The sequence below is a fragment of the Streptomyces monashensis genome, from assembly GCF_001866665.1.
Lineage (GTDB): Bacteria > Actinomycetota > Actinomycetes > Streptomycetales > Streptomycetaceae > Streptomyces > Streptomyces monashensis.
Window position 1 is genome coordinate 1 of record NZ_MLYO01000021.1, and the last position, 56,327, is coordinate 56,327.

The window sequence follows — 56,327 nt, forward strand, 5'->3', positions numbered from 1 at the left end:
GGGGGTGGGGGTGGGGGTGGCGGAAGCGGTGCTGGTGGCCGGCGCCTCGGCTTCGACCGTCGTGGTGGCGTCTTCGACGGGGGTCGGCTCCGGCTCGGGCTCGGCAGCGGCCTCGGGTTCGGCCGCGGGTTCCGCTTCCGGGGTGGCCGGGTCCGTTTCCGGCGCCGGGTCGGGCTCGGCGGTGGCTTCCGGATCCGTGTCCGTCTCCGTCTCCGTCTCCGGTTCGCTGGCGTCCTGCGCGACCTGCTCAGCGGTCGGCCCGGGCTCGGCCTCCGGCTCGGTCGCCGCCTCGGGTGCGGTCTGCGGTTCGGCGGAGTCGGCCGTGGGTTCCGTTTCCGGCTTCCGGGTGGTGGCGTCGGGCCTCGGTTCGGCCGTCGGCTCCACGGTCGTCCGCGGCTCGGCCGCATCCGGTGCTGCCTCCGGCGTCAGGTCCGTGCCGGCGGTGGGCGTGGACTCGGCCGTCTCCGGCAGGCCCGGCTCGGCGTCGTCCGCGGCCCGCGGCTCCTCGTTCCGAGGCGCCGCTTCTGCCTCTGGCTCGGCCTGGACCACCGGCTCGGCCGGCTTCTGGGTCTCTGGCTCGGTGCCGAGCTCGGCGGCCCCCTCGGCGTCGGTCTCGACCAGCGAGCTGGGCTCGGCGTCGATCTCACCTTCGGCCGTCGCCTCGGGCTCGCTGCCAGCCTCGATGGTTGCGTCGGCGGTGGCCTCGGCTGCGGCATCGGCGTCGGCGTCGGCGTCTGCCGTCGTCGCCTCGGCCGCGGTGCCGGCCTCGGTGTCGGCGCCGGTCTCGATCGCCGCCTTGGCATCTGCCGTCGCCTCGGGCTCGGTGTCGCCCTCGACCGTTGCCTTCACCTCGCCCCCGGCCGTCGCTTCGCCCTCGGCCTCAGCCGTCGGCTCGCCATCAACCGTGACCTCAGCCTCAGCCGTCGGCTCGGCCTCGGCCTCAGCCGTGACCTCAGCCTCAGCCGTCGTCTCGCCTTCGGCCTCAGCCGTCGCCTCAGCCTGAGCCGTCGCCTCGCCATCAACCGTGACCTCGGCCTCAGCCGTCGGCTCGTCCTCGGCCTCAGCCGTCGCCTCAGCCTCGGCCGTGGCCCCGGCCCCGACCTCAGCCTGAGCCGTCGCCTCGTCCTCAACCGCGGCCTGGGCCTCGGCCGTCGCCTCGACCTCGGGCGTCGTCTCCGGCGCGCTGCCGGATTCCGGCAGGGCCTCCGGCTGGGACGGGTGGGGAACCGTGACGTTGTCGAAGGCCGCGGCCACCAGGTCGTGGGTGCCGGGGTTTTCCTGGCGGGGTTCGGGGACCGTGGGGGTCGGGCCGGAGGACGAGGCGGGGGGTTCGGCCGGTCGGGTCGCGAGGCGGCTCGCACCCTCCGCCTCGGCGGCTCGTCCCTTGCGTGAGCGGCCGAATGCGTTCCGCAGGAGAGTGAGAATGCCCATGTGCGCAACCCTTCGTGTGAGTTGATGCCCGTAGATCCCTGGCCAGGACGGACACGTAAGGTTAGCGAAGCGCTCAGTGGGGGGACGCGATCGACCGGGCCGCGGCGACCTCCTGGCGGAGGGGTTCCAGAACGCTGTCCGGCGGGCCGGTGAGATCCGTGCGAACCGGGGTCAACGTTTCGGCGTTGCGCACGCCCTCCGACAGCTCCCGCAGTTGCAGCGCGATCTGCGCGACCTCGGCCGGCGACGGCGGCGGCGCCCCGTGCTTCACGCGGACGCGGGCCGCCGTCGTGGCGTCCACGATCCGCTCCACGGCGACGACCAGCGGCCACCAGGCCGCCGCGCGGCGGCCGGTCGGCGGCGGTTCGGTCAGGGCCCGCTGGAACTCCGTACGGATGACCGACAGGTCGCGGTAGAGGCGGCGGCGCATACGGGCCCGGGCGGCGGGGTCCGGCGCCGCGCCCGGGGCGAACGCCTTCTCCACGTAGGCCGCCGTGTCCGCCACCGCGTCCGCCAGACGGTCGCCGACACGGGTGCGCCAGCTCTCCGGCCACAGGAGGTAGCCGACGCTCAGGGCGATCGCGCAGCCGAGGAGGGAGTCCGTCAGGCGGGGCAGGAGGAGGGCCGTGCCCTGGTGGTTCAGGATGTGCGAGAGGAGGAGGATCACCGGGGTGATGGCGGCGGTCTGGTAGCCGTAGCCCCGTGGGGTCAGGGCCGGGATCAGGGGGGCCAGGAGCAGCATCGCCGGGACGTCCCACCAGCCGAGGGGGACCTCGGCCAGGACCACCGCCGCGACCACCAGACCCACCACCGTGCCGAGCGCGCGCAGCAGGGCACGGGAGAAGACCGAGCCGAAGTCGGGCTTGAGGACGAAGGTGATCGTCAGGGCCACCCAGTACGAGCGCGGGACCGGGATCAGGGAGACGAGGGCCTGGGCGATGCCGATGCAGACCGCGAGACGCAGGCCGTAGCGCCAGGAGTTGGCGGAGAGGATCACGTTGCGGGTCGCCCGTGCCGTGCGGATGCCCAGGGCGGCGGGGCGGCCGAGGCGGTCGTCGATGCCGCGCGGGTCCACGTCGGGGGACGCGACCACCTCGGCCGTGTGGCGCAGGGCGTGGTCCACCGCGCGGGCCGTCTCGGTCAACGGGACCGGGAGGTCGAGGGCCGTCGGGCCCGTGGCGCCCGTTTCGACGGCGTGGGCCAGGCGGTGGACCGCCTCCGGGATCTGCGGGGACAGCGGGCGGGCCGCCCAGTGGGCCGCGGGAGCCGCCTCCAGTATCGGGGTGATGGCGTTCAACTGGGCCAGCAGGCGCGTGAGTTCGGGGCTGCGGCCGTGATGGCGGGCGCGGCGGGCCAGGACCAGGTCGTACGACTGGTTCAGGGACTGGGTGACGGCCTGGCGGGTCCGGGCGTACTCCTCGGTGCGGTCGGTGCCGGAGACGGTGAGGAGTGCGGCGACCGTGCGGTACGTGGCGGCCACCGCCGCGCGTTCCGGTACGCCCGAGCGCAACGGCCAGGCGAGCAGGGCGAGGAGGAGGACCAGGAGGCCGCCGCCGGTCATCAGGGCCGGGGCGAGCCACCAGGGGCGGGGCAGCGGGAGGCCCGCGCCCACCACGCAGTTCAGGAGCAGGAGCAGGCCGGAGACCGAGGCGACCGCGCCGATCGTCGAGATCATGCCGGAGAGCAGGGCCACCCCGGTGACCGCCGCCACCGCGTACCAGCCGTGGCCGTACACCAGCGTGCCCAGCGTGACGCCGACCGCGCCGAAGAGCTGGGGGACGGCGATGTTGAGGATGCGCATGCGGTAGGCGTCGGCGGTGTCGCCGATGACGCCGGACAGGGCGCCCATGGAGGCGAGGGCGCCGTAGGCGGGGTGGCCGGCGGCGAGGCCGATCGCGAGGGGGAGGGCCAGGGCGACGGCGGCGCGCGCCACGGCGGGCCAGTTGACGGGGGACTGCTCGGGTTGGAGGTTCCGGACCAGCCAGTCGGGAGGGGTGAGGCCGATGGGGAACTCTCGGGACATGGGCCCATTATCCGGTTCCGCTTCGGCTTCCTCTCGGGTCAGGCCTGCGCCCGGGGCCGGGGTGTCTCCGGTGTCGACGCCGAGGCCGGCGGCCTGCGGCGGGAGGGGCGGCCGGGGCGGTTCAGGCGGACGTTGCGGGTCAGCCAGGTGGTCGCGGCCGCCGTCAGGCCGAGGGCCAGCAGGAGCCAGGCCGTGGTGCGGAGGGTGGCGGTGAGGGCGTCGTAGACCGCCGCCGCGGCCGGGTGGGGGACGTCGGCGGGGAGGTCGGCGAGGGTCAGGGCGCGGCCGATGGACAGGGCGAGGGCCAGGAGGCCGCCGCCCAGGGCCGTGCCGAGGGCGGTCGCCGTGACGGCCCGGCGGCGGTGGACGGCCAGGCCGATGCCGGTCGCGGCGAAGGCGACCGCTGACAGCGGCAGCCAGAAGCCGGCCACCTCCAGCACGTGGAATCCCTTCCGGTACGCGGCCAGTTCGTCCCCGGGGAGCACGGCGACCGGGGTGTGCTGCACCGGGATGCGCGCGGCCAGCGGCACGTGGTTCTCGGTCAGCCGGCGCTTGACCGGGTCGGTGACGGAGGCGAGGTCGACGGTGACCGGACGCCCGGCCGTCCTGTCCTGCTCGTCGCGCAGGGCGCGCAGCACCGCGTCGTGGGTGACCTGGTTGCCGGTGTCCCAGGCCAGCCGGAACGCCTCGGTCTGGGTGAAGGAGCGCACCGCGTCGTGCACGAAGGGACGCAGGGAGCCTCCCCCAGAGGGGGTACCCCCAGCCGGGCGGACGTCCATGCGCTCGTCGACCACGCGCCAGAGGCCGTCGCCGACCGTGTCCGCCACGGCGTCCCGCACCGCCGGGTCGGCGGCGAGCGGCGCCAGCGTGGTGACGTAGCGGCCCGTGTCCACCAGCCCGTACGCCGCCCAGGCCGCCAGCGCGCCGAACGGCACGAGGAGGCAGGACAGGGTGATCAGTGCGGCCGACAGGACGCTCCTGGGACGTGGGGGCACGTTTCCAGGCAACGGCCTTCGGGCGGGGTGCGCGACCCGAGCGTGGCATTCGGGTGCTCCCGGCCCCAGCGCGCGTCCCACCGCGCGTACCTGGGGTTTCGGCTCCTCCGGTGGAGGGTTCGTCCGAACGGGTGTTTCCTGGTGCTGGGGAGACGGAAACCGGCTCATGGGGCCGGTGTGGGTAGAGGGAAACAGGGGAGTGCGTGGGCCCCGTCCGACGACCTGCCGGCCGGGGCCCACGCACACACGAGCCGCACGCACACACGAGCCGCACGTCCGCACTTCGGCCGCGCGGCCGCGCTTCGTACGGATGCGGGGCGGCCCGCTCAGCGGATGCGCTGCCCGAACGCGTCCTCGCGCGTGTAGTAACGGTAGAAGAACGTGGCGAACGTCGCCCCCGCCACCACCAGCGAGATCACCGTCGCCCGCCAGATCGAGTGTCCGGTCTGGCTGTAGAGGAAGCCGAACGCGCAGCCGACGAACGCCGTCCACAGCAGCGCGTGCAGTTCCCGCGGCATCCGCGGGGCCAGGGTCAGCAGGGCCATGGACACGACCGCGAACACCAGCGCGCTGACGAACCCGAGCAGCAGGTTCCAGCCGGTGATGGCGCCGCCGGCGCGGTTGTCGGCCGCGACCCAGTAGCCGTACACCAGGCCGAGCACGACCGGGCCGGCGATGCGGGCGATGCGGTGGGTGCGCGCGTCGAAGACGTCGGGCGGGCGGGCGTGCCGGGCAGCCTCCACCTCCGGTGTCCGCCCGGGGCGGGACATGCCGCCGGGCACGGGTGCCGCTTGAGCCATGAGAGCGCTCCTCTCTCTCCTCGCCCCCGCCTTCCAGAGCACACCTGGGACCGCGGCCCGGCAAGTCGGCCGGACGGGTGAAGTCGACCGGGCGGGGCCCGGATGCGGGCGGGTGTCCGGCGTGTTTCGCTGGGTGCATGGAGGGCTGCCCGCCGTGACGGAGACGGAGTACGGGCGGGGGCGTCAGCTGCTGCGGGTCCGCGGTCGCGGCATCGCCTGGGTGCCGTCGCTGCTGCTGCTCGTCGGCATCGTGCTGGTGGACCTCAACACCACCGAGCGGTTCCGGATCATCTCCTGGATCGTGCTGGTCCCCGGCACGGCCGCGGCGATCTGCGGGGTGTGGACGACGGGCGCCTTCGCCGTGCTCGCGGTGGTGACGTACTTCGCCGTCGACAGCGCCTGGCCCGGCGAGTACCGGGCCGGGCTCGGCGACTTCGTCCTGGTCGGCCTCGGCGGCATCCTCGCCGTGCTGGCCGCGGCCGTGCGTGAGCGCAAGGAGCGGCAGACCCTGCACATCATGCGCATCGCCGAGACCACCCGGCGCACGGTGCTGCGCCCGCTGCCGCCGTGCTGGGCCGGACTGGAGCACGCGGGCGTGTACCTGGCCGCCGATGTCGAGGCCCGGGTCGGCGGCGACTTCTACGACATCCAGCCCGGCCCGCACGGCACCCGGGTCCTCGTCGGTGACGTGCAGGGCAAGGGGCTCGGCGCGGTGGAGGCCGCCGCCGCACTGCTCGGCACCTTCCGCGAGGCCGGCTACCACGAGGAGGATCTCGCGACCGTCGCCGAACGCCTGGAGGTCCGGATGCTGCGGCACCGCATGCACTGCACCGCGCTCGGCCGGGACGACGGGGACCGGTTCGCGACAGCCGTGCTGATCGGCTTCCGCGCCGACTGCCCGGACGTCGTCGAGACCGTGAACTTCGGGCACGAGGCGCCGCTCGCCGTCGGCCCGCGCGGGGTGCGGGAGCTGCCGAGCGGGGACGGGCTGCCGCTCGGGCTCGGGGAGCTGGCGGGGGCACCGCCGCCCGTGCACCGGGTGCCGCTGGCCGCCGACGAGACGCTGCTGCTGGTCACCGACGGGGTGACCGAGGCCCGTGACCGCGACGGCGCCTTCTACGCGCCGGCCCCGGACGTCGCCCGCGCCGTCGCCGCCGAACCGGGCCTGTGCACCGAGCCCCTGAGCCTGGTCCGCCGGGTCCGGGACGGGGTGCTGCGGCACAGCGGGGGGCGGCTGGGCGACGACACCACGGTGTTCGCCGTACGGCGCCTGGCGCAGGAAGCGGGGGCGGGGGCGGAGGAGCCGGCCGGTGCGGGCGGGGACGAAGGGGCCGAACCGGGTGGTCCGCGGTCCTGAGGCGCGCGGGTGCGGCCGCAGCGGTTACGGTGCTGGCTGGAAGCAAGCCGTGACCACGGGTTGCGCAGGGTCGACCGTCGACAGGGGGAGGGACGATGCCCGGAACCGTACTGCTGCTCGCGGCCTCGCCGCTGGGCAAGGGGCGCCTGGTGGACGCGGCCGGTGTGCTGCCGGTGCTGGCCGCGGTCGCCCCGGCCGTGCTGTCCGGCACCGAGACGGCCAACGTGGTCGAACTCGCCGATCCGCTGGAGCCGCAGGCCGTGCTGACCCGGCTGCGGGCCGCGGCGGCCGCGCCCGGTCCGCTGACCGTCTACCTCGCCGGGCAACTCCAGCTGGACCGTAAGCAGCGTCTGCCGCATGTGGCGCTGGCCCGCACCACCGCGGCGACCGTGCGCTACACCGCGTTGCCGTGGCACTGGATCCGGGACGAGCTGCGGTTGCGCTCCGCGGCGGACGCGGCGCTGGTCGTGGACCTGCACGCGGACGCGGAGGCGTGGCGCTACGTCGCCGAGCGGGGGCTGGACTGCGGGCCCAACGCGGCGGTGTACGGCCGGGTGGCTCCGGCGTCCGGGCGGCGGGGCCTGGCGGAGCCGGCGTACATGAAGGCGGTGGCGACGCTGCTGCGCAGCGGGCACCGGCCGCCGCTCCTCCGGTTGCACGAGCAGGCGCTGGCCCGGATCGCCGAGGCCGGAGCCGGCCGGGACCTGGTCTTCGCCCACCCGCCCGCGGGCCCCGCCCGTCCGGACGGCTCGGCGCCGCCGCTGCCGGGCGGCGCCCATCGGCACCCCCACACCTTCGCCCGAGCCCCTCACCCCGGCGCACCGGCCGTCCCGCCGGCGGGTCACGTCGCCCCGCCGTCGGCCCACGTCACCTCGCCGGTCGTCCGCCCCGCCGCCCCGGGCTCCGCGGCGCCGGCGCCGGTGCCGGGCTCCCGCACCGCCCCCGCGCACACCCCGCACCCCACCGGTCCGGACCCGCACACCGCCATCAGCACCGCCGTGCGCGACGGGCGGCATGCCGAGGCGGCCGAGCTGGCGGCCCGGTACGAGGCGGCGGCCGTGCGGGCGCACGGGCCGGCGTCCGACACGGCCCTGCACTGGGCGGAGGTGCGGGCCGACCTCGCGATGTTCGCGGGGGACGCGGTGGGCAGTTGCCGGGCGTGGCTCGCGGTGGCCGGGGTGCGGCTGGCCGCCGGGCAGGCCGTGGACGCGCCTGCCGTGGAGGCGGCGGCGGACCGGGCGCACCACCAGTGGGGCCGGATCGAGGACTCGGCGCGGGCCCGTGAACTCGGGTCGGCGCTCGCGGAGTTGCGGCTGCGGGTCCCGGGCCGCCGGGAGGGCGCGCTGGAGAACGTCCAGCGGCAGTTGCGGCAACTCCAGGACGCGGCGCGGTAGTTACGCGGTCGGCAGCAGTGCCAGGGCTCCGGAGACGAGGGTGCGGACGCCCGGGGCGATCACCGACAGGTCGGGCGCGAAGCGCGGGCTGTGGTTGCTCGGGACGGCCGCGAACTTCTCCGGGACGGTGTCGCCGGGGGCCTTCTCCCACACCTCGGCGGGGGTGGTCGTCACGAACCAGTACGCGTACGGGAGGGTGCCGTCGAGGGCCAGCTGGGGGAAGTCCTCGCTGCCCATCGCCGGGCCCGGGTCGAAGACCGTGCCGGGGCCGAAGACCTCGCCGTGCACGGCGGCGACGGCGGTGTCGGTGGCCGCGTCGTTCACGGTCACCGGGAACGTGTTGCCGACGGTGACCTCCGGCTCGCGCGGGCAGCCGGCGGCCAGGCACTCGCCGCGCGCGATGCGCTCGATCGCGGCGAGCATCCGCCGGCGGACCTCCTCGGACTGGCTGCGGAGGTTGAGGGAGATCCGGGCCTGCGACGGGATGATGTTGTGCCGGGTGCCCGCCTCGATCCGGCCCACGGTCAGCACGGCCGACTCACCGGCCGCCAGCTCCCGCGAGACGACCGTCTGGAGGCGGGTGACCAGGTAGGCGGCCGTCACCACGGGGTCCACGGTGGCCTCCGGGCGGGAGCCGTGTCCGCCCCGGCCGTGCACGACGATGTCCACGTCCGTCGCCGCCGACATGATCAGACCGGGTGAGTGCGGGTACAGGCCTGCCGGGCCGGGGGCCGCATGCTGGCCGAGCAGCACGTCCGGGCGGCCGAAGCGTTCGTACAGGCCGTCGGCGACCATGCGGGCCGCGCCCTGGCCGGTCTCCTCGGCGGGCTGGCCCACGAGCAGCAGGGTGCCGCGCCAGGTGTCCCGGCCGGCGGCGAGTGCCGCGCCGGCGCCGGCCAGCCAGGTGACGTGCAGATCGTGTCCGCAGGCGTGCATCACGCCGTCCGCCAGGGAGGCGTACGGCAGCCCGGTCTCCTCCTGCACCGGCAGGGCGTCCATGTCGGCGCGCAGCAGGACGGTGGGCCCGTCGCCGTTGCGCAGCCGGGCCACGACGCCGGTGCCGCCGATCCCCTCGGCGGTCTCGAACCCGGCGTCCGCCAGCCGCCCGGCGAGCAGCCCGGCCGTGCGGTGCTCGCGCAGGGACAGCTCGGGGTGGCGGTGCAGGTCCCGGTACAGATCCTCCAGGTCCGGGACCGGGAGGTCGGCGGTCAGGTCGAGGGCGGTGCGCGCTGCGGCGGAGGTCACGGGCGCAAGACTAGGGGGTGTCGTTTGGATCCAGCCGGCGTCGCGGGCCCTGGCACGCGCATCTGCGGCGTTGTCGTCGATCGCCGACTCCCCCACGCTCGGCTTCGCTCGCGCGGGAGGGGCCCCCACCGCGTCGACTCACTCCTCCGCCTTGCATCTGCACGCACCAGACCCCGCTCGGGTCAGTCGCCAGACGCCGTTCCTCACGGCCGACCTGATCCAAATGACACCCCCTAGGCCTCCGGCCAGGGCGCGGGGAGAGGGGCGTCGTCAGTGGTGGTGGACGTGCTGCTGGACGGCCGTGGGTGCCCGGGTGCCGTCCGCTGCGTGGGCCGGGCCGGCGTTGGCCGCGAGGATGAGGGTCGCCGCGGCGATCACGGCTGCCGCCACACCCCGCACGGTCGGGGTGCCTGCGCTCAGGCGAATCCGGGCAGGGATCAGGGGTGCGGGGGTGGGGGGTCCGTAGGGGGCGGGCGTACGTCCTTGCACGGCGACCTCGCAACACAACAACGACGAACACAACAACGAGCACAACGACGAACACAGCGACGGAACGACGAACACAACAGCGACGTATTAAGCACGCTTAATCCGCCGTTTAACCTAGGGCTGTCCGATGCGAACGGCAAGAGGCACCAAGGCAGTTGGGGGGATCCAACGGATGAGGGAACGGGATGATCCGGCGGTCGTGGGACGGCGCGTACAGCAACTTCGTACGGAACGCGGGCTGACGCAACGCCAGTTGGCGGAGCCCGCCTACACGCCCGCCTACATCTCCACCGTGGAGGCCGGCCGGGTGCGGCCCTCCGACGAGGCGCTGCGGCACATCGCCGGGCGGCTCGGCGTCGCCTTCGAGGAGCTGGCCGTCGGGCAGCCCGCCCATCTCGCCACCGACCTCAGGCTACGGCTCACCGAGGCCCAGCGGGTGCTCGCCGACGGCCGGGCCGAGGAGGCCGCCGGGCGGTACGAGGCGCTGCTCGCCGAGGCGGAGGGCTACGGGCTGGTCGCCGAGCAGGCCGGCGCGCTGCTCGGACTCGGTGAATGCGCGCTGGAGACAGGGGAGCTGACGAAGGCCCGGGAGCGCTTCGAGGGGGCCGAGCGGTGCCTCGACGGCGAGTCGCTGCCGGTGCGGGTGCCCGCACTGCGCGGCCGGGCGGTCTCGCACTACCTCGCCGGTGAACTCCGGTACGCCGTCTACCTGCTGGAGTCCGCGCTCGACGAGCTGAACCGGGGCGGGCTGCACGATCCCGACGCGCTGCTCCTGCTCTACGCCAGCGCGATCGGGCCGTACATGGACATGGGCGCGCACGCCCGGGCCGCGCAGGCCGCCGAGCTCGCCCTCGCGCTCGCCCCGCAGGCCGGTGACCCGGCGCTGATCGCCCGGATGCACCGCTCGGTGGCCCGCACCCTGCTCGCCGAGGGCCGGCTCACCGAGGCCGATGCCTCCCTCGCCAAGGCCGCAGAGCTGTACCGCCGGCTGCGGCTGCGCACCGAACTGGCCAACTGCCACTGGATGCGCGGCTACGTCTGCGCGCAGAACGGCGAACTGGACCGTGCGGAGGCCGAGTTGAGGCAGGCGTACACCATGCTCTCGGCGAGCCGGGCCGCCCTGTACCGCAGCCAGGCGGCCGTGGAACTCGCCGACGTGCTGCACCGGCGCGCCAAATCCGACGAGGCCGCCGCCCTGCTCCGGGAGGTCCTCGGGGACTTCTCCTCCGAGCGCGGCGCCGTGCACGCCGCCGCGGCCCACCGCCTCCTCGGCATCATCGCCGAGGACACCCGGGACACCGAGGCCGCCGAGGAGCACTACGTCCGGGCGCTCAGCCTGCTGGAACGCGCGGGCGCCGCCGGTGACCTGGCCGACCTGTGCCGCCTCCTCGGCGACCTGCTGCGCCGCACCGGCCGCACCGAGGCGGCCCTGGACGCCTACCGCACCGGCCTCGGCCACCGCACGGCCCCCGGCACGACGACGCTGGGCCCGGCCCCGGCCCAGCCGCCGCTGTGACACCCGTGCGGGTCGTGCCCGGGCCCGGCCGCCGCTGTGCCGCTCCCGGGCAGGTCACGCCTGCGCCCGCCCCCGCCGGTGGACGTCCGTCAGGTGCAGTGCGCCCACCTGGACGGCGGCCTGGGTCGCGGCGTTCGTCACGTCGCCGAGGCCGCCGTTGGTGAGGGCGAAGGCGTCCTGGCCGACCCGGACGGCGGCCACGTCCATGGTGAGCAGGCGGTTCCGGCCGTCGGACGTGGTGGTGGCGATGGTGAGGTGCAGGCCCTGGCGGGCGTCCCCGACCTCGGGCAGCGCGGCCGCGTCGACCCGCACGTCCTCCTGGAGCCCGTTGTCGGTGGTGGCCGTGAACCGGGCGCACTGCGCCGGCAGCGACTTCAGCCAGCCGAGCACCGCGTCGACGTCGGCGGGGCGGCGGGCGCCGATCTGGTAGCGCAGCTGGGCGTCGGTGCCGGTGTCGTCCAGGCCGATCACGGCGCGGGGCGGGCCGCCGAGGAGTTCGTCCGTGTAGAGCGCGTTCAGCAGCCGGGAGCACTCCCCGGCCGAGCTGGTCGCCTTCAGCATCCCGTCCCGCCAGGTGGCGAACCCGCGGGTCGCCGTCCAGGAGGCGCCGAGGTCGGTCGGGGTGAGGAGCGCGGCCTGCGCCTGCGCGTCGGTGAGCGAGGCCCCGTTCGGCCGTCCGGGCGCCTTCGGGATCGGGGTCGGCCGGTCGATCGTCGGCAGGGGCTGGGGCGCGGTCGCCGGATGGTTCAGCCCGAGGGCGGCGCAGCCGCCGACGGCGATGAGCCCGGCGGCTGCGAGGGAGAGCCGCAGGCGGGGGCGGGAGCGTATCGCCTCGGTCAACGAGGTCATCGACTGCATCGACGGCTTCGACGGCATCGGGCTGCCTTCCTGGACTGCGGGCCGGTGGGTCCTGTTCTCACGGCACCACCGCCCCGCCCGCCCCACCAGCGCTCCGGTCCGTACGGGTGAGGGGCCGGGGGCGGGCGCGGGGAAAATGCCTCGCCCCGCCGTCCTCGGCGCTGTTACCGTCGGCGCATGCAGCGCGCCCAGCAGTGCCCGTCGAGCACGACGACGCCGGAGACCGTCCCGGCGCGCTGACACCTGACCAGCAGCAACGAAGCCCCGGGGCGAGCGCCCCGGGGCTTTCGCGCGTCCCGGGGCGCTCGCCTCCCCTCCGCAGCGAGGAGAGGACCAAGGACCATGAGCGACGACCGCCTCCCCGACCACCGCCGCCTCGGCCGCGCACTCGACCTGTTCGACACCGACCCGCTGATGGGCGCCGGGCTGCCGTACTGGCTCCCGGACGGCGCGGTCGTCCGGCACGCCCTGGAGGAGTACGTCCGCGAGGCCGAACGCCGGGCCGGGTACCGGCACGTGTACTCGCCCGTGCTCGGCAAACGCGAGCTGTACGAGATCTCCGGGCACTGGGACCACTACCGCGACGACATGTACCCGCCCATGAGGCTCGGCGCGGAGGAGGTCGTGCTGCGCCCCAGCCTGTGCCCGCACCACGCCCTGATCTACCGCTCCCGTTCCCGCAGCTACCGCGAACTCCCGCTGCGCCTCGCCGAACTGGGTGGCATGCACCGCGCCGAACTCTCCGGCGTGCTTGGCGGGCTGACCCGTGTCCGCGCCATCCAGCTCAACGACGCGCACGTCTTCTGCACCCTGGAGCAGGCCGTGGCGGAAGCCCGCGCCGCGCTGCGGCTGATCGCCCGCGCCTACGCCGACCTCGGCATCGAGGCCGTACGGCACCGGCTGTCGCTGCCCGGCGAGGGCGGCAAGTACGTCGCCGACCCGGAGCTGTGGCGGCGGGCCACCGCACTGCTGCGGGAGGCGCTGGAGGAGTCCGGCATCGAGTACGAGGAGGCCGGGGGCGAGGCCGCGTTCTACGGGCCGAAGATCGACGTCCAGATCGCGGACCCGGCGGGCCGCGAGTCCACCCTGTCCACCGTGCAGATCGACTTCCACCAGCCGGCCCGCTTCGACCTGCACTACATCGGCGCCGACGGCGCGAGGCACCGCCCGGTGATGGTCCACCGCAGCATCATCGGCAGCGTCGAACGGGCCGTCGCCCACCTGGTCGAAGTCCACCGGGGCGCCTTCCCGGCCTGGCTGGCCCCGGTGCAGCTGGCGGTGCTGCCGGTCGCGCGGGAGCAGGCGGAGCACGCGGCGGCGGTTGTCCGCGAGGCGGTGGACAGGGGGCTGCGCGCCGAGCTCGTCGGGCCGGAGGAAGGCACCCTCGGCGCCCGGATCCGGGGCGCGCGGCTGGTGCCGTACCAGGCGGTGGTCGGGGCGAGCGAGGCGGCCGAGGGGCTGGCCGCCGTACGGCTGCGCGACGGGCGGCGCCCCGGGCAGGTGCCGGTGTCCGAGCTGCTGCGCCGGATCGCCGGGCGGGTCGCGGCGCGCGGCAGCGCGCTGTGGGAGTGACCGTCCTCATCTAGGGTCGCCTCGACGGAAGGAGTCCACTGTGACCGGTCAGCCCATCCCCGTGATCATCGACTGCGACACGGGTGTCGACGACGCCCTCGCCCTGCTGTTCGCCGTGCGCCACCCCGGGATCGACCTCAGGGCGGTGACCTGCGTGGCCGGGAACACGGACGTCGACGGCGTGGTCCGCAACACGCTGACCGTGCTGGAGCGGGCGGGCGCGCCCGACATCCCGGTGGGCCGGGGTGCCGCCCGCCCGCTGATCGAGCCGGCCCGCTCGGCCCAGCACGTGCACGGCAGCGACGGGATGGGCGACCTCGGCCTGCCCGTGCCGCGGCGGACCGCGTCCGAGCTGGACGCCATGGCCCTGCTGCGCCGCGAGATCCTCGCCTCCCCGCGCCCGGTCACGCTCGTCCCCACCGCTCCGCTGACCAACATCGCCCTGCTGCTGCGCACCCACCCGGAGGTGACCCGCAACATCGAGCGGATCGTCTTCATGGGCGGGGCCGTGGGCAGCGGGAACGCCACCCCGGTCGCCGAGTTCAACGTCTGGCACGACCCGGAGGCGGCGGCGATCCTGCTCACCGCCGGGGTGCCGATCACGATGTACGGCCTCGACGTCTTCATGCAGGTCACCGTGGACACCCCGGACGTGCGGCGGCTGCGCGCGAGCGACGACCCCGGCACCCGGCTGGCCGGCGACCTGCTCGCCCACCGGCCGACCGCGATCGGCGAGGAGCCGGAGGCGGAGGAGGCGGGCGGCCTCGGCGACGCGGGCGCGGTGTGCGCCGTCGCCGATCCGGGCGGCCTCACCACCCGTCTCCTGCCCGTCGAGGTCTCCCTGGCCCCCGGCCCGTCCCGGGGCCAGACGATCGTCGACCGCCGCCCCCGGCCCGGCGAGTCCGAGATCCACGGCGGCGGACGCGAACAGGCCCTGGTGGACGTGGCGTTGGAGGTGGACGTGCAGCGGTACGTGAAGCTCTATCTGGACACATTGCAGAGTTCTGTCTCGTGAACAGGGGAGATTCCGCCGTGCCTTCCTCGGGGCCGGTGTGCGGCTCGGGCGCCGGCTAACCGGCCGTCGGCGCGGGGCTGGCTCCCGGTGAGGCCCCGGCCGCACCGCCGCCCCCGGCGAGCCCGTTGATGTCCACCGGGGTCGACGTCGCGTTCGGCGGCGGGGTCAGCACCACCTGTGGCTGACCCGCCGGAGGCGGCGGTGGGGTCAGGTCCGAGTTCGGCAGCTTCGGCGGGGTCGTCTGCTGGAAGATCGTCTGGTCGAAGTCGACGAAGCCGGTCTTCTCCATCACCGTCATGTGGTCGAGCACGGTGTTGTTGGCCTGGTCGGCCAGTGCCCGCACCAGCGTGTTCTTCGTGGTGGAGCGGATCTTCGAGATGGTGTTGAAGATCGCGCCGTGTGTCATCCGCAGGATGTTGGCGAAGTCGCTGTCGAACTTCGTCCCGCTGTCGGCCTGCAACTGCCGGACGAATCCCTCCTGTTGCGGGCTCGCGATGTTGGGCAGCGTGATGTTCAGCATCGGCGCGATCTTGCGGCACGTGGTGTCCAGCGCCGCGTGCCCGTCGACCAGGTGCTCGCTGGCCGTCTTGACCGCCGGCGTGGTCCCCTTCTGGAGTCCGATCTGCCCCACCGGGTACTCCCACAGACCGGCCGCCCGCACCTTCACCACGAAGTCCCGGTCCTGCTCGGTCAGCGGCCCCCACTGGGTGTTGGCGATGACGCGGTCCTGGGCGGTGGCGACCTTGCTCAGGCCGAGCATGCTCGGGTAGGCCAGTGACGCGAGGGTCACGGCCATCGCACCGCCCACGAAGAGAGTTCCCGTCGCGTTCCGCGAAAAGCGCACCGTGCCTCCTGCCCGGTCGGGGTGCCGCCCACGTGACGGCGTGCGGGGCGGCTCGGACACACAGCAGTACGGATGCGGAAGCCGTTCGTATCGCCGCAACAGGTAAAGAAGAGTTGACCTTTACCGGAAAGAGTTGACCATCCCTCGGGAGAGAGCGGGGCAAACGCTGGCATAGATTCGCCGCATGCCCCCACAGCCGCCCCCCAGGACGCCCGCCGCGCTGCCCGTCCTGCCCTACCGCAAGCCCACCAAGGGCCGTGACTACTGGGTGTTCGACGACGTCCTGCCGGACGTCGACGCCGTACGGGAACGCTGTCTGGCCAAGGACGACTGGGTCCAGGGGTATCCGTACACCTCCGAGACCTGGCCGGGGCTGCGCGCCATGCCGGGGCTGGAGCCGGGCGAACTCGCCGTCATCGAGCGGCTGGTGAAGCGGGCGACCGGCGCGAAGGAGCTGTGGGTGCAGCGGGCGCCCGGCGGCGGCACCCTGAACCACAACTGCGTCCAGGTGGTCGGCGCGGGCGAGAGCGAGCCCCGCCCGCACACCGACTCGCGCGCCCTGTGCCGGTACGCGGCCGTGCTCTACCTCAACCCGCACGTGCCGAAGAACTGCGGCACCGCCTTCTACCGCCAGTCCCTGCCCGGCGGCCGGCTCGGCGGCAACATCGTCCAGGCTCCGCACAACAACCTCGTCGAGGCCCTCGGTACGCGCTTCGTCCCGGGCGACCACTTCGAGGAAGACGTCTGCGTCCCGCACAAGTACAACCGGCTGCTCCTCTACAACGCCAACCTCGTGCACAGCGCGACGGACTACACCGGCAGGACGCTGGAGGAGAAGCGCATGACGGCGGTCTTCTTCTGGATGGCGTGAGAGCCGTGAGGCACGCTCACAGGGCCAGGAACAGCGCGGCCACGGCCGTGCAGCCGGCGCACACGGCGACGGCGGTGGCGACGGTCACGGCCAGACAGCGGCGGCGCAGCTCGGCGTAGCGGTGCTCGTACTCGGCGCGCAGCGACCGGCACCGGGCCGCGACGCGTTCCAGGTCCGCGCGGGCCCGGTGCAGGCTGTCGGCGGTGTAGCGCCGCTCGATCTCCTCGCGCTGCGCGGTCGTCAGCCAGTCCAGGCGGCCGGTGAACTCCCGTGCGCGCTGCTCCGCTTCGGCGATCCGCGCCTGCCACAGGAGGTAGCCCTCCACCTGGTTGGCGAGCGTGCCGTCGGCCCCGTGCGCGGCCGGGCCGGTCACGCCTGCCCTCGGTCGGTCCGCGCCGGGAGCTGGTGCTCGTGCTCCGCCATCGCGATGTCGGGGTGGTGCAGGTCGAACGCCGGGGACTCGCTGCGGATCCGGGGCAGGGTCACGAAGTTGTGCCGGGGCGGCGGGCAGGAGGTCGCCCACTCCAGCGAACGGCCGTAGCCCCACGGGTCGTCGACGCCCACCGGCTTGCCGTACCGGGCGGTCTTCCACACGTTGTAGAGGAACGGCAGCATCGACGTGCCGAGCAGGAAGGAGCTGATGGTCGAGACCGTGTTCAGCGCCGTGAAGCCGTCGGCCGCCAGGTAGTCGGCGTAGCGGCGGGGCATGCCCTCGGCGCCCAGCCAGTGCTGGATCAGGAAGGTGCCGTGGAAGCCGACGAACAGGGTCCAGAAGGTGATCTTGCCGAGCCGCTCGTCCAGCATCTTGCCGGTCATCTTGGGCCACCAGTAGTGGAAGCCCGCGAACATGGCGAAGACGACGGTGCCGAACACGACGTAGTGGAAGTGGGCCACCACGAAGTACGAGTCGGAGACGTGGAAGTCCAGGGGCGGCGAGGCCAGGATGACCCCGGTCAGCCCGCCGAAGAGGAACGTCACGAGGAAGCCCGCCGCCCAGAGCATCGGGGTCTCGAAGGACAGACTGCCCTTCCACATCGTGCCGATCCAGTTGAAGAACTTCACCCCGGTCGGCACCGCGATCAGGAAGGTCATGAAGGAGAAGAACGGCAGCAGCACACCGCCGGTGACGTACATGTGGTGTGCCCAGACGGTGATGGACAGACCGGCGATGGAGATGGTCGCGGCGATCAGGCCCATGTAGCCGAACATCGGCTTGCGGGCGAAGACCGGGATGATCTCGGAGACGATGCCGAAGAACGGCAGGGCGATGATGTACACCTCGGGATGGCCGAAGAACCAGAAGAGGTGCTGCCACAGCAGCGCGCCGCCGTTGGTCGCCTCGAAGACATGGGCGCCGAACTTGCGGTCCACCTCCAGGGCGAACAGCGCGGCCGCGAGGACCGGGAAGGCGAGCAGGACCAGGACGGCGGTCAGCAGCACGTTCCAGCAGAAGATCGGCATGCGGAACATGGTCAGGCCCGGGGCGCGCATGCAGATGATGGTGGTGACGAAGTTGACCGAGCCGAGGATGGTGCCGAAGCCGGAGAACGCCAGACCCATGATCCACAGGTCGCCGCCCACCTCCGGTGAGCGGATCGCGTCCGTCAGCGGGGAGTAGGCGAACCAGCCGAAGTCGGCCGCGCCCTGCGGGGTGAGGAAGCCGGCCACCGCGATGAGCGAGCCGAACAGGTAGAGCCAGTAGGCGAACATGTTCAGCCGCGGGAACGCCACGTCGGGCGCGCCGATCTGCAGCGGCATGATCCAGTTGGTGAAGCCGGCGAACAGCGGGGTCGCGAACATCAGCAGCATCACGGTGCCGTGCATCGTGAAGAGCTGGTTGAACTGCTCGTTCGACATGAGCTGCAGGCCCGGCCGGGCCAGCTCGGCGCGCATGAGCAGCGCCATCACGCCGCCGACCAGGAAGAACGCGAAGGACGTGCCGAGATACAGCGTGCCGATCGTCTTGTGGTCGGTGGTCGTCAGCCACTTCACCACGACGCCGCCGGGCTGTCTGCCCCGCAGCGGCACCTCGCTCTCGTACGAGTCGGCGGCCGCGGCGGCACCGTGGGGTTCGTCGATGATGCTCACAAGTCGTCTGTCTCCCGCTGCTCGCGCTCCGCGCACGCCAAGACGTCCGCGCCTCGTCATGCTCCTCGTCATCCTTGCCGCGCGGACGCCGCGCGGGAGAGCCGGAACGGCCCGCGCACGGCCGATCGCATGACGGATGCACACGGATGGCCCAGCGGCGCCTTCCATGGGACAGGATGATCAGGTGACCGAACAGATGAACACGCCCACGGCCCCTCCGTTCGCGCTCCGGCCGATCAGGGTGTCCGGGTGGCTGGCTTCGGGGGGACTGCTGCTGGCCGGGCTCGCCTGGGTGGTACGGGCGGTGTGGGAGCTGCGGCTCGCCGCCGCCGGGGAACCGGCCGCGGGCCCGCCCGACCAGGGGAACGGCGTGCACCGCCCGCTCAACTCCCTTGAGGATTCGTACCACTTGGTGACGTCGGCCGGCGGTGCGGCCGTCGCGCTGTGCGCCCTGCTCTTCGTCTCCTGGCTGTGGCAGCTGCGCGACAACGCCCGTGCGCTGTCCGGGAAGGAGCCGAAGTACGCGGGGATCTGGGTGTACTTGGGATGGGTCGTGCCCCTGGTCAACCTGTGGTTCCCGCGCGGGATCGTCGTGGACGCGTTCCACGGGAGCGCGCCCGGCCGCCGGGTGCCCGTCTCCGTGAACGTGTGGTGGGTGCTGTGGGTGATCGGCATGCTCAGCGGCGTCGGGCTGGTGTACCGCGACTCCACCGACGAGATCATCGCCCGCGCCTATCACGGGGTCTGGCCGCTGCTGACGTCCGACGCGGCCGTGGTCGGCGCGGCGATCGCCGGGTTCTTCGCCGTACGGGCCGTCACCGCCGCGCAGGCCGAGCGGCTGCGGGAGGCCGGGGTGGCGTAGTCCCCGGCCGGCCTCGGGGGCCGGGTGTGGGGTGCCGCCCGGTGCGGTACGGATGGCCCCCATGAGCAGTATCGCCATCGTGGGTGCGGGGACCGGGCTGGGGGCCGCCGTCGCGCGGCGGTTCGGGCGGGAGGGGTTCGCCGTGGCGCTGTTCGCCCGGCAGCGGGACCATCTCGACCGGCTCGTGGAGGGCCTCGCCGCGGGCGGTGTGCGGGCCGCCGGGTTCACCGCCGACGTGCGCAGGCCGCAGGAGCTGGCCGCGGCGCTGGAGCGGGCCGCCGCGGAGCTGGGGACCGTGGAGGTGCTCCAGTACAGCCCGGTGCCGCACCGGGACTTCATGCGGCCCGTGCTGGAGACCGGGCACCGCGAGCTGGTCGGGCCGATCGAGTTCTCCGTGTACGGGGTCGTCGCCGCCGTGCAGCAGGTGCTGCCGGGCATGCGGCGGCTCGGGCGCGGGACGATCCTCTTCGTCAACGGCGGGACCGCCGCCGTACCGCATCCCGAGCGGGCCGGTACCTCGATCGCGTTCGCGGCGGAGAGCGCGTACGGGCATCTGCTGCACGACCGGCTCGCCGGCGAGGGCATCCACGTCGCCCAGCTGGTCGTCCCCGGCGCCATCACGCCCGGGCACGCGCGCAAGGACCCCGACGTGCTCGCGGAGGTGCTGTGGGGGCTGCACCGGGAGCGGCACGGGTTCCGGCACTTCGCCGACGACCTCGACAGCTGAACTGCGGGGTGCGGGTTTGTAGGCCAATATGGTGACGTTGGCCGTAATGCTCTCTTCGAGGGGGCTTGGCATGGCTGTGGAAATCCCCACGATCATCAAGCCGTCCCGGCTCAGAAGCCGGGGAGGACTGCTCGGCGAGTGCCTCGCCGAGTTCCTCGGGACTCTCGTCCTCATCGCGTTCGGCTGCGGTGTGGTCGCGATGGCGGTGGCCGCGCTGCCCGGTTCGGGCCGTGCCGCCACGCCCACCACGATCTTCCTCGCGGCCGGGGACTGGCTGCTGATCACCTGGGGCTGGGCGCTGGCCGTCACCTTCGGCGTCTACGTCGGCGGCGGAGTCAGCGGCGCCCATCTCAACCCGGCGGTCACCCTGGCCATGGCCGTGCGCCGCGGATTCTCCTGGGCCAAGGTGCTGCCGTACTGGTTCGCGCAGGTCGTGGGCGCCTTCGCCGGCGCGGCGCTGGTCTACCTCGTCTACCACGACGCGATCCACGCCTACGACAAGGCGGCGACGGGCCCGAAGGTGAACGGCCACACCAACGCCACCTTCTCCATCTTCGCGACCTTCCCCGCCCCGTACTTCCACGGCGGCGTTTGGGGCCCGCTGATCGACCAGATCGTCGGTACGGCGTTCCTGCTCATGCTGATCGCCGCCGTCCTCGACGTGCGCAACCAGGCCGTGCAGTCCAACCTCGCCCCCTTCGTCGTCGGCCTCGTCGTGGCCGCGGTCGGCATGTCCTACGGCGCCAACGCGGGCTACGCCATCAACCCGGCCCGCGACTTCGGGCCGCGGCTGCTGATCTGGTCCCAGGGCTGGCGGAGCCTGGCCTTCCCGGGCAGCGTGGCCGGCTCGTTCAGCCACTACTGGTGGATCCCGATCGTCGGCCCGCTGGTCGGCGGCGTGATCGGGATCGTCGTCTACGACCTGTTCATCGGTGACGTCCTGCTGCTGCGCGCGAAGCTGGCCGAGCCGCTGGAGCCCGGGGAGTCGACTCCGGTGCGGACCGTCAACGGCGAGTAGCCGGGAGGGGCGGAACGTCGGGGGGCGCCCAGGGACGTGTCAACCGCCCGCCTCGGACGGGCCGTCGGCGCAGGTGCCGGCGGCCCGCCTGGCCGTCGCCGCGATCTCCTCCAGCGCCGCGAGGTGGCGGGTCAGCGCCCGGCGGCCGGTGAGCGTGAGCGCGGCCCAGGTGCGTGGCCGCTTGCCCAGGTAGCCCTTGCGGACGCTGACGTACCCCGTCTTCTCCAGCGCGGAGAGGGTCTTGCTCAGCGTGGAGTCGGAGATCTGGCAGTAGTCCCGCAGGACGGCGAACTCCGCCTCGCCGCACGCCGAGAGATAGGCGGCGAGAGCCAGCCGCGTCGGGTGGTGCAGCTCGCGGTCGAGGGTGGGCGGCGAGTCGCCCGCGCGGCCGCTCACGCGGTGCTGCCCTGGCGCGGCAGGAACGCGCGCAGCAGGTGCTCCGCGCCGGTCGCGAGGCCGAAGGCGATGGACCAGCCCGCGACGCCGTACGGGACGGCGGCCAGCGCGCCGACGCCGATCGTGACGAGGGGCGCCCCCCACAGCTCCCAGGTCGAACGGCGGGGCCCGCCGTCCCGGCTGAACCAGCGGGTCACACCGCCGTGGTGGGCGCCGATCCAGACCAGTGCGAAGAAGCCGACGGCGCAGGCCAGTCCGGCGAGCGTCAGCCATGTCCCGTACCGCGGCAGCAGGTCGGCCAGTCCGAACGCGGTGAAGCCGGCCGCGAAGGCGAGGCCCTGGCCGACGAGGTACCGCCGGGGCCGGTCCCGGCCGCCGGCCCGGCGCGCCGCGCTGCGGGCGGCACAGGCGGCGGCGAGCGCGTCCTGCGCCCGACGCGCGTCCAGGGCATCCATCGGTTCCCCCGTGTCGTTCATGCGTCAACCTCCGGTGAGGGCGGGGCGGTTGGTCGGTCCGCCCCGCATGTGTCGTGCGTCTGACGTGCTGATGTCAGCATGGACATTACTTTCCAAGAATGCAAGTACTTTCCGATCGCCGCCGAGGCCGTTGCCGGGGAGCGGGCGCGGCGTCGGAGGTGCCGTAACGGAGTACAGGGGGGGTCCGGTTGCACCGGACCGTCACAGCGGGCGGTTCGGCCAGTCCAGCAGGCGGGCGCCGATCACCGCCGTCTGGAGCATGTAGCGGTGGGCGGGGTCGGCCGGGTTGGCGCCGGTGAGGTGGTGGATGCGCGCCAGCCGGTAGGTGAGGGCCCGCACGCTCAGGGCGAGGCGGCGGGCCGCTTCCGCCGCCACGCAGCCCGCGTCGAAGTACGCCGTCAGGGTCTCCAGCAGGGGGCCCGCGCCGCCTCGCGCCTGTGTCAGCGGGCCCAGGGTGTGCGAGACCAGGTCGGCCATCGCCTGCCGGTCCCGGGCCAGAACCGGGTAGACGAGGAGGTCGGCGGCGCGCAGGACCGGGTCCGCGAGGCCGAGGCGCTCGGCCATCTCCAGTGCCGTCAGGGCCTCTTCGTACGACTGGACCACGCCGCCGGGGCCCGGCTGGGCGCGGCCGATGGCGATCCGGCCGCCGTCCGTCGCCGTGTGCGCCTGCCGGGCGAAGTAGGTGAGGATCTCGTCCTCGTCGCCGGGCGCGATGCACAGCAGCCGGCCGTGCTTGGTGGTGAACAGGATGCTGCGGGTGTCGAAGCGGCCGAGTACGGCGGCCTCGACCGCGCGGGCCACGCCGCCGCCCTCGACGTACGCCGTCGGGCCCTCGGCCACGGCCACCGCGTGCGCCCGGGACAGACGCAGGCCGAAGCGTTCGGCGCGCTCGGCCAGGCGGCCCAGGCCGCCGCGGCCGTACAGCAGGTCGTCGATGAACTCCCGGCGGGCCGCCTCCTCGCGGCGCACGGTGAGCCGCTGGGCGCGCTCGTACCCCTCGGCGAACGCGTCCACCGCCTGCTCCACGGCGGCCAGGGCGGCCAGCGTGCTCTCGGCCGAGCCGGGGCCGACCGGCCAGGCGGCGCGGGCGGCGGCGAGGTGGGCGACGGCCAGGGCGCGCAGTCCGTGTCCGGCGTCGGCGGCCTGCTCGCCCAGGGTGCGGCGGGCCTTGAGCTCCTCCCGGGTCAGCCGGCGTCCGGTGGCCGCGACCTCGGCGAGCGTGTCGGCGAAACCGTCCAGATAGTGCTCGTAATGCCCGGATATGTCATGCCGGTCCCGCACGCCGTCCGCCCCCGTCCCCCGTGATCTTGACGCGCCGGTGACGCTTTCTTGGCGCAGGTCCGGCACGAAGACCCTAGTGAACACTGCCGGAAACCGGCAATGCGCCGGCTCGCGCCCCCACGCACCATTGTCGGCGGGGAGCACTACGGGGGGTTTCCGGTGCCGGACACCGGCAGGTCTGCTGATGTCCGGCACCGGGAGCTGTGACTGCCAAGGGCTCCGATCTGTCGTCTGAGGCAAGGACGTATGCCATGGAAGCCCTCGGTGTGCTCGCCGCCGTCTGTCTCGTCGTCGTGGTGCTCGCGGTGTTCGGGTTCTCGCGGCTGTACCGCAAGGTCGACCAGAGCCAGGCCCTGATCGTGTCGAAGACGCGCCGGGTGGACGTGTCCTTCACCGGCCAGGTCGTGCTGCCGATCCTGCACAAGGCCGAGGTCATGGACATCTCGGTGAAGACGATCGAGATCAGCCGCGCCGGCCGGGACGGGCTGATCTGCCGGGACAACATCCGTGCCGACATCCGGATCCTGTTCTTCGTGAAGGTCAACAAGACCGTCGAGGACGTCATCAAGGTCGCCCAGACCGTCGGCACCGAACGCGCCAGCCACCAGGACACCCTCCAGGAGCTGTTCCACGCGAAGTTCTCCGAGGCGCTGAAGACCGTCGGCAAGCAGCTGGACTTCACCGACCTCTACACCAAGCGCGAGGAACTGCGGTACCACGTCATCGAGTTGATCGGCATCGACCTCAACGGCTACCACCTGGAAGACGCCGCGATCGACTACCTGGAGCAGACCCCGCTCACCCAGCTCGACCCCGCCAACGTCCTCGACGCCCAGGGCATCCGCAAGATCACCGAACTGACGGCGGTCGAGCACGTGCGCACCAACGAGGCCCAGCGCACCGAGCAGAAGGAGATCACCCGGCAGAACGTCGACGCGCGCGAGGCCATCCTGGAGCTGGAGCGCCGGCAGGCGGACGCCGAGATCAAGCAGAAGCGGGAGATCGAGACGTCCCGCGCCCGCGAGGAGGCCGAGACCGCCCGCGTGGTGGAGGAGGAGCGGCTGCGCGCCCAGGGCGCCTTCCTGCGCACCGAGGAACAGCTCGGCGTGCAGCGCGAGAACCAGGCCCGGGAGATCGCCGTCGCCGCGAAGAACCGCGAGCGGGTCATCGCGGTCGAGAACGAGCGCATCGAGAAGGACCGGCTGCTGGAGGTCATCGCCCGCGAGCGGGAGACCCAGCTGACGAAGATCTCCGCCGAGAAGGAGGTCGAGGCGGAAAAGCGGGAGATCGCCGAGGTCATCCGGGAGCGGGTCGCGGTGGACCGTACGGTCGCCGAGCAGGAGGAGTCCATCAAGAAGCTCCGCGTGGTCGAGGAGGCCGAACGCGAGCGGCAGGCCCTCGTCATCGCCGCCGAGGCGGAGGCGCAGGAGAGGCTGGTCAAGGACATCAAGGCGGCGGAGGCGGCGGAGCAGGCGGCCACGCACCGCGCCGGTGAGGAACTGACCCTGGCCGAGGCCCGGTTGAAGACCGCCGACCTCGACGCCCGCGCCAAGCTGCGGCTCGCCGAGGGCGTCCAGGCGGAGGCCGCCGCCGAGGGGCTGGCCGCCGTCCAGGTGCGCGACAAGGAGGCCGAGGTCACCGTCAAGGCCGGCCGCGCGGAGGCCGAGGCCACCGAGGCCCGGCTGCGCGCCGAGGCCGAGGGCACCCAGGCCAGGGCGCTCGCCGAGGCCGAGGGCGCCCGGGCGAAGGGGCTCGCGGAGGCCGAGGCGGCGCGGGCCGCGGCGGAGGCCACCTCGGCCCGGCTGAAGGCCGAGGCGGAGGGCGCGCGGGCCAGGGGGCTCGCGGAGGCCCAGGGCGCGCAGGCGGCGGCGCAGGCCACCGAGGCACGGCTGCGGGCCGAGGCCGAGGGCGTGCGGGCCAAGGGCCTGGCCGAGGCGGAGGGCGCCAAGGCGAGGGCGCTCGCGGAGGCCGCCGCCATCGCCGAGAAGCTGAAGGCAGAGGCGGAGGGCCTGACCCAGAAGGCCGCCGCGATGGCCGCGCTGGACGACGCGTCGCGCGGGCACGAGGAGTACCGGCTGCGGATCCAGGCGGAGAAGGAGATCCGGCTGGCCGGCCTGGAGACCCAGCGCCACGTCGCCGAGGCGCAGGCGAGCGTCCTCGCGACCGGGCTGGAGAACGCCGACATCGACATCGTCGGCGGGGACTCCGTCTTCTTCGACCGGCTCGTCTCCTCGGTCGCGCTCGGCAAGGGCGTGGACGGCTTCGTGGACAACTCCCGTACGGCACAGGCCCTGGCGGGCCCCTGGCTGGACGGCTCCGCCAGCTTCACGGACGACCTGAGCCGGATCCTGGGCTCCGTGGGCACGGCGGACGTGCAGAACCTGACGGTGTCAGCGTTGCTGGTGAAGCTGATGAACGGGGGCGGCCCGCAGGCTGCCGACTTCCAGAAGCTCCTCGACAGGGCCGGCGAACTCGGCCTCGCGGAAACTCCGTTGGCGGCGCTGAACGGAAAGAGCGCGCTGAACTGAGGCTGGGCGGGGGTTGCGGCGCCTTCGAAGCCGGCGGTGCTGCAACCCCCCAGGGGCGCGGGGCCGTACCGATATGCGGCTCCGCCGCGTGGGCGCGACCGGCCCACCATGACCCGCACCCGGCACGCGGCCCGCAGCCCCGAGCTCGCAGCCGCACGGCCCCCGAAGGGAAACATCCGCCATGGCAACCGACGCCACCGTCGACGCCGGCACCTACGAACTCCTCCGCGACCGCCTCACCGCCCACGCCGCCGAGCTGGCCCGCAGGGCAGAGACGCTGAACACCCGCCGAGCCGGCGAGTTCGGCTCGGCCCGGGTCGAGCTGGCGACCACCGCCCGCCTCGGCACCGGCCACCCGTGCCTGCCGAGCGACATCGTGGCCGTCGGCGACGTCCTCCTCTTCGGCGGCACCGGGCGGACGGCCGACGGCACCGAGGCGTCCGTCGCCGACGTCCTCGGGCTGTACGACCGCGGCGGCGCGCGCCTGCCGCAGGACGCCGTGCCCGGACTGCTCGACGATCCGGCGTTCGTACGGGAGTTCACCGCCCTGCACCGCTACTACCGCGAGGCCCGCCTGCTGCGGCTGCGCCGGGTCGACGGGCGGCTCCTCGCGGTGTTCCGCACCGGCGAGAAGGCCGACGACGTGCGCGTCCTGCGCTGGAGCGTCGCCGACGACGGCCGGACGGCGTTCCTGGACGCGCGCGGCGACCGCGACGACGTCTTCCCGCCCGGCCAGGACGTCACCTGGACGCAGACCAGCCGCGAGGACCACGTCCTCGGCCGCGACCCCTACGTGGCCGTCCCCGGCGGCCTCGGGGTCACGACCGTCGGCGGCGCCCTCGTCGTGCGCACCCCGGACGGAGAAACGCTGCACACCGAGCCGGTGCGCGAGCCGCTCCAGTCCCTCGCCGACGCGGCCGTCGCGCACGCCCAGGCCGGCCCGCTGGTGCTGCTGCGCGTGCGGCCGTACAAGGAGGACACCGACCGCCACCTGGTCTTCGACACCCTGACCCGCACGGTGGTCCGGCTCGACGGCATCGGGCAGGCCTGCCGCCGGCTCCCCGAGGAGCAGGGCATCGTCTTCCCGGGCGGCTACTGCCTGGCCGGCGGCGGTCACAAGACGTACGAACTCGACGTACAGGGGCTGGAGTTCGAGCGCGAGGTGCGCGCGCCGAACGGCGAGGACGTGCTGTACGCGTTCCGCGACCGGGCCGGTGGCCGCACGCTGCTGCTGCCGTACAACACCCTGCGCAAGGAGGTGGAGACGCCGCTGCCGTGCCGGGGCTGGGCGCTGTTCGCCGACGGCGCGCTCGCCGTGCTGCGCGCCGGCGCCGACGAGCCCGCGCACACCCACCCCCTGCAGTGGTGGACCTCGCCGTACGTCTCCGACACCCACGCCGCCGCCCTGCGCACCGGCACCGGGCCGCTCGCCCGCGTCGGCAACGCCGACCTCGTGCGCGGGCTCGCCGACTGCCTGTCGGTGGCCCGGCTGGTGGCGGACGGGATCGGGACCGGCGCGGGTTACCGGGCGCTGGCCGCCGCCTGCGTGCGCGCCGCCGACACCCACCACTGGCTCACCGATCCCGAACTCGGCGATCTGGCCGCTCCGTTGGCAGAGGTACGGGACACCGCCGAGCAGGTGCTGGCCGAGTTCGAGACCGTCCAGGAGCTGACCCGGCAGGCCGCGGAGGCGCTGGACGAGGCCGCCGAGCGGATCGCCGCCGTCGTGCGCCGGCTGCGCGGCGAGGCCCCGCGCGAGGCCGCCGCCTGGGTGCGCGGACTGACCGAACTGCGCCACGCGCACGGCCACCTGCTCACCCGGCGCGAGCTGCGGTACGTCGACGCCGACCGGCTGGCGGAGCTGGCGTCCGCCGCCGAGGACGACCTCGCCGCGTTCGGCCGGCGCGCGGTGTCGTTCCTGGCCCGCGAGGACGCCTTCACCGGGCAGCGGGAGGAGGTCGAGCGGCTCGTCGCCGACGCGGCGGCCGCCCCGACCGTCGCCGCGGCCGCGCCCGTCGCCGCCCGCCTCGACGACCTCGCCGACGGGCTGCGCACGGTCACCGAGGTCGTCACCGGCCTCGACATCGCCGACGCCACCGTCCGCACCGCCGTGCTGGAGCGGATCGCCGACGTGCTGGGCGGCGTCAACCGGGCCCGGGCCACCCTCGACGGCCGCCGCCGCGCCCTCCAGGACAGCGAGGGGCGCGCCGAGTTCGCCGCCGAGACCGCCCTGCTCGCCCAGGCCGTCACCGCGGCGCTCGGCGCCTGCGCAACCCCGGAGGCATGCGACGACCAACTCACCTCCGTACTCGGCCGGTTGGAGGACCTGGACGGCCGGTTCGCCGAGTTCGACGACTTCCTCGCCGAACTCGCCGACCGGCGCGCCGAGGTCTACGAGGCCTTCGCCGCGCGCAAGCAGTCACTCGCCGACGCCCGCGCCCGCCGCGCCGAACAGCTCGCCGTCTCGGCCGGGCGCATGCTGGAGACGATCGCCCGCCGCGCGGCCACCCTGGCCGACACGGAGGCGGTCACCACCTACTTCGCCTCCGACCCGCTGGTCGGCAAGGTCCGCCGCACCGCCGGCGAGCTGCGCGGCCTCGGCGACAGCGTGCGCGCCGAGGAGCTGGACGGGCGCCTGAAGTCCGCCCGCCAGGAGGCGGCCCGCGCCCTGCGCGACCGCACCGACCTGTACGCGGACGACGGCCGCACCCTGCTGCTCGGCAGCCACCGCTTCGCCGTCAACACCCAGCCGCTCGACCTCACCCTCGTCCCGCACGGCGATGCCCTCGCCTTCGCGGTGACCGGCACGGACTACCGCGCCCCGGTCACCGACCCCGACTTCGCGGCGTACCGCCCCTGCTGGGAGCGCCAGTTGCCCTCCGAGTCACCGGAGGTGTACCGCGCCGAGTACCTGGCCGCCCGCCTGCTCGCCGAGCACGGCCCGGCCGCCCTCGCCGCCGCCGACGACCTGCCGGACCTGGTGCGCCGGGCGGCGCAGGAGGCGTACGACGAGGGGTACGAGCGCGGTGTCCACGACCACGACGCGACAGTCCTGCTGCGTGTCCTCCTGCCCCTGCACGAGGGCGCCGGGACCCTGCGCCACGAGCCCGCCGCCCGGGCCGCCGCCCAGCTGTTCTGGGCGCACGGCACGACGGACGGGGCCCGCACGGCCTGGACCCGGCGGGCGGTGTCGCTGGCCCGCGCCCGGGACACCTTCGGCGCCGTACCGGCCGTCGGCGAGCTGGAGCGGGAGCTGGCGGCGGCGATCGGGGAGTGGGACTCCTCGGCGCCGGGCGGCCCGGCCGCCGCGTACCTCTTCGAGGAGCTGACCTGTGGCCCCGAGGGCTTCGTGCTCGGGGTCGCGGCCCGCACCCTGCTCGAGAAGTTCCGCCACACGGACGGGAGTTACCGTGCCGATCTCGAAGGGTTGACGGATCTCGCCGCCCGTCGGCAGGTGGTCGCGGCGTGGCTCGGCGCGTACGCCGCCGCGACCGGCGCCGGGACCGGCCCCGGCGAACTGGCGGAAGCGGTCGCCGCCGAGCTGTGCCCCGCCCTGTCCCGCTACGACGGCGACGCCCCGCTCACGGCCACGGCGGAGGGGCTGCTCGGCGCGCACCCGCGCGTGATCGCCGGCCGACTGACCGTGCGTGTGGACGAGTTCCTGTCCCGCACGTCCCGTTTCACGGCCACGGAGGTCCCCGCCTTCCGTGCCTACCAGCGCCGCCGTACGGCCCTGGTGGCGGCCGAACGCGACCGGCTCCGCCTGGACGACCACCGCCCCCGCGTGATGTCGGCGTTCGTCCGCAACCGCCTGGTCGACAAGGTGTACCTGCCCCTGATCGGCGACAGCCTGGCGCGCCAGCTCGGCACCACCGGCGAGACGAAGCGCACCGACACCGGCGGCCTGCTCCTCCTCGTCTCCCCGCCCGGCTACGGCAAGACGACGCTCATGGAGTACGTCGCCGACCGGCTCGGGCTGATGCTGGTCAAGGTCAGCGGCCCGGCGCTCGGCCACGCCGTCACCTCGCTCGACCCGGCCGACGCCCCGAACGCGACGGCCCGGCACGAGATCGAGAAGATCAATTTCGCTCTGTCGGCGGGCAACAACACCTTGCTCTACCTGGACGACATCCAGCACACCTCGCCCGAACTGCTCCAGACGTTCATCCCGCTGTGCGACGCCACGCGCCGGGTCGACGGCGTGCGGGACGGCGAGCCGCGCACCTACGACCTGCGCGGCAAGCGGTTCGCGGTGTGCATGGCCGGCAACCCGTACACCGAGTCCGGCGAGCGCTTCCGCATCCCCGACATGCTCGCCAACCGGGCCGACGTGTGGAACCTCGGCGACGTCCTCACCGGCAAGGAGGACGTCTTCGCGCTCAGCTTCCTGGAGAACGCCCTCACCGCCAACCCGGTCCTCGCCCCGCTCGCCGCCCGCGACCGGGCCGACCTGGACCAGCTGGTCCGGCTGGCGTCCGGCGACCCGACGGCGCGCGCCGACCGTCTCACGCACCCTCTCCCCGCGTCCGAACTCGACCGCGTCGTACGGCTGTTGCGGCACGCTCTCACCGTCCGCGAGACGGTCCTGGCCGTGAACGCCGCCTACATCGCCTCCGCCGCCCAGTCCGAGGCCGCCCGCACGGAACCCCCGTTCCGCCTCCAGGGCTCCTACCGCGACATGAACAAGATCGCCCAGCGGCTGCGCCCGGTCATGAACGACGCCGAGCGCGAGGCCGTCGTCCACGACCACTACACCGCCGAGGCCCAGACCCTCACCACGGGCGCCGAGGCCAACCTCCTGAAACTTGCCGAACTGCGCGACGAGTTGAGCGAGGTCCAGTCCGCCCGCTGGGCCGAGGTGAAATCGGCGTATGCGCGGGCCCGCACACTCGGCGGCCCCGAGGACGACCCCCTGACCCGCGCGGTCGCCGCCCTCGGCCTGCTCGCGGACCGGGTGGCGGCGGTGGAGTCGGCGATCAGGGGGGAGCGGTGAGGGGACTTCCCCGCCGGTGACAGGCACAGCGGCAGCGGTGCACCAACAGCAGACCCGTGCTGTGGGGCAGGGGGACGTCCGTGGTCTGACGGCACCGGGCGTGCAGGTCCTGGTACCCGTGGCGTGTGGCGAGCGCGCATTCGGCCGACCGCGCCGTTCCGTCCACCGTCCTGGTGGCGCCGGTCACCGCTCACCCCCTGCGGGACGGGCAGCGGGCAGCAGGACGAGCACGTCCGGCAGGGGCGGGAAGTGTGCGGAACAGGTGGGGCAGGCATACACGTTGAAGCCCGGCCCGGTGCTGGAGTGCACCTCGGACACCACGACCGGGGCGTCGGTGAGCGCGTTGCAGCGGACGCACATCCGCACCGGCCGCGGCGCTTCCGGCTCGGCCTCAGTCCGCTTGGACGCGGCGTTCATCAGGCCAACCTTTCCGCACCGACGAGGTGCCGGTCGAGGTCGACCCCGAAGTCGGAGGCCAGGACCAGGGCAACACGGCGCCGGTACTGCTGCGAGCGCTCCCGCTCCCGCTCGGCGGCGAGGAGGTACGGGCGGACCGGGGCGGTGGATTCTCCGGGGAGGGGTGCGTGCAGTCCGTAGGGGGAGCGGCGGGCTGGAGTGGTCGCATCACGGCGTGACGCTGTCGGGGGATGCGGTGGCGTGAGGCGATATCGCGCAGCTCGGCGGCGAGCCTTTCGGGGCCGAGTTGCATCAGAGGGTGGGCGGCGCTGAGGCTGCGGGATTGCTGCCACAGTCCCCCAGCCGGCGCCTGGTACGGGATGACGTCGATGCCCTGGTCGGTGAAGGGGAGCGGGTCGAGATACGTCATCCCGCCGGTCCCGCATAGATATGCGCGGGCACCGGTGACGGTGGCCAGGTCGGCGAGACGTTGGGATCGGCCCGGCCGCGCGGGCAGGTGGCTGCTGGTGAGGACCTGGCCCCGCCAGTCGAGCAGGTCGAGCAGGACGCGGGTGGAGGTCTCGGTGACGACCGCGGTCCTGCCGGTGGTGAAGGCGTCCAGCACCAGGCCCAGGGCCTGGGCGAGTGCGGGCCAGTGAGGGCTGTCACCGAAGTGCTGTCGCAGCATCCCTGCGGTCCTGCGGCGGGCCGGCCCGGGTTCGTTGATGACAGCGTCCCGGATGAGCGTGGACCGTCTCTGGGGCAGGCGGGTGGGGATGGTGAGCCACTGCTGCCGGGCCGGGTCATCGAGGTCGGCGAGGCGGGCTCGGTGCTGGTAGTCGCGGCGGGTGAACTGCACGTCGTCCAGGACGATCCAGTAGTCCGCCGCGAACAGCTTGGCCAGCGTGGTCAGCCGGGGCAGGAAGTTCGGCTGGTGAATCGCGCAGAGCCCGCCCGGCTCGGGCAGGTCAAGAGACGATGAGGCGGCTGGTGAAGCCGTCGCGGATGAGGGACTCGTACGCGGCATGTACGTCCTCCGGGACCTCCTGCTCGATGGCGAACCCGAGCTTCGGATACTCGATCACCCGCTGGAGGTCGCCGACGAGCATGTCCAGGACGAGCTTCTCGTCACCGATGGACTTCAGGTAGTCGTCGAACTCCAGCGGTTCCGACGCGCAGAGGACCTCGACGTCGGGCCACAGCTTGCGGGCGGTCGCGAACGATCGCCTTTCCATATAGGGCTTGGAAACCAGCAGCACCGTGGTCGGGTGGATACCGGCGGCGGCGAGCACCTCGCGGGCGAGGGTGACGTTCTGCCCGGTGTTCGTCGCGTTGGGCTCCAGCAGGATCGCCTGGGCGGGGACGCCGAGGTCGATGGCGTGCTCGCGGAAGTGGACGGCCTCCCCACGCGGAAAGACCTTGGCGGTGGTGGGGCTGTTGCCGCCAGTGAACACCAGGGTTGGGAAGAGTCCGGAGCGGTACAGCTCGGCGGAGTGGGCCGCGACGCCGAGGTCGTGGCTGCCCAGACCGATTGCCACATGGACGGGCCGCAGCTCGTGCTGCATCTGGTGGTAGTCCCAGATCAGCTTGGCCTGGCGCCACTGGTCCTCGGTGATTGCCTGCTGGTCAGTGCTCACGCGTGTTCTCCCTGGTCACCGTTGCCGGGGCCCGGTCGGCCCCTCGCTCATGGCCTTGATGCCCTCGATACTGCGCAGTTGGTGCACGAGTCCGTACTGCGCGGCCGCCTGGGCAGCCTGGCCGAGGACGAGGAGTCCATCATCCCGGGTCGCCGCATCGGAGAGCAGGATGTGGCCATGAGCGGTGTCCAGTCGCACGCGTTGCATCGGTGAGTCGGTGGTCCCGCTGCTGCGGGCGATGTCGATGAAGTGCAGGGCCTGGGTGAGATCGCCGGTGCCGCGGCGGGCAAGGGCGAGTTTCTGGTGGGCAACCGACCAGTCGTCGGGTTCGGTGAGGTCTTCGAAGTCGCGGGTCGCAGCCGTCATGACGCGGGTCGCGTAGTCGTGCTGGCCGTCCTTGCTCAGAGCAGTCCCCACCCACAGGCGGGCACGGGCGCGGTCGCGGCGGGAGAGCCGGTCGTCGACGGTGAGGGACTCGTAGTTGCGTGCGGCGATCTCCAGCTTGCCGGACATCTCCGTGACCACCGTGAGGGACAGGTCGAGCTGGGCGACGCGGCGGGGGATGTCGAGCTGGTTGAAGACCGCTCGGGCGCTGGCATAGGAGTGCTGAGCGGAGAGAGGGCCGAGGACGACGCCCTGGTCGCGCTTGAGGTCGCCGAGCAGGGCAGTGGAGCGGGCGAAGAGATACAGGCCCTTCTCGTCCAGCTCGGGGGCCTTGAAGCGGCCCAGCCACCGTGTCAGGAGGCTGTCGGCGAAGGCGAAGTTCTGTCGGGACAGGGCGACCAGGACCCGGTCCAGGTCATCCGCCCAGGACTCGTACTCCCAGGCCCTGGGGCCGGAGGCGGCGACACGCCGTCGGCCGGCGTTCTGCACCGGGCTGGTCATCTCGGACAGCAGCGTTTCGAACCGCAGGTGGACGGAGGCGTCCGCGCGGCCGAGGGCGGTGTCGAGGATGGCCTGGGTGTCGGGTCTGGGCTCGGTGTCGGCGAGCTTGCTCTCCCATTTGGAGACAGTCGCAATCGCCAGGCCGAGCTGCTGGGCGAAGGCCCGCACGCTCAGTCGCAGGGCGAGCCGCAGGGCCTTGGCCTCCAGGCCGGTCCAGTGGTGCACGGTCGCCACGCGTCGCTCCCTTCCACCGGTCATCGAAGCAGACGCGTGCAGTCGGCGTGACGGAAGTGGAACGGAAGTAGAACAGCCGGTGATTGGCCGGGAGTTGGCCGGACGCCAGGCTCAGAGCGTCACCACCTGTCGAGCCTTTCGGACGGTCCTGAGCATGGAACCCCTCACGGAGCATCGCCCGGTCAGCGGCCCACTCGTTTACGGTTTTCTACGGTTGGTACGGGTCTCCCAAGCGCGGCAGGGCGCGCTGGTGGCCTCGCTCGTCGAGTACTGCCGCAGCCACGAACTGCAGTTGTCCGGCGTCTTCACCGACCGCGGCGCGTCCGCGGGCCCGGCTTCGGCGGCGTTCACCGGGCTGCTGGACGTGCTCGCGCTGCCGGACGTCTATGGCGTCGTCGCCCCGGCCATGTCGCACCTGGGGCCGAAGGCCATAGCTGCTGAACGCGGGCAGCGTATCGAGGCGGCCGGCTCGCGACTGCTGCTGGTCCGCAAGCCCCGTACGGCCCACCACTCCGTCTCCCGCAGCGGTCCCGTCCGCCGCCGCCACCCCGGCACCACCCGCAGTCCTGGACGCCGAGGCATGAGGACCATGATGACCAAGACGACCCAGCGGTTCTTCGACGCGCGGCCCGAGTCGGTCGGCCAGGCACGGTTTTTCGCCGCCGGAGTCCTGGCCGACTGGGGCCTTCCGGACCGAGCCGAGGACGTCAGGCTCTGCGTCTCCGAGCTCGCCACCAACGCCCTGGTCCACGGCACCGCCCCGGGACACGGCTTCCTGGTCAAGCTCGACGCCGACGAGGAAGTCGTACGCCTGGAAGTGCACGACAGCCGCCGCCAGCACCCCGAAGCCCGGCAGGCCGCCGGCACGGACACCTCCGGACGCGGGCTGATCCTGGTGAACGCGCTCGCCGACGGCTGGGGAGTCGAGGAGCGAACTCCGTTCGGGAAGATCGTCTGGTCCTGCTTCAAGGCCACGGGAGGCACGACAACATGAGCGTCCTGCTCACTCCGCCCGGTCCTGAGCTGCGGCTGCTTGGTGTCGCTCGCCGCCTGGACCTGGCCCGGCACCCGCCCGGACGGCCGCGAGATCGCGCACATCTTGATCGCCCACACCCCGGCCCTGACTGGCTCGGGCACCGCCGAGACGGCCGAGACCCGGATGCGACGGCTGTCCGCCAACCTCGGTGACCTGGCCGGCGCCCGGGAGGTCGTCCCGGAGCTGGAGCGATGCCTGCAGATCGTCGGGGGCCAAGTGCTGGTGCACTTCCCCGGCGCCTCCGGCGGCTGCGGCTGCCCACCTGCCGGTCCTGGACCGAGCTGGTTGCTCGCAACAGCGAGGCAATCCTCCTGCTCGGGCTGGACCCACTGCCACAGTCCGCCGACGCCGCCCGCCTCGACGCATACCTGGATGCCGCGCTCGCAGCCGACCGGCTGCTGTTCGGACGCGGCCGCACCCGCTGAACCCAGATCTCCTCGCACGGCCCCCGGACGGAACGGATGAGAGGGAACTGCCATGGAAACCTTCGAACGCGCCCGGCTGGACGCCTACTTCGCTCGGATCGCCACCCAGTTCGCCCCCGATGAGCGGACGGCGTCGTTACTGATCACGCACCTGCTGGCCGAGCGTCCCGCGTTCGTCCGCGCGGTCGCCGCGATGACCCGGCTCACCGCGGTGCTGCCCAAGCCGAAGTCCGTCCACCCGGCCGCGAAGCGCGAGGTCGAGCAGACGCACATGGTTGACACCCTCACCCGTGAGATGTTCGCCCAGGCCGACGACGCTCTGGACTACCTCGAATCCCGGGCCGCCGACCAGACGGTCACCCTGCTGGACGTCGGCGGCTACTTCGCCCCCAGCCTCGCCGACGTCTACAGCCGCTTTACCGGACGGATCGCCGGGGTGATCGAGGACACCGAGAACGGACACCGCCGCTACGAGGACCTCGACAAACTGCCCTCCCCTATCATCTCCGTCGCCCGCTCGCCGCTGAAGGACCCCGAGGACTTCCTCGTCGGCCAGTCCGTCGTCTTCTCCACCGAGGCCGTCATGCGCGACCGCGGCGACATCCTCCACGGGCGCCCCGCCCTGGTGATCGGCTTCGGTAAACTCGGCTCCTCGATCGCCCGCCTCCTGCACGCCAAGGGCGTCCAGGTCACCGTCTTCGACATCGACCCCGTCCGCCGCACCCAGGCCCTCTCCCAGGGCTTCACCGTCGCCCGCGACCGTGAAGCCGCCCTGACCGGGGCCGGGCTGGTGCTCTGTGCGACCGGCGCCGTCTCCCTGCGCGGCGAGGACTTCTCCCACCTGCGCAACGGCGCCTACGTCGCCACCGTCACTTCCAGCGAGGACGAACTCGACCTTGCCGGACTCCCCGACGTCTACACCCGCACCCAGGTCGGCGATCACGTCACCCGCTACCAGACCACCGGCCACTACTTCTATCTGGCGAACGGCGGCAACGCCGTCAACTTCATCCACGGCGCCAGCGTTGGGCCGTTCATCTTCCTGGTCCAGGCCGAGATCCTCGCCGCGATCAGGATGCTCACCCGTGGAGACCTCGCCCCCGGCATCCATGAGGTCCCCGCACCCGACCGCGAAGCCATCGCGGCAACCTGGCTCTCCTACTTCAACAGGTGATCACCATGCCCATCACAGCCGACCACATCCGCAGCACCATCGCCGTCTACCTCAACGAACACCCTGAAGACAAGCGCGAACTCGATGTCCTCCTGGGCCTCTTGGACGACGGCGACGACCTCGCCAGCCGCAAGACCCTGCCCGTCCACGTCACCGCAGGCGCCATCCTCGTCGGCCCCGACGGTCGCATCCTGCACATTCTCCATAACGCGACCCAGAAGTGGTTGTTGCCCGGGGGACACCTGGAGCCCTCCGACAACACGCTCCTGCAGGCCGCCGGCCGCGAACTCGCCGAGGAGACCGGCATTCCGCCCCACGTCGTCACCCCGCACGGTGAGATCCCGCTCCACATCGACACCCACCCCATCGACGCCAACCCCGCCAAGGACGAGTCCGCCCACCAGCACTTCGACTTCCGGTTCCTCTTCCGCACCACCGCCGACATCGGCGAGCTACAGACTGAAGAAGTCTCCGACGCTGCCTGGCAAACGGTCGGCGCCCTCCACGACGAGATGTTGAGGCAACGCGTCACTCAAGCACTGAGCTGACCCCAAGACCGGCCGCCCCTGCGCCTGCGACCCCCGACGCGCGCGGGGGCGGCCTCCTCTCTCGACGGATGGCATCGGTAGTCGGCCGAAGAGCCGTGCTACGTTCCGATGGTCCCGGCTCGCACCCCGCAGGACGAGGATCTTCGTGACCTACATGCCGCCGCTCGACCCGGAGAGCATCGCCGATCACTCCCATCGGACTGCCGTGATCGCCTCGGCCGTCGCGGCCATGGAGGGTGCCGACCCGCAGCGCGCCGCGTTTCTCGCGCTTTTCCACGACAGTCAGGTCACTGGGGACCAGACGGCGGCGCTGCCAGGGCCACTGGCCGATGTCGTGGGCAGCGCCGTGGCCGAGTACGAGGCGCGGGATTCGGCGGAATCCGTGTGTGCCCGGGACGCGGACAAGCTGGAATGTCTCCTGCAGGCCGTCGAATACCGTGAGCAGGGCAACCGGCACACGCAAGCGTGGGTCGACACCTCCCTCGCCTCGTTGAAGACGGCTTCTGCCAAGCGGCTCGCCGAAGAGGCCTTGCGGCGCGGTCCGTTGGCGTGGATGCACCGCGCTCGCGAGGAGAAGCCGGAACTCTGATCGCCGCTGTGACACGGCAGCCAGCGCTCTGTTCAGCAACCGTCGTCCGGGACGAGCGGGACGAAGCGCAGGCGGGTGTGGTCGGCGGCGGTGGAGGCCGTGTCGTAGTCGACGTGGGCGACCTCGTACCAGACGTCGTCGCGCTTGCGGTCGCCGTTGACGTCGTCGAGGCGGACGCACCAGCGCTCGGGGCGGATCTGGCGCCGGTAGGTCTCGGTGCCCTGCCGCACGGTGTGGCAGTCCTGGTGGCGATCGGTGGTGTACCAGGTGCGGGTGCGGCGCCTGCTGCCCGTGCCGGAGCGGGCGGAGTGGCGGACCCGGTGGGTCCGCGTGGTGCAGGACCTGACCAGGTGGGGCCGGGTGGCCCGGGTGGTCTGCCGGGTGACGTGGCGGACGGTGTCCCGCAGGCCCGTGACCGGCACCGGGGTCGGTGCGGCGCCTGTCCCGGCCGCCTGCCCGGTGCCCGTGTGGCCGCCGCCGCACGCGGTGAGGGCGGCCAGCAGCAGTGCCGTACCGGCGATGGTTATGCGCTTGATCAGCATGTTCTCTCTCCCCCGGTCGTCGGACGCGCAGCGCAGCCGATCACCGGGAGGGCCGGTGCGGGGTCAGGATCCGCCCAGGCAGATCACGACCAGGCAGAGCTGGCCGGAGGACGAGGAAGAGGAGGAGGACGAAGAGGAGGAAGAGGAGCCTGAGGAGTTCGAGGGGGTGCTCGGGGCGGTGCTCGTGCCGGGGGCCGGGGTCGACGTCGAGACCGGTGAACTCCCTGTTCCTGTCGAGGAGTTGGTAGAGGTTCCGGTGCTCTGGGCCGACGTGCCCGTCGGGCGGGGCGTCGTGGGGACGCTGTCCGGGCGGATCGCCGATCGCGCCGTGTGGGGCGCGGAGGTGTGGGACTGCTGCTGGGGTACGTAGCCGTACCCGGCCGGGGTCCGGGCCGTGGACCCGGTGGACGTACCGGAGGTGGTGGGTGCCGCGTGGCGTGCGGTGGACGGGGGCGGTGTCGAGGACTCCGGCGGGGTGGGCGAGGCGGGTCGTTCCTGGCCGAGGCCCATGCTGCGGTTGTCCGGTGCGGTGGCCGCCTGGGCGCGGTCGCCGGAGCCGCGGTCCATCGAGGAGAAGGCCAGACCGCCCCCGACGAGTGCCACGGCGGTCGCCACCACGGCCCGGCGCTGGCTCTTCTTCCAGCGGGCCAGCTGCCGCCGCCGGGCCGCCCGTCCCTGCGGGGCCCGGGGTGCGTCCGTGACGTCGGCCGCACCCGCCGTGGCCTCGATGCCGTACTCCGCCGGGTCGGCGGCCGGCACGCCGTCGTACCAGGGGGCGTCGTCGAGCGCCGGTGCCGGTGCCGTGGAGGGAATGTGTGGAGCGGCGGTGCCGGTGGAGTACCCGTCGGTGCCGGGCGGGGCGATGTCCGGGGCGTAGGCGCCGCACCCGGGACAGACCAGGGCGCCGTTGAGGTGCCGACGGCACGAGGAGCAGTAGTCCATTGCGGTCTTCCTGGGTTGACTGCGCCGTCGGTCACCGGGACCACGGCCTGGTCACGCTCGTACGGGGGATCGAGCGATCCCACACGCTAACGAGCCTTTCGGAACGCTGTGTGCAGCCGATGTGCCACTCCTGCGCAGATTCTTCGCCGATGGCATGTGTCACGGTCGGCCCGCCGCCGGCCCTCGGCACCCGGGTGAAACCCGTCGGCCGCCCCGGTCGGTGCGCCGTCCCGTGCCGCGACGGTGGGCATAGTGGCGGGCGGCTCCGCACCGGATCGGCAGGAGGAAACGCATGCTCGGCACAGACTTCCGCACCGGGTCACCCGTCTGGCTCGACCTCGGCAGTCCCGACCTCGACCGGACCGCCGCCTTCTACGGCGCCGTCTTCGGCTGGCAGTTCACCTCCGCCGGCCCCGACACCGGCGGTTACGGCTTCTTCCAGCAGGACGGCGCGACGGTGGCCGCCGCCGGCCGGCTCACCGAGGAGAGCGCGGACCCCGCCTGGGTGACGTACTTCCGGACCGACGGCATCCGGGCCACCGTCGACGCCGTGACCTCGGCGGGCGGTGCGGTGCGCGTCGAGCCCATCACCATGGGGGAGGCCTCCATGGCGCAGCTCACCGACCCCCAGGGCGCCGAGTTCGCCGTGATCCAGTCCGGTACGGGGCTGCAGCGGGCGTCGCAGGACAACACGCTGGTGTGGGTGGAACTGCACGTCCCCGACCCGGAGGCGGCCCTCGCCTTCTACCACCGGCTCTTCGGCTGGCGTGCGGCTCAGATGTCGGCGCCGGGCATGACGTACCGCGTGCTCAGCATCGCCGACGGGGACCAGCAGGAGGGCGCCTTCGGCGGCGTGGCCCCGCTCCAGGAGGGCCAGGAGGCGCGCTGGGTGCCGTACTTCGCGGTGCCCGACGCGGACGCGGCCGCCGAGGCCGTGCGGGACAACGGCGGCACCGTGCTGATGCCGCCGTCGGACATCCCCGACGTCGGCCGCGTGGCCTGGCTGACGGATCCGGCGGGCGCGGTCTTCGCCGTCCTGAAGCCGAACCCGCGGCAGGCCGCGCGGTAGGCCCTGTCGCCCCGCGCGCGAGGACGGGCCCGAGGGCTCACGGGACCTGTGTCCGACTGGGTCACTGCCCGGTCTCCCGGTGGGCGGCGGGCTCGACGCGGATGACGATCGACTTCGAGGCCGGGGTGTTGCTCGCGATGGCCGTGGCGTCCAGGGCGACCAGGACGTTGGTCTCGGGGTAGTAGGCGGCGGCGCAGCCGCGCGGGGTCGGGTAGCGGACGGCGCGGAAGCCGGGGGCGCGGCGCTCGCCGTCCGGGTTGACGCTGATCAGGTCGACCAAGTCGCCGTCGCGCAGGTGTAGTTGGGCCAGGTCGTCGGGGTTGAGGAAGACGACGCGGCGGCTGCCGGAGATACCGCGGTAGCGGTCGTCCAGGCCGTAGACGGTGGTGTTGAACTGGTCGTGCGAGCGCACCGTCGTCAGCAGCAGATGGCCGGGCGGGACGTCGGCCGCCGTCGGCGGGTTGACGGTGAAGCGGGCCTTGCCGGTGGCGGTGGGGAAGGTGCGGGAGTCGCGGGGCGCGCGGGGCAGCATGAAACCGCCGGGCTGCCGGACGCGCTGCTCGAAGGCGTGGAAGCCGGGGACGACGTGTTCGATGTGACGGCGGATGACGGCGTAGTCGTCGCGCATGGCCCGCCAGCCCAGGCCGTCGCCGAAGAGCGCGAGGCCGAGGCCGGCGACGATCGCGACCTCGCTGCGCAGGTACGGGGAGCCGGGCAGGAGCCGGCCGCGCGAGGCGTGCACCATCGCCATGGTGTCCTCGACGGTGACGAACTGTTCGCCGGACGTCTGCCGGTCGCGCTCGGTGCGGCCGAGGCAGGGCAGGAGCAGGGCCTCGGTGCCGGGGCAGAGGTGGGACCGGTTCAGCTTGGTCGCGATGTGCACGGTGAGGGCGCAGTCGGCCAGTGCGGCCTCGGTGACCTGTGTGTCGGGAGTGGCCGAGGCGAAGTTGCCGCCGAGGCCGACGAAGACGTCGACCTCGCCGTCGCGCATGGCTCTGATCGCGCCGACGGTGTCCAGGCCGTGGGCGCGGGGCGGGTCGAAGCCGAACTCGTCGCCGAGCCGGTCGAGGAACGCGTCCGGCATCCGCTCCCAGATGCCCATGGTGCGGTCGCCCTGGACGTTGCTGTGCCCGCGGATGGGGGCGGGTCCGGCGCCGGGGCGGCCGATGTTGCCGCGCAGCAGCAGGAAGTCGACGATCTCCCGGATGGTCGCCACGGCGTTGCGGTGCTGGGTCAGGCCCATCGCCCAGCAGACGATCACCCGGTCCGCGCCGAGCACCTCGGCCGCGCAGGCCTCGATGCGGGCGCGGGACAACCCGCTGAGCGCCTCGATCCGGGACCAGTCCAGGGCCCGCCAGGCGGCGACGGCGGCCTCGAAGCCCTCGCAGTACCGGTCGATGAAGTCGTGGTCGAGGACGGTGCCGGGGCGGGCGTCCTCCAGGTCGGTCAGGGCGCGGTTCAGCCCCGCGAACAGGGCGAGGTCGCCGTTGACGCGCACCGGGAGCCAGCGGTCGGCGAGCCGGGTGCCGGTGCCGAGCAGTCCGCGCGCGGTCTGCGGGTTGCGGAAGCGGCCGAAGCCGGCCTCGGGCAGCGGGTTGGCGGCGATGACGCGGGCGCCGCGCCGCTTGGCCGCCTCCAGCGCGGTGAGCATGCGGGGGTGGCAGGTGCCCGGGTTCTGGCCGACGACGATGATCAGGTCGGCGTGTTCGCTGATGTCGTCGTACGCGATCAGGCCCTTGCCGTCGCCGAGCGTCTCCTTCAGGGCCGCGCCGCTCGACTCGTGGCACATGTTGGAGCAGTCCGGCAGGTTGTTGGTGCCGAGGCGGCGCGCCAGCAGCTGGTAGAGGAAGGCCGCCTCGTTGCTCGTACGGCCGCTGGTGTAGAAGACGGCCCGGTTCGGATCGGGCAGCTCGCGGAGCCGGGCGGCGGTGAGCGCGAGGGCGTCGTCCCAGGTGATGGGGGTGTAGTGGGTGGCGCCGGGGGCGAGGTGCATCGGCTGGGCGAGCCGGCCCTGCGACTCCAGCCAGTGGCCGTCCCGCTCGCGCAGCGCGGTGACGGTGTGCGCGGCGAAGAAGGCGGCGTCGACCCGCTTGCGCGTCGCCTCCCAGGCGACGGCCTTGACGCCGTTCTCGCAGAACTCCGCCGTCCTGCGGTGCTCGGGGGCGGGTTCGCCCCAGGCGCAGCTCGGGCAGTCGAAGCCGTCGGCCTGGTTCACCGACAGCAGCGTCAGCAGGCCGCGCCTCGGCCCCATCTCCGTGAGCGCGTAGCGCGCGGACTCGGTGATGCTGGGGAGGCCGACGCTGGATCTCCCGGGACCCGGGACGTGGGTGCCACCGGGGTCGGCCGGTCGTCGCCGGGGCTGCTGCGCCATGACCGCCTTCTTCCTTCTCCCCCTCCTGGTGACGCTTCCCTCCCGGTGTAGCTCCCCTCCCTGTGAAGTGTGACACGCCTCACGTGTCGATCATGGTCGTCACGTATTGTCGTCCGGTGTTCGACGTTCCGTTGACTGCGGGTGAACGGCCGTGCGACGGTGAGGAGCATGGACCGCAGCCTGACACCGGATCATCTCGAGTCCTTCGACAAGGAGTTCGCCGCCCGGCCGGTGAACCGGCTGATGCAGAACGCCGTCACCCAGACGTCGGTGGACGACGTCGCCCTGGACCGGCGGATCCTGACCGGCATCGACCACTCCGTCTCCCACCACCTGGACGACTGGAAAGTCACCAACCAGAAGCAGAGCGGCCGCTGTTGGATGTTCGCCGGGCTCAATCTGCTGCGGGTCGGCGCCGCGCGGAAGCTGGGCGTGAAGGACTTCGAGTTCTCCCAGAACCACCTGCTCTGGTGGGACAAGTTCGAGCGGGCGAACCACTTCCTGGAGGCGGTCATCGAGACCTCGGACCGGGAGGTCGACGACCGTACGGTCGCGCATCTGCTGGAGGACCCGATCAGCGACGGCGGACAGTGGAACATGTTCGTGGCGCTGATCGCCAAGCACGGTCTGGTGCCGAAGTCGGCCATGCCGGAGACCCACAGCTCCTCCGCGACCCGGGCGATGAACCGGGCCCTGAAGACCCTGCTCCGCCAGGGCGCCCGTGATCTGCGCGGGCTGGCCGGCGAGGGGGCCGAGGCGCAGCGGGAGCACAAGCGGGAGGTGCTGGCCGCCGTCCACCGCGTGCTCGGCATCCACCTCGGCACGCCGCCGCAGCGGTTCCTGTGGCAGTGGGAGGACAAGGACAAGGCGTTCCACCGCGACGGCTGGCTCACCCCGGCCGAGTTCGCCGCCTCCTACGTGGAGCTTCCGCTGGAGGAGTACGTCTGCCTGGTGCACGACCCGCGTGCGTCGAGCCCGGTCGGCCGCACCTTCACCGTCGAGTACCTGGGCAATGTCGTGGACGGCCCGCCGGTGGTCTATCTCAACGTCGGGATGGAGCTGCTGAAGCGGCTGGCCATGGAGTCGATCACGGGCGGCGAGCCGGTGTGGTTCGGCTGCGACGTGACCAAGATGATGCGCTCGGACGCGGGCGTCTGGGACGCGGCCCTCTTCGACTACGCGGCGGTCTACGACGCCCCTTTCACCATGGACAAGGCCGACCGGCTGCTGCACCACGACACTCAGATGACCCACGCGATGCTGTTCACCGGCGTCGACGTGGTGGACGGCGCCCCGCGCCGCTGGCGGGTGGAGAACAGCTGGGGCGAGGAGAAGGCCGACCGGGGCTTTTGGACCATGAACGACTCGTGGTTCGACGAGCACGTCTTCGAGATCGCGGCCCGCCGCTCCGCCCTGCCCCCGCGGCTGGCCGCCGCCCTGGACGAACCCCCGATCGTGCTCCCCGCCTGGGACCCGATGGGCGCCCTGGCCGACTGAGGCCTCCCCGGCCGCCCGAGATGCCCCGGGGGCCTGAGGATCCCGGGGGCCTGAGGTTCGTGGCCCCGGACGTCAGGCGGCGAAGCCCTCGGTGATGCGGGTCAGGACGGTCCCCGCGCCGTCCTCCGTCGACATCAGACGGGCGATGGCCGCCGCGCGGCGGCGGAGGGCCTCGGCGGCGGCCGCCGTGATCGCGGCGGCCAGGGTCTCGGCGGTGAGGTCGGCGAACGGCAGCGGCCGGGGGGCGACGCCCAGCCGGTGCAGGCGGGCCGCCCAGAACGGCTGGTCCGCCATGAACGGAACCGCTACGGCCGGGACCCCGGCCCGCAGTCCGGCTCCGGTGGTGCCCGCCCCGGCGTGGTGGACGACGGCGGCCGTGCGGGGGAACAGCCAGTCGTGGGGGAGGTCGCCGACGGCCAGGACGTCGTCGCCCGCTCCGCTCGGCCCGGCCCACCCCGCCTGCACCACCGCGCGCACCCCGGCCCGCCGCGCCGCGGCGGCCACCAGGTCGCCGAGCCGCTCGCCCTCCCCGGGCGCCATGCTGCCGAAGCCGACGAACACCGGGGCCGGGCCGGCCTGGAGGAAGTCGACCAGTTCGGCGGGCGGCCGCCAGTCCCGGGGCCGGGCGGGCCACCAGTAGCCCGCCACGCCGACCCCGGACGGCCAGTCCGCGGGGCGCGGCACCACCAGCGGACTGAAGCCGTGCAGGACCGGCCCGCGGTGGGCGAGCGGCGCCGACGGGCCGGCCGGTGCCGACGGCCGTCCGGCGGGCAGGCCGAGGCGGTCGCGCAGCCGGGACGCGGCGTCGGCGAAGAGCAGGTCCCCGCGCCGGAGCACCGCCCAGCCGGCCGCGAGGTTGGCCTCCGGCCCCAGGTCGGCGTCGGCCGGCGCGGCGCCGGGCAGCGCGAACTCCCTGGTGGCGAAGGCCGGGGCGAGATACGTGCCGAGGACCGGGACGCCGAACGCCTCTCCCGCCGCCCGGCTGAACGCCGACGGGCCGAAGGCGGTCAGCAGCAGATCGGCACCGTCCGCCACGGCGTCCACCACGCCCGAGGCGAGGTTGTCCAGGAACGTCGTCATCACCGCCCGGGCCTCGGCCGGGGAGACCGTCCGGCCCCGGGAGCGGATCAGCTCCTGCGGATCCCCCGGCAGCGCCCGGCAGGCGAGACCGCACGCCTCGACCAGCGCCGCGAACGGAGCGTGGGCGGCCACGGCGACCTCGTGCCCCGCCGCGAGCAGCCGCCGCCCCAGCCCCGTGAACGGCGCGACGTCCCCCCGCGAACCGGCGGTGACGACGAGAACCCGCATACCTCGATTCTGCCCGCCGAGGGCGCGGGTGTAAGCGGCTCGCGGCCTCGCACTTCAGGTTCTCTCAGGCGGGCTCAGCGCCGAGGGAGGCCAGCGCCGCGGACACCGTCCGGCGCAGGTCGGCGGGGTCGGCGCCGGCGCGGGAGCGCAGGTTGACCCCGTAGGCGAGCACGGCCAGCAGCTCGGCGGCGGCGTCGAGATCGGTCTTCGGGGACAGCTGTCCCCGTGTCCTCGCGGTGCGCAGGGCGGCGAGCAGGGCCTCCCGCAGCCGGTGATGGTGTGCGTCGAGGACGCGGCGGACCTCCGCGTCGCCGTTCTCGGCGCCGGCGTGCGCGTTGACGACCATGCAGCCCCACCGGGCGTACGGCCCCGAGCAGCGCACCTCGATCAGTCCGGCGAAGAACGCGGCGACGGCCGGCAGCCCCCGCCCGTCCTCGGCAAGGCTCTGGAACGCCGGTGCGGAGTGGGTCTCGACATAGCGCCGCAGCGCGGCGAGGTAGAGGTCCTGCTTGCCGCCGAAGGTCGCGTACAGGCTGGAGCGGTTGAGGCCGGTCGCGGTCACGACGTCCTGGATCCCGGTGGCGGCGACGCCCTGGCGCCAGAACAGCCGTACCACCGTGTCCAGGGCCGTGTCCGGGTCGAAGTGCTTGATGTCCGGCATGGTTCCCTCAGCATCCTGAAACGAGGGTTCCAAGATACGCCCGTCGCCCGCTAGGCTGAAAGGAACTTGGAACGAACGTTCCTGGATCTTCCGAGATCTTCCGAGACGGGCACCGGACGAAAGGCATCCACCATGACTCTCGACGCCGAACTGCGCGCCCTGCGCGCCTCCTTCGAGTCCCGCTACCCGCAGGTCCCGGCCGAGCACCGGGAGGTCATGGAGCGCGCGGCCCGGGACCTCGCCGCGTCCGGGCAGGCCGGCCGCGCCCTGTCCGCGGGCGCCGACGCACCCCGCTTCACGCTGCCCGCCGCGACCGGCCAGGCCGTCGCCCTGGACGAGCTGCTGGCCGCCGGGCCGGTCGTGCTGACCTTCTACCGCGGCGCCTGGTGCCCGTACTGCAACCTCGCCCTGCGCGCCCTCCAGCGGCACCACGACGCCATCGCCGCGCGCGGCGCCCGCCTCGTGGCCGTCTCCCCGCAGATCCCCGACGAGTCCCTCACCCTGGCCGAGAAGCACGAGCTGGCCTTCGACGTGCTCAGCGACCTCGGCTCGGACACCGCCGCGCGCTACGGCCTCGCCTTCGACCTGACCGACGAACTGGCCGCCGTCTACGACGCGTTCGGCTTCGACCTCCAGCGGGTCAACGGCGGCCACGCGCGCACCCTGCCGCTGCCCGCCACGTACGTCATCGACCGCGACGGCGTCATCCGCTGGGCCTTCGTGGACACCGACTACACCAGGCGGGCCGAGCCGGCGGACATCCTCGGCGCCCTCGACTCCCTCGCCGACGGCGTCGGTGGCGTCGGCGACTCCGGTGCGGCTCAACTATCGTGATGTCCTGACGTCTTGACGTTCACCGGCGTTCCGCGTTTGCTTCCGAAACCTGGGTTCCCAGATGCTCCCTGATTCCGGAAGGCACCTGCAGTGAACGCTCCGACCCCCCACAGAACTCCCCCGCGCTGTCTCGTGGTTGGCGTGACCGCCGCCGCCTCGGCCCTCACCCTCACCGCGTGCGGCGTCCTCGGCGTCGGCGGGAGCGACGGCTCCGCGTCCTCGGCGAAGGGCGACGACATCACGGTGGGGCTGCTCCTGCCCGACACGGCGACGGCGCGCTTCGAGAAGTTCGACCACCCCATCATCGCGAAGGAGGTCGCCACCCTCACGAACGGCAAGGGCAAGGTCGTCTACGCCAACGCCGAGGCCAGCCCGGCCACGCAGAGCCGGCAGTTCCAGGACATGGTGGCGCGCAAGGTCGACGTCATCCTGGTGGACGCGCTGGACGCCAGGGCCGTCGCACCCGATGTGCAGAAGGCCAAGGACGCGGGAATACCGGTCATCGCGTACGACCGTCTCGCCCAGGGGCCGGTCGACGCGTACGTCTCCCACGACAACGAACTCGTCGGCCAGGTCCAGGCCCGCGCCATCGTCAAGGCGCTCGGACCGAAGGCGGCGAGCAGCAAGGTCGTCATGATGAACGGCGACCCCGCCGACCCGAACACGGCCCTGCTCAAGAAGGGCGCGCTCGGTGAACTCCAGGGCCAGGTCGACATCGTCCGGCAGTTCGACACCGACAAGTGGTCGCCCGCGGTGGCCAGGGCGAACATGAAGAAGACGATCCAGTCGGTGGGGCTGGGCAACATCGCCGCCGTCTACTCGGCGAACGACGGCATGGCGGGCGCGGTCATCGACGCGCTGAAGGAGGCGGGCGCGACGCAGGTCCCGCCGGTGACCGGGCAGGACGCGAACCTGGACGCGGTGCAGCGGGTCGTCTCGGGCGCGCAGTACATGACCGTGTACAAGTCGTTCCTGGACGAGGCGACCGACGCCGCGCAGCTGGCGGTGGACAAGGTGAAGGGCAAGGACATCCAGTTCGACGCGCTGACCCGGGACACGGTCGACAGCTCGACGACGAGGAACATCCCCGCGCGGCTCGTGCCGGTGGTCGCCCTCACGCGGGACAACATCAAGCAGACCGTGATCGCGGACGGCGTCTACACCGTCAAGGACATCTGCACCCCGGCGTACGCGGCGGACTGCGCCGCGATCGGTCTGAAGTGACCTGCTCTCCCTGGAACAGGGAGATTCCGGCCTGCTCGCTCGACGTTGTGCCGCTCGGTCGGCATGGGCATCGGGCGGGCTTCCGCGGCTTCCTGCTCCGCCGCGCTGCGCCGGAACGGGCTCCGGTCTGAAGGGCCCGGCACGTGGTGTGCCGGGCCCTTCTCGCCGATGCTCAGCTCTCGGGTGTCACTTGGTGAAGGCCGAGACGCCGTTCGGGGTGCCGAGGCCGGTCGGGCCGTCGTAGCCGGTGCCCGCCTTGCACAGGTAGTTCGAGCAGGACCCGTTGGCGCCGCTCGTGACGTCGTTCAGCTTGTCCGGGTGGGCGTAGGGGTAGGACGCCGGGGTGTCACCGGAGCCCGGGGTGCCCGCGAGGGCGTAGACGCCGGCGATGAACGGCGAGGAGGCGCTGGTGCCGCCGTACACGTTCCAGCCGCTCGCCTGGTAGGTGTCGTAGACGGCGAGACCGGTGGCCGGGTCGGCGACGGCGGCGACGTCGGCGACGGCGCGCTTGGCGCAGTCGGTGTCCTTCTGCCAGGACGGCTTGGCCTCGTACTGCGAGCAGCCGGAGCCCGCCCCGTCACCGCCGGCGGAGGTGCCCCACACCGACTCGGACCAGCCGCGGGTGCTGCTGTCCTTCTTGAGCGAGGTGCCGCCGACGGCGGTCACGTATGGGGAGGCGGCCGGGTACTCGACGCCGTAGCCGCTGTCGCCGGAGCTGACGGTGATGGCGACGCCGGGGTGCTTGAAGTACTGGTCGTCGGCCTTGGTGTCGCTGGCGTCCTCGCCGCCGCCGTAGCTGTTGGAGACGTACTTGGCGCCCTGCTTGACGGCCTGGTTCACGGCCGCGCCGAGGTCGTCCATGTTGGCGGACTTGGCCTCGACGAGCAGGATGTGGCACTGCGGGCAGGCGGCGCTGACCATGTCGACGTCGAGGGAGATCTCGCCCGCCCAACCCGCGTCGGGTGTCGGGTAGTTGGAGCCGCCGTCCTGGTCGATCTTCTTGAAGCAGCCGTTGCTCGTGCTGCACTCCGGCAGGCCGTACTGGGAGCGGTAGGCCGCCAGGTCCTTCTCGGCGTTCGGGTCGTCGTTGGCGTCGACGATCGCGACGGTCGCGCCCTTGCCGCCGTCCTTGGGCAGGTTGTAGGCGGCCTGGAGGTCGGCCGGTCCGAAGCCCTTGGGGGTGTCGTGGCGGCCGAGCGACTTCTGCGTCTTCAGGTCGGTGCGGACCTCCGCCTGACAGGCCATGTAGCCGGGCTTGCTCGGCTGCGAGCAGAGCCGGTGGGTGTGCACCGTGGTGGCGGCGGAGGCGGCCGCGGTGGCGGAAGAGGTGGTCGTGGTCGCGAAGGCCGCCGACTGCGAGGCGACGAAACCGCCGGTGATCAGGGCTGCTGCGCCCAGCAGGGCGGGTATGCCGCGGCGTATCGGGTTCCTTCTGCGATGCGAATGCAATGAACTGCCCTCCGTGGGGGGATGGATGGGCTTCCCCGACGGCGGGCGGAGGCGCTGCGGGGGCACTCGCCTCAGCGAGATGGCGAGTGCATGACAAGCGCTTTCCGTTGGGGGTGTGCCGTGGGGGAGCCCGCTTCCGGGCATGCTGTCGGTCGTGCCACCCCGGTCAGTGGTGGCTGTTGACGAGGTTATGGAACATTTGCCGAAGAGAACAGGGGCGGTTGGTAAAACCTTGCCCTCAACTCCTCGGCCGCGACCGGTACCTTGTGCAGCCATGGAGCTGGAAGATGCAACGGTCAACGACCTGATGTCGCTGGGCCTGGCCCGGTACGAGGCACGGGTCTACCTGGCGCTCATCAGGCGTGGTTCCTACACGGCCGCCGAGGCGGCCCGCGAGGCCGACGTGCCGCGCCAGCGCGTGTACGACGTGCTGGACGCGCTCGTACGGCGCCAGTTGGTGACCGCCCATCCCGGGCGCGTGGCCACGTACTCCGCCGTCACGCCCGAACTGGCCGTCGCCCGGCTGATGGCCGTGCAGCGGGAGTCCGTCGACCGGCTGGAGCGGGTCTCGCAGGGGCTGGCCGGTGTCCTGCAACCGCTGTGGACCCAGGGCCGGGAGCACACCGACCCGCTGGACTACATCGAGATCCTGCGCGACCCGAAGGCGATCGCCGAGCGCTTCGCCGACATCCAGCGGCAGGCCCGGCACGAGCTGCTCACCTTCTGCAAACCGCCGTTCGTGGCCCCCGCCGAGAACGCGGAGGGCATCGAGGTGGTGCGTCGGCTCCACCGGTCGGGCGGCACCGTGCGCGCCCTCTACCTCGACGACGCCCGGGACGACCCCGAGACCATGGAGCACGTGCGGCGCTTCGCCGCCGCCGGGGAGGAGGCCCGCTTCGCCCCCGACCTGCCGCTGAAGCTCGTCATCGCCGACGCCTCCCTCGTCCTGTGCGACATGCCCGACCCGGTGGCCGCCGCATCCACCACCACCCTGTTCATCGAGCACCCCGCCCTCGCGACCTGTCTGCGCCTGGCCTTCCACACGGTGTGGCAGGACGCCGCACCCGGCGACGTCCCCGCCTGACCGGGGCGGGTGCCGTGCCGCGTGCGGCTCACAGTCCGAAGAGCCGTGCCGCGTTGTCGTGGCACACGGCCCGCAGCCACGGCCGTCCCAGGTCCAGGCGCTCCAGGGCATGGAGCTGGTGGACGTAGGGGTAGGGGAGGTTCGGGAAGTCGGAGCCGAGCAGGACGCGGTCGCCGAGCGCGGCGAGCCGGGGCAGCGCGCGGCGGGGGAACGGCAGGAATCCCTCGGTGAAGTCGGTGAACGCCATCGTCGTGTCCAGCCGCACCTGGTCGTACCGCTCGGCGAGGCCGAGGAACTCCTCGTACTCGGGCATCCCCAGATGCGCGACGACCAGCCGCAGCCCCGGGTGCCGCGCCAGCACCCGGGCGATCGGCCCGGGACCGGTGTGCTTGCCGGGCGCGGGTCCGGAGCCGCAGTGGACGACCACGGGGATCCGCGCCTCGGCCAGCAGCCCCCAGGCCGGCCGGAGCAGTTCGTCGGCCGGGTCGTAACCGCCCACCTGCACATGCGCCTTGAACACGCGCGCCCCCGCCTCGACGGCCTCGCGGACGTACGTCTCGACACCCGGCTCGGGGTAGAGGGTCGCGGTGTGCAGACAGTCGGGGGTGCGGCGGGCGAAGCCGGCCGCCCAGCCGTTCAGCCACCGGGCCATGCCGGGCTTGTGCGGGTAGAGCATCGCGGTGAAGGCGCGGAGGCCGAACTCCCGCAGCAGAGCGGCGCGTTCGGCCTCCCGCGTCCGGTAGGTGATGGGCCACTCCAGCCCGCCGATCAGCGGTCCGTTCGTGTCGAAGTAGTCCCAGACCTTGCGCAGGACACGCTCGGGCATGAAGTGCGTGTGCACGTCGACCAGGCCGGGAAGGCCGAGCCCGGCCCAGAAACGACGGACTTCAGCGGCTTCAGCGGCCTCGGCGGGCGTGGCGGGTGCGTCGCGGTGATCGTCCATACCGCCCACGATCGGCCGCGGCGGCGGGGCGGGTCCACCCCTTTGGGACGGCCGGCCACCGGCTTACGGGCCCTACCAGGCGCCGACCGTGCGGAGCAGGAGGTGGAGGTCGTGGGTGGCCTCGGCGGTGGCGAGGGCCGTGGCGGCCAGGACGGTCGCGGTGGCCGCGGTGAGGGCAGGGTGGCGTCGCAGCGGCGGGGCCAGGAGGGCGGCGACGCGGCGGGGGACCGGGCCCGCGGAGGCGAGCGGGCCGCGGCGGCCGAGGATGCCGAGGGCCGGACCGGCGGCGCGGGCGGGAGCCGGGGTGCGCCGCGCGGCGAGGGCCGCCTTGCCGACCGTACGGGCGACCCGCCTGCGGTCGCCGGCCCGGGCGGCCGCGCTCTCGTCGGCCCAGCGCTCGATCGTGTAGGTGACGGCCGTGGCGAGGGGGCGCAGGAGCGGGTTGGCGGCGGCGCCGAACTGGGCGAGGGTGACGAACGCGTAGTGGTGGGCGGCCAGATGGGCGCGTTCGTGGGCGAGCAGGATGTCGTGTTCGGTCTCGTCCAGGGCGTGCAGCATGCCGGTGGAGACGACGACCCGGCCGGGCAGTCCGGGCAGGGCGAAGGCGTCGGGGGCGTCGTCGGGGAGGACGACCAGGCCGTCGCGCGCGGGCATGCAGGCGGCGTCCCACGCGGCGGAGGCCAGCGACCGGGTCCGTCGCCACAGCATCCGGACGGCCATGAGCACGGCGCCGCCCAGCAGCAGACCGGCGAGCAGCGCGACGGACAGCGCGGCGGGGTCGTCGTGCCGCGCGGTCGCGGCCGACCAGTGGCCCAGGGCCGCGAGGCGCGGGACGCGGATCAGACCGGTCACGGCCAGCAGGCCCAGGGAGATCGTGCTCGCCGTGCCGAGGACGAGGGCCGAGGCCGTGAGCAGCCAGGTGGCGAGGCGGGGCTCGCAGCGCTCGGCCAGCGGGCGCGCGCCGAGCGGGCCGACGAGCGAGAGCAGCAGCGGCACATAGACGGCGATGTGCATTCCGCTTCTCCTTCTGCGGCCGCGTCCGTGCCGCCGTCGTCCGAGTGTGCCATGTGCCCGAGTGGCCGATGTGACGCCTGCTGCGTTCCGGATGCGCCGAGGCCGGAAGCGGTACGGGGCGCGGCGCTCAGACGCGCTGCTGGTCGAGGGCGTCGTCCAGGGTGGTGGCGGCCATGATCAGCGACAGATGCGTGAACGCCTGCGGGAAGTTGCCCAACTGCTCGCCGCTGGGGCCGATCTCCTCGGCGAACAGGCCGACGTGGTTGGCGTAGGTCTGCATCTTCTCGAAGGCGTAGCGCGCCGGACGGATCCGCCCGGCGCGGGCGAGGGCGTCCACGTAGAGGAAGGTGCAGAGACTGAAGGTGCCTTCGGAGCCCCGCAGACCGTCCGGCGAGGCCGCGGGGTCGTAGCGGTAGACGAGGCTGTCCGACACCAGCGTGCGCTCCATCGCGTCCAGGGTCGACAGCCAGCTCAGCGTCCTGGGCGCGAGGAACCCGACGCGCGGGACGAGCAGCAGCGAGGCGTCGAGGACGTCGCTCCCGTAGTGCTGGACGAGGGCCTGCTCCCGCGCGTTCCAGCCACGCTCCATCACCTGTTCGAGGATCGCGTCGCGGGCCGCGGTCCACCGAGGGGCGTCCGCCGGGCGGCTGTGCTCCCGCGCCATACGCAGCCCCCGGTCGAGGGCCACCCAGGCCATCACCCGGCTGAAGGTGAAGTCCCGGCGCCCGCCACGGGTCTCCCAGATGCCCTCGTCGGGGCGGTCCCAGGAGTCGGCGAGCCAGTCCAGCGTGCGCGCGACGTTCTTCCAACCGTGGTAGCTGCCTCCCGCCGTGACCTCGCGCCCCTCGGACAGGGCGTAGAGCGCCTCGCCGTAGATGTCCAGCTGCAACTGGTCGGCCGCCGCGTTCCCCAGCCGTACCGGATACGAGCCCCGATAGCCCTCGAGGTGCGAGAGCACCTCTTCCGGCACCTCGGGGTCCCCGTCGACGCGGTACATGATCTGCAGCGGCTCGCCGTCGACGCCCTCCCGGGCCTGCAGGCGGTCCCCCAGCCAGCGCGTGAACCGCGCCGCCTCCTCGGCGAACCCCAGGTCCAGCAGCGCGCGCACGGACAGGGAGCCGTCGCGGACCCAGGTGTAGCGGTAGTCCCAGTTGCGTTCACCCCCGATCTGCTCGGGCAGCCCCATGGTCGCGGCGGCGACGGGCGCACCGGTGGGCGCGTAGGTGAGCAGCTTGAGCGTGATGGCCGAGCGGTGCACCACCCCCGGCCACCGGCCGCGGTACCGCGAGGAGCGCACCCAGTCCTGCCAGAAGTCCACCACCTCCCAGAACCGTTCCAGCACCCGGTCCGCGGTGACCGGCGGCGGGGGATCGCCGGCGGGCCCGCCGACGGTGAACACCGCCGCGGCCACCTCGTCCGTCCGCAGGGTCACCTCCCCCCGCACGTCCGTGCCGTCCTGTCGCAGGGGGAAGGTGCTCTGCAGCCAGGCGTCGGCGTGCGGTGCCCGGAACGTGGCGGTGCCGTCGCGCAGGTCGAGACGGTGGGCGGCTCTGCCGTAGTCGAAGCGCGGACGGCACTCCAGGGCGAAGCGGACCGTGCCACGGACCGCCCGCACGCCGCGTATCAGCACATGCCGGTCGGTGGGGGTGCCGGTGCGGTCCGGCGGCATGCAGTCGAAGACCTCGCCGACTCCGTCGGGCGACATGAACCGCGTCACCAGGACCGCGGTGTCGGGGTAGTAGAGCTGCTTGCAGGTGGTGTTCCGGCTCTCCGGGGCGAACAGGAAGTAGCCGCCGCGGTCGTGGTCGAGCAGGGAGGCGAAGACACTGGGCGAGTCGAACCGTGGAGCCGCGAACCAGTCGACCACCCCCTGGGACGACACCAGAGCAGCGGTCTGGAGATCACCGACGAGGCCGTGATCGGCGATGGGCGGGTAGCGATCCATGATCATCTCGATTCCCCGACGCTCCTGGTTCCACTGTCCGCCCGGTGCGACGAGGCCGCCACGCACGGCATGCGGGACGGACGAGGGCGCGTGACCGCCGTACGGCGCGGAACACGGCCGGAGGGCCGAAGACCGCATGGATCGGTCCTCGGCCCTCCGGCGAGGCGGGCTAGCGACGGCCGAGGTACCGGTCGTGGTCCCGGTACCGGTCGTGGCCCCGGTACCGGTCGTCGTGCCGCCCGTGGTGCCGGCCCCGGTCCCAGCCCCGGCCCTCGAAGCGGCCGCCGTGGTCGTGGCCGCCCCTGCGGCTGTGCGAGTAGCTCCTTCCGTGGTCGCGGTCGTGCCCGCCCCCGGCGGCCAGGGCCGGCATGGCGGCCGCGCCGATGAGGGCGCCCGACGCCAGACAGGTGGCGATCAGGCGGATCGTCGTCCGAGAAACAGACATGAATCTGTCACCTCACATTCGTGCACACCGGCCCCTGGCCGGGGCCGGGCGTGCCATCCGAGATTCCCGGCTCTGCGCCGAGGCCCCCCACTGTGGCCCGCCGGCACGGGACCGGATCGACGACAGGATTCGCGTGACAAAGCGCGGATATCTCCGTAACGCTCCGGTGTATGGGCCACCCGCCGCATTCCTGGTGGCGCCACTGCCGCGACTCCCCCGAACGGCCCCCTCGCCCCGGTAACGACGGGAGACCTCTGTTCGGGGGACCCGTCGCGGTCCTGATCGTCGCACTCGCCGGAGTCCACCTGGCCGTACGTGGACGAGGGCGGGTGTCCGCCCCGCGTGCGGCCGGCGGGGCCCGTTCGGCCCGAGTGCGCCGGCCGGGTGACGAGACGCGTCGGGAGGCCGGACCGGAGGGGACACGGTGGGCGCGAATCGGCCGACGAGGGCGCCCGCCCGATCACCGGACTTGTCTTCGGCCTGGACGCGCGGTTGCCGCGGACGCGCCACCCGCTGTCCCCCGCCTGGGTGCCGGTGCTCTGCGCGGCGGCGACGGCGGTGGACGCCGTCGCGGCGCCGGCCACGGGGTGGCTCCACGACCGGTACGTGGGGCGTAGGCGCCGCTACGGGCTCAGAGGGCGGTCTCGGTGGCGGACCCCGGTACCTCGGCGAGCGTCCTGGCGGGGGCGTCGGTGATGCCGAGGCGGAGATGCTCGACGTGGTAGATGGCCTGGTCGATCAGTTCGGCCACGTGGTTGTCGTAGAGCGAGTACACGACCGAGCGGCCCTTGCGGGTGCCGACGACGAGGCCGAGGTTGCGCAGCAGGCGCAGCTGGTGGGAGCAGGCGGACTGCTCCATGCCGACCTCGGTGGCCAACTCCGTCGCGGGCAGGGGGCCTTCGCGCAGCCGGGCGAGGATGAGCAGCCGCGAGGGGGTGGCCAGCGCCTGGAGGGTGGTGGCGACCTTGGCGGCGCTGACCGCGTCCAGGCGGCTGCGCGGGACGCGTCCTGCTGGCGGTGCGGCTCCATGACCCATGAGCCCATGCTAGCGGCACCACTTCTGAACACATGAATGTCTCTTCATTCATTCCTGCTACGGTGGTGAGCGGTCGGGTCGTGCTCTGCCCGCCTTCCCCTGCCTGCCGTGAAGGACCCTGTGCCGATGTCTTCCGCTCTCACCCACGAGGCGCTGCCCGGCGTCGAACGCCGGCCCGTGGCGCCCCGCCGGCGCACCCGGATCCTCGCCCTGCCCGAGGCTCGCTGGGCTGCCGCGGCGCTGGTCCTGTTCCTGCTCGC

General features: G+C 73.1%; 48 protein-coding genes and 1 pseudogene (1 of these 49 running past the window's edge). 22 read left to right on the plus strand and 27 right to left on the minus strand.

Annotated elements, in window-relative coordinates:
* From BIV23_RS12540 to BIV23_RS12555, 4 genes and pseudogenes are all read right to left on the minus strand, one after another.
* Positions 1-1,431: pseudogene (locus BIV23_RS12540) on the minus strand (hypothetical protein); the annotation flags it as partial.
* Positions 1,432-1,504: 73 nt separating this feature from the next.
* Positions 1,505-3,454, minus strand: a complete 1,950-nt coding sequence (locus BIV23_RS12545) for an FUSC family protein (RefSeq protein WP_071380890.1) — start codon at positions 3,452-3,454, stop codon at positions 1,505-1,507.
* Positions 3,455-3,492: 38 nt separating this feature from the next.
* Positions 3,493-4,449 (minus strand): hypothetical protein, encoded by a 957-nt coding sequence (locus BIV23_RS12550; RefSeq protein ID WP_071380891.1) that lies wholly within the window; start codon positions 4,447-4,449, stop codon positions 3,493-3,495.
* Between the two features lie 326 nt (positions 4,450-4,775).
* Complete coding sequence (locus BIV23_RS12555) at positions 4,776-5,249, minus strand: hypothetical protein (protein WP_071380892.1); 474 nt, start codon at positions 5,247-5,249, stop codon at positions 4,776-4,778.
* Positions 5,250-5,403: 154 nt separating this feature from the next.
* Here BIV23_RS12555 and BIV23_RS12560 point away from each other — a divergent pair, with 154 nt between their 5' ends.
* The gene (locus tag BIV23_RS12560) at positions 5,404-6,606 is read left to right on the plus strand and encodes a PP2C family protein-serine/threonine phosphatase (protein ID WP_071380893.1); all 1,203 of its coding nucleotides are present in this window, start codon (positions 5,404-5,406) and stop codon (positions 6,604-6,606) included.
* Between the two features lie 95 nt (positions 6,607-6,701).
* Positions 6,702-8,000: a hypothetical protein gene (locus tag BIV23_RS12565; RefSeq protein ID WP_071380894.1), complete on the plus strand. Its 1,299-nt coding sequence runs from the start codon at positions 6,702-6,704 to the stop codon at positions 7,998-8,000.
* On the opposite strand, the gene BIV23_RS12570 is transcribed toward BIV23_RS12565, so the two are convergent.
* Positions 8,001-9,245 (minus strand): amidohydrolase, encoded by a 1,245-nt coding sequence (locus BIV23_RS12570; RefSeq protein WP_071380895.1) that lies wholly within the window; start codon positions 9,243-9,245, stop codon positions 8,001-8,003.
* A gap of 661 nt (positions 9,246-9,906) precedes the next feature.
* On the opposite strand from BIV23_RS12570, the gene BIV23_RS12575 reads away from it, so the two are divergent.
* Positions 9,907-11,250, plus strand: coding sequence for a helix-turn-helix domain-containing protein (locus BIV23_RS12575; protein ID WP_071380896.1), 1,344 nt, complete (start codon positions 9,907-9,909; stop codon positions 11,248-11,250).
* A gap of 54 nt (positions 11,251-11,304) precedes the next feature.
* On the opposite strand, the gene BIV23_RS12580 is transcribed toward BIV23_RS12575, so the two are convergent.
* The gene (locus tag BIV23_RS12580) at positions 11,305-12,126 is read right to left on the minus strand and encodes a hypothetical protein (protein ID WP_245790501.1); all 822 of its coding nucleotides are present in this window, start codon (positions 12,124-12,126) and stop codon (positions 11,305-11,307) included.
* 324 nt (positions 12,127-12,450) lie between these two features.
* On the opposite strand from BIV23_RS12580, the gene thrS reads away from it, so the two are divergent.
* Both thrS and BIV23_RS12590 read left to right on the plus strand, forming a co-directional pair.
* On the plus strand, positions 12,451-13,680 hold the full coding sequence (thrS, locus tag BIV23_RS12585) for a threonine--tRNA ligase (protein WP_071380897.1): 1,230 nt from the start codon (positions 12,451-12,453) through the stop codon (positions 13,678-13,680).
* Positions 13,681-13,720: 40 nt separating this feature from the next.
* Positions 13,721-14,695: a nucleoside hydrolase gene (locus BIV23_RS12590; protein ID WP_071380898.1), complete on the plus strand. Its 975-nt coding sequence runs from the start codon at positions 13,721-13,723 to the stop codon at positions 14,693-14,695.
* A gap of 55 nt (positions 14,696-14,750) precedes the next feature.
* Here BIV23_RS12590 and BIV23_RS12595 read toward each other — a convergent pair whose 3' ends face one another.
* A complete protein-coding gene (locus BIV23_RS12595; RefSeq protein WP_425443482.1) occupies positions 14,751-15,491 on the minus strand; it encodes a DUF4142 domain-containing protein in 741 nt (246 codons plus the stop codon).
* 232 nt (positions 15,492-15,723) lie between these two features.
* Here BIV23_RS12595 and BIV23_RS12600 point away from each other — a divergent pair, with 232 nt between their 5' ends.
* Positions 15,724-16,410 carry a DUF6445 family protein gene (locus tag BIV23_RS12600; RefSeq protein WP_071380900.1) on the plus strand — a complete coding sequence of 229 codons (687 nt, stop codon included), beginning with the start codon at positions 15,724-15,726 and terminating at the stop codon, positions 16,408-16,410.
* A 16-nt stretch (positions 16,411-16,426) separates the two neighbouring features.
* Here BIV23_RS12600 and BIV23_RS12605 read toward each other — a convergent pair whose 3' ends face one another.
* Positions 16,427-16,783: a cytochrome C oxidase subunit I gene (locus BIV23_RS12605; protein ID WP_071380901.1), complete on the minus strand. Its 357-nt coding sequence runs from the start codon at positions 16,781-16,783 to the stop codon at positions 16,427-16,429.
* Positions 16,780-18,498: an aa3-type cytochrome oxidase subunit I gene (ctaD, locus tag BIV23_RS12610; RefSeq protein ID WP_071380902.1), complete on the minus strand. Its 1,719-nt coding sequence runs from the start codon at positions 18,496-18,498 to the stop codon at positions 16,780-16,782. Before ctaD ends, BIV23_RS12605 begins: the two co-directional genes overlap by 4 nt.
* Positions 18,499-18,694: 196 nt before the next feature.
* Here ctaD and BIV23_RS12615 point away from each other — a divergent pair, with 196 nt between their 5' ends.
* From BIV23_RS12615 to BIV23_RS12625, 3 genes are all read left to right on the plus strand, one after another.
* Positions 18,695-19,360, plus strand: a complete 666-nt coding sequence (locus BIV23_RS12615; protein ID WP_071380934.1) for a DUF4328 domain-containing protein — start codon at positions 18,695-18,697, stop codon at positions 19,358-19,360.
* 61 nt (positions 19,361-19,421) lie between these two features.
* Positions 19,422-20,087: an SDR family NAD(P)-dependent oxidoreductase gene (locus BIV23_RS12620; RefSeq protein WP_177239877.1), complete on the plus strand. Its 666-nt coding sequence runs from the start codon at positions 19,422-19,424 to the stop codon at positions 20,085-20,087.
* Between the two features lie 70 nt (positions 20,088-20,157).
* Complete coding sequence (locus tag BIV23_RS12625; protein WP_071380904.1) at positions 20,158-21,105, plus strand: MIP/aquaporin family protein; 948 nt, start codon at positions 20,158-20,160, stop codon at positions 21,103-21,105.
* Positions 21,106-21,144: 39 nt separating this feature from the next.
* On the opposite strand, the gene BIV23_RS51735 is transcribed toward BIV23_RS12625, so the two are convergent.
* The 3 genes from BIV23_RS51735 to BIV23_RS12640 all read right to left on the minus strand — a co-directional run bounded on the left by BIV23_RS51735 (position 21,145) and on the right by BIV23_RS12640 (position 23,258).
* The gene (locus BIV23_RS51735; RefSeq protein WP_071380905.1) at positions 21,145-21,501 is read right to left on the minus strand and encodes a winged helix-turn-helix domain-containing protein; all 357 of its coding nucleotides are present in this window, start codon (positions 21,499-21,501) and stop codon (positions 21,145-21,147) included.
* Positions 21,498-21,977 (minus strand): hypothetical protein, encoded by a 480-nt coding sequence (locus tag BIV23_RS51740; protein ID WP_071380906.1) that lies wholly within the window; start codon positions 21,975-21,977, stop codon positions 21,498-21,500. Before BIV23_RS51740 ends, BIV23_RS51735 begins: the two co-directional genes overlap by 4 nt.
* A gap of 201 nt (positions 21,978-22,178) precedes the next feature.
* A complete protein-coding gene (locus BIV23_RS12640; protein WP_079173111.1) occupies positions 22,179-23,258 on the minus strand; it encodes a PucR family transcriptional regulator in 1,080 nt (359 codons plus the stop codon).
* Between the two features lie 251 nt (positions 23,259-23,509).
* Between BIV23_RS12640 and BIV23_RS12645 the strand changes: the two genes are divergently transcribed.
* The gene (locus tag BIV23_RS12645; protein WP_071380907.1) at positions 23,510-25,786 is read left to right on the plus strand and encodes a hypothetical protein; all 2,277 of its coding nucleotides are present in this window, start codon (positions 23,510-23,512) and stop codon (positions 25,784-25,786) included.
* 181 nt (positions 25,787-25,967) lie between these two features.
* A complete protein-coding gene (locus BIV23_RS12650) occupies positions 25,968-30,779 on the plus strand; it encodes a DNA repair ATPase (protein WP_071380908.1) in 4,812 nt (1,603 codons plus the stop codon).
* Between the two features lie 183 nt (positions 30,780-30,962).
* On the opposite strand, the gene BIV23_RS12655 is transcribed toward BIV23_RS12650, so the two are convergent.
* Genes BIV23_RS12655 through BIV23_RS12670 form a run of 4 tightly spaced genes read right to left on the minus strand, consistent with a single transcriptional unit; the run spans position 30,963 to position 33,931 of the window.
* Entirely contained in the window at positions 30,963-31,196 is a 234-nt protein-coding gene (locus BIV23_RS12655) for a hypothetical protein (RefSeq protein ID WP_071380909.1), read from the minus strand.
* On the minus strand, positions 31,171-32,202 hold the full coding sequence (locus tag BIV23_RS53550; RefSeq protein WP_342746363.1) for a WbqC family protein: 1,032 nt from the start codon (positions 32,200-32,202) through the stop codon (positions 31,171-31,173). The genes BIV23_RS12655 and BIV23_RS53550 overlap by 26 nt, the downstream gene beginning before the upstream one ends.
* Positions 32,144-32,812 (minus strand): YdcF family protein, encoded by a 669-nt coding sequence (locus BIV23_RS12665; protein WP_071380910.1) that lies wholly within the window; start codon positions 32,810-32,812, stop codon positions 32,144-32,146. Before BIV23_RS12665 ends, BIV23_RS53550 begins: the two co-directional genes overlap by 59 nt.
* A 15-nt stretch (positions 32,813-32,827) precedes the next feature.
* A complete protein-coding gene (locus tag BIV23_RS12670) occupies positions 32,828-33,931 on the minus strand; it encodes a helix-turn-helix domain-containing protein (protein ID WP_071380911.1) in 1,104 nt (367 codons plus the stop codon).
* Positions 33,932-34,523: 592 nt separating this feature from the next.
* On the opposite strand from BIV23_RS12670, the gene BIV23_RS12680 reads away from it, so the two are divergent.
* From BIV23_RS12680 to BIV23_RS12695, 5 genes are all read left to right on the plus strand, one after another.
* The gene (locus BIV23_RS12680; RefSeq protein WP_071380936.1) at positions 34,524-34,925 is read left to right on the plus strand and encodes an ATP-binding protein; all 402 of its coding nucleotides are present in this window, start codon (positions 34,524-34,526) and stop codon (positions 34,923-34,925) included.
* A 233-nt stretch (positions 34,926-35,158) separates the two neighbouring features.
* Positions 35,159-35,392 (plus strand): hypothetical protein, encoded by a 234-nt coding sequence (locus BIV23_RS51750; RefSeq protein WP_245790502.1) that lies wholly within the window; start codon positions 35,159-35,161, stop codon positions 35,390-35,392.
* A gap of 52 nt (positions 35,393-35,444) precedes the next feature.
* Positions 35,445-36,566: an adenosylhomocysteinase gene (locus BIV23_RS12685; RefSeq protein WP_071380912.1), complete on the plus strand. Its 1,122-nt coding sequence runs from the start codon at positions 35,445-35,447 to the stop codon at positions 36,564-36,566.
* A 5-nt stretch (positions 36,567-36,571) separates the two neighbouring features.
* Positions 36,572-37,114 (plus strand): NUDIX hydrolase, encoded by a 543-nt coding sequence (locus tag BIV23_RS12690; RefSeq protein WP_071380913.1) that lies wholly within the window; start codon positions 36,572-36,574, stop codon positions 37,112-37,114.
* Between the two features lie 154 nt (positions 37,115-37,268).
* Positions 37,269-37,703, plus strand: a complete 435-nt coding sequence (locus tag BIV23_RS12695) for an HD domain-containing protein (RefSeq protein ID WP_079173118.1) — start codon at positions 37,269-37,271, stop codon at positions 37,701-37,703.
* A gap of 32 nt (positions 37,704-37,735) precedes the next feature.
* Here the strand turns inward: BIV23_RS12695 and BIV23_RS12700 are convergent, their stop codons facing one another.
* Positions 37,736-38,245, minus strand: coding sequence for a hypothetical protein (locus tag BIV23_RS12700; RefSeq protein WP_071380915.1), 510 nt, complete (start codon positions 38,243-38,245; stop codon positions 37,736-37,738).
* Positions 38,246-38,308: 63 nt separating this feature from the next.
* On the minus strand, positions 38,309-39,187 hold the full coding sequence (locus tag BIV23_RS46115) for an SCO2400 family protein (RefSeq protein WP_079173113.1): 879 nt from the start codon (positions 39,185-39,187) through the stop codon (positions 38,309-38,311).
* A 292-nt stretch (positions 39,188-39,479) separates the two neighbouring features.
* Here BIV23_RS46115 and BIV23_RS12715 point away from each other — a divergent pair, with 292 nt between their 5' ends.
* On the plus strand, positions 39,480-40,256 hold the full coding sequence (locus tag BIV23_RS12715) for a VOC family protein (RefSeq protein ID WP_071380918.1): 777 nt from the start codon (positions 39,480-39,482) through the stop codon (positions 40,254-40,256).
* A gap of 61 nt (positions 40,257-40,317) precedes the next feature.
* Here the strand turns inward: BIV23_RS12715 and BIV23_RS12720 are convergent, their stop codons facing one another.
* Positions 40,318-42,627: an FdhF/YdeP family oxidoreductase gene (locus BIV23_RS12720; protein ID WP_071380919.1), complete on the minus strand. Its 2,310-nt coding sequence runs from the start codon at positions 42,625-42,627 to the stop codon at positions 40,318-40,320.
* A gap of 168 nt (positions 42,628-42,795) precedes the next feature.
* On the opposite strand from BIV23_RS12720, the gene BIV23_RS12725 reads away from it, so the two are divergent.
* The gene (locus BIV23_RS12725; RefSeq protein WP_071380920.1) at positions 42,796-44,124 is read left to right on the plus strand and encodes a C1 family peptidase; all 1,329 of its coding nucleotides are present in this window, start codon (positions 42,796-42,798) and stop codon (positions 44,122-44,124) included.
* 72 nt (positions 44,125-44,196) lie between these two features.
* Here BIV23_RS12725 and BIV23_RS12730 read toward each other — a convergent pair whose 3' ends face one another.
* Entirely contained in the window at positions 44,197-45,432 is a 1,236-nt protein-coding gene (locus BIV23_RS12730; RefSeq protein WP_071380921.1) for a glycosyltransferase, read from the minus strand.
* 64 nt (positions 45,433-45,496) lie between these two features.
* Positions 45,497-46,093, minus strand: coding sequence for a TetR/AcrR family transcriptional regulator (locus BIV23_RS12735; RefSeq protein ID WP_071380922.1), 597 nt, complete (start codon positions 46,091-46,093; stop codon positions 45,497-45,499).
* A gap of 132 nt (positions 46,094-46,225) precedes the next feature.
* On the opposite strand from BIV23_RS12735, the gene BIV23_RS12740 reads away from it, so the two are divergent.
* On the plus strand, positions 46,226-46,927 hold the full coding sequence (locus tag BIV23_RS12740) for a peroxiredoxin-like family protein (RefSeq protein WP_071380923.1): 702 nt from the start codon (positions 46,226-46,228) through the stop codon (positions 46,925-46,927).
* A 132-nt stretch (positions 46,928-47,059) separates the two neighbouring features.
* Positions 47,060-48,151, plus strand: a complete 1,092-nt coding sequence (locus BIV23_RS12745) for a sugar ABC transporter substrate-binding protein (protein WP_071380924.1) — start codon at positions 47,060-47,062, stop codon at positions 48,149-48,151.
* 186 nt (positions 48,152-48,337) lie between these two features.
* On the opposite strand, the gene BIV23_RS12750 is transcribed toward BIV23_RS12745, so the two are convergent.
* Entirely contained in the window at positions 48,338-49,600 is a 1,263-nt protein-coding gene (locus BIV23_RS12750) for a S53 family peptidase (RefSeq protein ID WP_245790504.1), read from the minus strand.
* A gap of 274 nt (positions 49,601-49,874) precedes the next feature.
* On the opposite strand from BIV23_RS12750, the gene BIV23_RS12755 reads away from it, so the two are divergent.
* Positions 49,875-50,684: a TrmB family transcriptional regulator gene (locus BIV23_RS12755; protein ID WP_071380925.1), complete on the plus strand. Its 810-nt coding sequence runs from the start codon at positions 49,875-49,877 to the stop codon at positions 50,682-50,684.
* A 28-nt stretch (positions 50,685-50,712) separates the two neighbouring features.
* Here the strand turns inward: BIV23_RS12755 and BIV23_RS12760 are convergent, their stop codons facing one another.
* The 5 genes from BIV23_RS12760 to BIV23_RS12780 form a co-directional block, all read right to left on the minus strand.
* Positions 50,713-51,627 (minus strand): amidohydrolase family protein, encoded by a 915-nt coding sequence (locus tag BIV23_RS12760; protein ID WP_071380926.1) that lies wholly within the window; start codon positions 51,625-51,627, stop codon positions 50,713-50,715.
* A gap of 72 nt (positions 51,628-51,699) precedes the next feature.
* Positions 51,700-52,641, minus strand: coding sequence for a M48 family metalloprotease (locus BIV23_RS12765; protein WP_071380927.1), 942 nt, complete (start codon positions 52,639-52,641; stop codon positions 51,700-51,702).
* 127 nt (positions 52,642-52,768) lie between these two features.
* A complete protein-coding gene (locus BIV23_RS12770) occupies positions 52,769-54,586 on the minus strand; it encodes a glycoside hydrolase family 15 protein (protein ID WP_071380938.1) in 1,818 nt (605 codons plus the stop codon).
* Between the two features lie 169 nt (positions 54,587-54,755).
* Positions 54,756-55,031, minus strand: coding sequence for a hypothetical protein (locus BIV23_RS48515; RefSeq protein WP_071380928.1), 276 nt, complete (start codon positions 55,029-55,031; stop codon positions 54,756-54,758).
* A gap of 631 nt (positions 55,032-55,662) precedes the next feature.
* Entirely contained in the window at positions 55,663-56,067 is a 405-nt protein-coding gene (locus BIV23_RS12780; protein ID WP_071380929.1) for an ArsR/SmtB family transcription factor, read from the minus strand.
* A 126-nt stretch (positions 56,068-56,193) separates the two neighbouring features.
* Between BIV23_RS12780 and BIV23_RS12785 the strand changes: the two genes are divergently transcribed.
* Positions 56,194-56,327, plus strand: the start of a protein-coding gene (locus BIV23_RS12785) for a heavy metal translocating P-type ATPase (protein ID WP_071380930.1). The gene runs 1,840 nt beyond the window's last position; 134 of the gene's 1,974 nt are visible here — the first part of the coding sequence; its start codon is at positions 56,194-56,196; the stop codon falls past the right edge of the window.

What these genes read in the sequence shown, in the direction of transcription:
- BIV23_RS12700 (WP_071380915.1), bottom strand. Translation starts at nt 38,245, where the DNA reads ATGCTGATCAAGCGCATAACCATCGCCGGTACGGCACTGCTGCTGGCC.
- BIV23_RS12720 (WP_071380919.1), bottom strand. Translation starts at nt 42,627, where the DNA reads ATGGCGCAGCAGCCCCGGCGACGACCGGCCGACCCCGGTGGCACCCAC.
- BIV23_RS12565 (WP_071380894.1), top strand. Translation starts at nt 6,702, where the DNA reads ATGCCCGGAACCGTACTGCTGCTCGCGGCCTCGCCGCTGGGCAAGGGG.
- BIV23_RS12685 (WP_071380912.1), top strand. Translation starts at nt 35,445, where the DNA reads ATGGAAACCTTCGAACGCGCCCGGCTGGACGCCTACTTCGCTCGGATC.
- BIV23_RS12770 (WP_071380938.1), bottom strand. Translation starts at nt 54,586, where the DNA reads ATGGATCGCTACCCGCCCATCGCCGATCACGGCCTCGTCGGTGATCTC.
- BIV23_RS51740 (WP_071380906.1), bottom strand. Translation starts at nt 21,977, where the DNA reads ATGAACGACACGGGGGAACCGATGGATGCCCTGGACGCGCGTCGGGCG.
- BIV23_RS12740 (WP_071380923.1), top strand. Translation starts at nt 46,226, where the DNA reads ATGACTCTCGACGCCGAACTGCGCGCCCTGCGCGCCTCCTTCGAGTCC.
- BIV23_RS12575 (WP_071380896.1), top strand. Translation starts at nt 9,907, where the DNA reads ATGAGGGAACGGGATGATCCGGCGGTCGTGGGACGGCGCGTACAGCAA.
- thrS (WP_071380897.1), top strand. Translation starts at nt 12,451, where the DNA reads ATGAGCGACGACCGCCTCCCCGACCACCGCCGCCTCGGCCGCGCACTC.
- BIV23_RS12695 (WP_079173118.1), top strand. Translation starts at nt 37,269, where the DNA reads ATGCCGCCGCTCGACCCGGAGAGCATCGCCGATCACTCCCATCGGACT.
- BIV23_RS12725 (WP_071380920.1), top strand. Translation starts at nt 42,796, where the DNA reads ATGGACCGCAGCCTGACACCGGATCATCTCGAGTCCTTCGACAAGGAG.
- BIV23_RS53550 (WP_342746363.1), bottom strand. Translation starts at nt 32,202, where the DNA reads ATGCCGCGTACGAGTCCCTCATCCGCGACGGCTTCACCAGCCGCCTCA.
- BIV23_RS12595 (WP_425443482.1), bottom strand. Translation starts at nt 15,491, where the DNA reads ATGGCCGTGACCCTCGCGTCACTGGCCTACCCGAGCATGCTCGGCCTG.
- BIV23_RS12650 (WP_071380908.1), top strand. Translation starts at nt 25,968, where the DNA reads ATGGCAACCGACGCCACCGTCGACGCCGGCACCTACGAACTCCTCCGC.
- BIV23_RS12620 (WP_177239877.1), top strand. Translation starts at nt 19,422, where the DNA reads ATGAGCAGTATCGCCATCGTGGGTGCGGGGACCGGGCTGGGGGCCGCC.
- BIV23_RS48515 (WP_071380928.1), bottom strand. Translation starts at nt 55,031, where the DNA reads ATGTCTGTTTCTCGGACGACGATCCGCCTGATCGCCACCTGTCTGGCG.
- BIV23_RS12625 (WP_071380904.1), top strand. Translation starts at nt 20,158, where the DNA reads ATGGCTGTGGAAATCCCCACGATCATCAAGCCGTCCCGGCTCAGAAGC.
- BIV23_RS12760 (WP_071380926.1), bottom strand. Translation starts at nt 51,627, where the DNA reads ATGGACGATCACCGCGACGCACCCGCCACGCCCGCCGAGGCCGCTGAA.
- BIV23_RS12615 (WP_071380934.1), top strand. Translation starts at nt 18,695, where the DNA reads ATGAACACGCCCACGGCCCCTCCGTTCGCGCTCCGGCCGATCAGGGTG.
- BIV23_RS12735 (WP_071380922.1), bottom strand. Translation starts at nt 46,093, where the DNA reads ATGCCGGACATCAAGCACTTCGACCCGGACACGGCCCTGGACACGGTG.
- BIV23_RS12780 (WP_071380929.1), bottom strand. Translation starts at nt 56,067, where the DNA reads ATGGGTCATGGAGCCGCACCGCCAGCAGGACGCGTCCCGCGCAGCCGC.
- BIV23_RS12765 (WP_071380927.1), bottom strand. Translation starts at nt 52,641, where the DNA reads ATGCACATCGCCGTCTATGTGCCGCTGCTGCTCTCGCTCGTCGGCCCG.
- BIV23_RS12715 (WP_071380918.1), top strand. Translation starts at nt 39,480, where the DNA reads ATGCTCGGCACAGACTTCCGCACCGGGTCACCCGTCTGGCTCGACCTC.
- BIV23_RS12690 (WP_071380913.1), top strand. Translation starts at nt 36,572, where the DNA reads ATGCCCATCACAGCCGACCACATCCGCAGCACCATCGCCGTCTACCTC.
- BIV23_RS12655 (WP_071380909.1), bottom strand. Translation starts at nt 31,196, where the DNA reads ATGAACGCCGCGTCCAAGCGGACTGAGGCCGAGCCGGAAGCGCCGCGG.
- BIV23_RS12555 (WP_071380892.1), bottom strand. Translation starts at nt 5,249, where the DNA reads ATGGCTCAAGCGGCACCCGTGCCCGGCGGCATGTCCCGCCCCGGGCGG.
- BIV23_RS46115 (WP_079173113.1), bottom strand. Translation starts at nt 39,187, where the DNA reads ATGGACTACTGCTCCTCGTGCCGTCGGCACCTCAACGGCGCCCTGGTC.
- BIV23_RS12600 (WP_071380900.1), top strand. Translation starts at nt 15,724, where the DNA reads ATGCCCCCACAGCCGCCCCCCAGGACGCCCGCCGCGCTGCCCGTCCTG.
- BIV23_RS12680 (WP_071380936.1), top strand. Translation starts at nt 34,524, where the DNA reads ATGACCAAGACGACCCAGCGGTTCTTCGACGCGCGGCCCGAGTCGGTC.
- BIV23_RS51750 (WP_245790502.1), top strand. Translation starts at nt 35,159, where the DNA reads ATGCCTGCAGATCGTCGGGGGCCAAGTGCTGGTGCACTTCCCCGGCGC.
- BIV23_RS12580 (WP_245790501.1), bottom strand. Translation starts at nt 12,126, where the DNA reads ATGCCGTCGAAGCCGTCGATGCAGTCGATGACCTCGTTGACCGAGGCG.
- BIV23_RS12730 (WP_071380921.1), bottom strand. Translation starts at nt 45,432, where the DNA reads ATGCGGGTTCTCGTCGTCACCGCCGGTTCGCGGGGGGACGTCGCGCCG.
- BIV23_RS12755 (WP_071380925.1), top strand. Translation starts at nt 49,875, where the DNA reads ATGGAGCTGGAAGATGCAACGGTCAACGACCTGATGTCGCTGGGCCTG.
- BIV23_RS12645 (WP_071380907.1), top strand. Translation starts at nt 23,510, where the DNA reads ATGGAAGCCCTCGGTGTGCTCGCCGCCGTCTGTCTCGTCGTCGTGGTG.
- BIV23_RS12545 (WP_071380890.1), bottom strand. Translation starts at nt 3,454, where the DNA reads ATGTCCCGAGAGTTCCCCATCGGCCTCACCCCTCCCGACTGGCTGGTC.